The sequence below is a fragment of the Flavobacterium sp. genome (assembly GCF_034111225.1).
GTDB lineage: Bacteria > Bacteroidota > Bacteroidia > Flavobacteriales > Flavobacteriaceae > Flavobacterium.
Genome location: NZ_JAWUXR010000013.1, coordinates 115,344 through 173,014, shown reverse-complemented (window position 1 = coordinate 173,014; position 57,671 = coordinate 115,344). Strand labels below are relative to the sequence as shown.

Genomic DNA, 57,671 nt, shown 5'->3' with positions numbered 1-57,671 from the left:
ATGGGAAAGAGGAATTAGAACAGCAGGGACAATGAATTCATCTGGGAATACAGTTTACACAACTAATTTGTTAACTGCAAACTATGCAGATTTAACAAAATCATATTTAGTTTCTCAATGTTATAATTTGGCGAATGTGTCAAATCCAATGATAAGTTTTGCTATGAAGTTTGACTTAGAACAAGATTGGGATATTGTTTATGTACAATATTCGACTAATTTTGGAGCAAATTGGACTGTTTTAGGCACTATGGGAGCAAATTGGTACAATAGTGACAGAACTCAAGCTACGGCAGGAAACGATTGTTATAACTGCCCGGGTGCGCAATGGACAGGTACAGACTTAACTTTAAAAACATATTCATATCCATTAGCTTCTTTAGGGGCTCCATCGAATGTGATTTTTAGAATTGTATTTCATTCAGACGAATCAGCAAATCAAAAAGGGGTAAATGTTGATGATTTTGTTATAAATGGTACTTTAGCTAACGAGAGTTTTGAGTTAAACAACATTTCTGTTTACCCTAATCCATCAAATGGATTGGTGACCGTTTCTTATGGCACTTTTGAACCAACACAAATTCAAGTTTATGATATTTCAGGGAAATTGATTTTAACAAAAGAAAATTTAACTACTGTAGAAACTAATTTAGATTTATCTTCTGCTTCACAAGGTATTTACTTTATTAAAATTTCTTCAAATGATCAAAACATAGTAAAAAGATTAATTAAAAAGTAATAATTAAGTTCTAATTATTTAGCTGAATAACTGCTACTTTTAATTCATCGTAACAAAACGTGAAACAAAAAACTCCAATAAAATTGGAGTTTTTTGTTTCACGTTTTTTTTTTGAAATATAACCATATATAAAAAGTATTCAAATAGAAAACTGATGGTATCTTTATTTAATGAGCATAGTTGGCTAGGAAGATTTTCTATACCTTATTCTTAACGGCTAACAGCATAATATGAGAAGGTGTAGTTTTTGTCAATAGTTTGTTTAGATCAGATTGCTTTTTTTATGAAATTTTAGAGTTTATTAAGCTTTTGCCAATAATAGATAGAAGTGTTGTGTTACTCTTTAAATTATTTGAGTACAATTAAAAAAGTATAGATAGGTTTAATATAGAGACTTATAGTTATGTAATTATATAGTAAAAAAACTAACAATATTATTAAAGTAATTATTGAAAAACACGTAGCCTAATATGTTTGTTGCACAAAACAATAATATATAAAAGCAAAACACTTGCAAAAATGTTTTGCAAGTGTTTAATTAATAATCAACATAGATTATTTAGGGTTAAGTATTTTTATAAAACTATTTTTTGATAAACTGTTTTACTGATTTTAAGTTGTCGTTCTCAATTGTTATAAAATAATTCCCAGAAGCCAGATTAGCAACATTAATAATCATTGAATTATTGTTAATTAGATTAATGTTAACTTCTCTAGATAAAAGCCTTCCGGTAATATCATATAGAGATATTTTGGCATCTTGTAACGAAGAAGAACTACTTATGTTTAATAATCCATTTGTTGGATTTGGATAAATAGTAAGTTCCGTGAAACTATTTTCTTCTAGAGACAGAGGATTAATAACTCCTTCTACTACAAAGTTATCTATTAATGCTCCTTCTTCTGCGTAAGCCTCATCTGCGTGATATGTAAATCTAAATACAATACTTGTTTGAGCAGACCCAGTACTGTCAAAAGCACTTAAAGTATGACTGTATCTATGCATTGTGCCTACTCTACCTCCATCTGTGTGAGTTGTTACATCAGCAGCTTCTCCAGTCCATTGGGCTCCAACACAATTAAAACAATCTATACCATTTGGCAATCTAGAACTATTATACCAATTTACATCTGTTGAAGTACCTAATACTGTCCAAGAAGTACCTCCATTAGTTGAGTACTCCATGTATAATAAATCCCAGTCTTGTTCAATATCAAATGCTAAATCAAATTTAACAAAAGTGTCTTTTAGTGATGATAAATCATAACATTGAGAAACTAAATAAAATTTAGAACCATCACCATGTATTCCGTTTAGATTTGTACCATATACTTTTGAACCGCCTGCTACAGAATTTGTCAAAGATCTACCCGGTCCTGGTCCATATGCAACACCTCTATTCCAGGTTGCAGCAGTACCTCCATTATCATATGCTACTAAATTATCGGTTGCGGTTTCAAATGTGTTTATAACATTTTCTACACCTGAATCGTTAACATTTACAAAAAATGATACAGGTACAGTAACTGGATTTGTTCCTGTAATAACAATTTCATGAGCTCCTCTAGTTAGAGTTCCATAAGTAAATGGCACGCCAGAAGTAACCGAACATGAGTTGATGTTTCCTGTCCAGCTTCCAGCATTAGTAGCTCCACCATCAATTGTGTAGTTGTAATTAAACTGAGATATTGCACTTGTATTTAAGTTTGATAAAGTAAGTGTTACAATATCTGAACCACAAGTGTTTAATGTGACATTAGCTTTTATGTATGCTAAAGGCATGTCAAATGCTTGCGTACCATCTGCTCTAGAAGCTGAAGTGCCTTGTATAGCTGAAGCTCCAAGTCCTCTTCTTGCAAATACCTCCCAAATAAGACATTGATTGTCTCCTCCTGTTAATGCAATATCTGCGCTAAGTAATGCATCTCTAGAATCAACAAACCCTGATCCACATGGTTGTAATTTTAAGCCATCTAACACTAATTGCATTACTCTGTTATTTCCACCAGTCCCATTATATAAATCTGCATCAAAACCATATTTATCAACATATGCCCAAGTTAAATCCCATAGCATAGCGCACCATACAGATCCAACTCCGTGAGGAACTGCTTCTGTTTTAATGCTGTTATATGTATGAGGATTTGTAGTCATGCTGGTTGAGTATTTATAAGTTCTAATACCGCCTCCTGTTGTAGTTTGATTTATTGCATATGTACCAATACCTCTACCTGTAGTTCCTACGTCACCAGGTTTCATAGTAATCATTAATGCAAACCAATCAGCCCAACCTTCACCTTGTTGTTCGTCTCCAGATAAACAACCACTGTTGTTTGGACCTCCACCTAATCTTGTTGATATACCGTGCCCGTATTCGTGAGCAACTATTCCATTATCTAAATCTCCATCTTTATCAGGGTTAGCAGCAGTCCATATATACATTTGCATTCTACCACTAGTACCATCTGCAGGAGTACTGAAGTTTGCGTTATTAGTTCCTCCACCATCTTGTGCCTCCGCTTTTACATAATCGCCACCAATACCACCATTTCCATAATTGTTTTGTTGAAAGTTTCCTGCTGCTTCGTCAAATCCATAGCTATACCATATGTCATGCATCATGTTAGACATGTAGAACAAATTAGTAGTGTTTGAATTTAAATTTTGTGCAGCGGTTGTATTTGTACTTGGAGCCAAACTTAAATTTGAAGTAAAATCAAAAGATAAAGCGGCACCACCATTCGGTTCGTTACCTGGACTAGTATTTGTGTTTGCTATATCATTATAAGCATGTACATTATTTCCTCTTGTAATTGTATACTCTGCGCCTAAAACTCCATTAGTATCATGCCATCCATATGGTGATGCTGTAGTGTTTTCTGGGTCAACAACAAGAGCTCTTCCAGTTGTATGAATTGGGCTTTCTGCAGGAAGGGCATATACCCTGTATTGAGCCCCACCAACCATCATAGATGGTTTTTTTGAGAACATACTTATTTCGTTTTTGTTACTTGGGTCATCATGTGAGTGATTTCCAGTAATATTGCAAGGAGTTCCAAAATCACAACTTATTACTAAATCGTTAAATTCTATAATCTCACCTGATATTGCGTCTACTCTTGCACTCCAATTGTGTTTCCCATCAATTGTGTAAAGACTTAAATCCCAAGATAATTTTAATTCTAGTTGATCTACATATGTGTAAACTAATTTAACAGGTATGTTTTCTAAAAAAGAATCTCCTTTGTCGAAAATATAACTATTTTTAGTAGAACTTAATATCTTAAGGTTACTTGGTGACTTTAATTTAAAATGTGAAGCAACTTTTTGAATAGCTTCTTCTTTGCTTATTGAAGGCGATACGGTATTGATTTTTTCTTTTACATTCTTCACAAATGCACTTCCTACATAAAAAACATTGTCATCTTTAATAGCAATACTTGATATTGCATTAAAAATTTTTATACCTTGATATTGTTGACCAACATACACATGAGTAATCTGTGTTTTTTTTGTAAGATACTCACTGTCTACATATAGGTTTTGAAGATCAGAGTCTGATAATTCATATTTTTTTAATGATAAATGTTGTTTGATTTTATCACTATATTTAGATGATTTCAAATCATCTTGTGAATATCCGTTTTTTACGATAAATAAAAAAAAGACTGCGATAAATAAGGGAAAGTAATTTTTTTTTGCCATTTCATTGAAAATTTATAGGAATTTGATGCAATATATAAAAATATTTCTTTTTTATTATGGTTAACAATTGTTAAAAATATATTCATACTATGACTATGGTCGAATTTCTCATTTCAAAAACATATATTTGTTTTGATAACTTTCTTAAACTAAAAATATAAAATGAAAAATTACATTTTTAAAGGAAGCCTAGGCTTCCTTTTTTTAGCTTCACTATTAAATTCTTGTAAAGCAAAGCAAGAAGCGGTTAAGGCTGTTGAAATTGTTGAAGTCAAAAAAGAATCGACTGGTATTAATACTAACTTTATGGATACTTCTGTGAAACCTTCAGATGATTTCTTTCGTTATGTAAACGGAAAATGGTTAGATAATACAGAAATCCCAAGTGATAGAACTCGTTGGGGTAGCTTTGATGAACTTCGTAAAAATACAGATGAAGACGTTATGGCTATTTTAAAAGAAGCTATTGACGACAAGTCTATCGATCCAAAATCTGATCAAGCTAAAGCAATTAACTTATACAAGTCTATTTTAGATACCGTAGCAAGAGATAAACAAGGTATTGATCCATTAAAACCTTATTTAGCAAAAATTGATGCAGTAAAATCAGCTAAAGATGTTGCAGCATTAATCACTGAAATGGAAGCTGACGGGAATGGTGTTGGTTTTTTTGGAAGTTATGTGTATACCGATGCTAAAAATAGCAGTAGGAATGTAGTCTATTTAAGTACTGGAAGCCTTGGTTTACCAGACAGAGATTATTATGTTTCGGATGCGCCAGATAATGTTGAAAAACGTGAAAAATACCAAGCACATGTTGCTAGAATGTTACAATTTATTGGTCAAGATGAAAAATTGGCAACTTCAAGCGCTGCTAAGATTTTAGCTTTAGAAATTAAAATGTCAACTGCAACTTTAGATAGAGTTGAACGTAGAGACAGAAGAAAAACATATAATCCTATGACGATTGCTGAATTGCAAAAGTTAAGTCCATCAGTAAATTGGACAAAGTATTATGAGGGAATTGGAATGGGAAAACTTGATTCTATTGTAGTTTCTCAACCAAAATATGTGGAAACAGTTGAGTCTATTTTAAAAGAAAATAAGTTAGATTCTTGGAAAGCTTATATGAAATGGACTTTATTGCGTCAATCTTCAGGACTTTTAACTACTGAAATTGCTAATGCAAATTGGGAATTTTACGGGAAAACGTTAACAGGAGCAGTACAACAACGTCCAGCTGACGAAAGAGCATTGGCAACTGTAAATGGAACTTTAGGTGAAGCTTTAGGAAAATTATATGTAGAGAAAAAATTCCCTGCAGAAGCCAAAGCCAAAGCAGAAGCAATGATTAAAAATGTCTTTTTAGCATTTGAAAGTCGTATTGATAATTTACCTTGGATGACAAAAGCAACTAAGGAAAATGCAAAATTAAAACTTAGAAAATCGAGAGTTAAAATTGGTTATCCAGATAAATGGAAAGATTATTCTGAACTTGTAATTGTTGCTCCTGAAAATGGAGGGACTTATTTTGAAAACATGAAAAATGCATCAAAATGGGGTAATAATGAAAACATTAAGAAACTTGGAAAACCAGTTGATAAAGAAGAGTGGGGAATGTCTCCGCAAACGGTTAATGCTTACTTTAACCCTTCAAACAACGAAATCGTTTTCCCAGCAGCAATTTTACAACCACCTTTTTATGATTATAAAGCAGATGAAGCTGTAAATTACGGTGGAATTGGAGCTGTAATTGGCCACGAAATTTCTCATGGTTTTGACGATTCAGGTTCTCGTTATAATGCGGATGGAAACTTAGTAAACTGGTGGAGTGATGAAGATTTAACACAATTTACTTCACTTGGAGGTGCTTTAGCAGATCAATATTCCAACTTACAACCATTACCAGGAACTTTTGTAGATGGTAAATTTACACTAGGTGAAAACATCGGAGATTTAGGTGGAGTAAATGCTGCTTATGATGGTTTACAAATTTATTTGGCTAAAAACGGAAACCCAGGATTAATTGATGGTTTTACACCAGAGCAACGTTTCTTTATTTCTTGGTCAACTATTTGGAGAAGTAAAATGCGTGATGAAGCAATTAAAAATCAGGTTAAGACTGATCCGCATTCGCCAGGACAATATAGAGCTTATGTGCCTTTACAAAATGTTGATTCTTTCTATAAAGCATTCAGTATTAAAGAAGGAGATGGAATGTATCTTGCTCCAGAAAAAAGAGTAAAAATTTGGTAATCCAAATTCTATTATAATTCAAAATCCCAAGTGAAAGCTTGGGATTTTTTATTTCTTTTTAATAGCTCTGTTTACCATAAACAAACCAGAAAGCGTAATTAGTCCGCCAATGATAATTGCTGTGCTTAAGGATTCGTTAAAAAGCAAATAACCAAACAATAAAGCAACCATTGGGTTAATGTAAGCATATAAACTACTTATCTCTTTTGGTAAGTGTTCTAAAGAATATATAAATGCAATAAAAGTCAATACAGAACCAAACAATACCAAATAGCCAATTGCCCACCACGAGATAGCTGGAATGTCATTTAACGGCATGCTTATGCCTGATAATTCACAAACAGAAAACATAACCGCACAAGAGATAAGCATTTGTAACCCAATATTAAAATACGGATTAAAATTGGTGTTGTTTTCTTTAATATAAATAGTAGATAAAGCCCAAGTAAAGGTTGCTATGATAGATAAAATAATTCCAAATTGAAACTCTGGATTTAAAAAATCGTTGAGGTAATCGTAAAAGATGACACAGATTCCTAAAAAGCAAATTACCAATCCTAATGTAGCACGCCAAGACACTTTTTCACCTCTAAAAAAACTAATGATTACAATCCAAAGTGGAAATATAGAACCAATAATGGCTCCTAAACCACTCGAAATATATTTTACACCCCAAGTGCTTAAGCCGTTACTCAACATAAAGTTTAGAATGCTCAAAATAAGAATATTTCGCCATTGTCTTTTGTTTGGCCAAGGTGCTTTTATAGCTAAGAAATAAATTAAAAAAATAAGTCCACCAAACAACTGTCTAATAGCAACTAATTGAAGAGCTGGCATGTGTTTTACTCCTTCTTTTGACGCAATCCAAGTTGTTCCCCAAAAAAAACAACACCAACAAAGCGCAAGAATGGGTAAGCCAATTGCGTTTTTCTTTTTAGTAATATAGTTATGAAAAACGCTGTAATATGCCATTTTTTAAATTTGTTTTTGAAAGGAGTAATCCAGAATTTTTTGTAATTTTTGACTGCTTACTATTTTGCCTTTAGATATTGAATCTTTTGCAAAAGTAGGAACTTTTAAATTCATTTCTAAAGCTTTTTTGTGATAATATTCTGCTCTTGTAGGATGTTCAGGTGCAACTGCATTGAAGGTTTCTTCCCAGTAATTTTGCAAAAGAATCTTTTCAATAATTCCAATACAATCGTCTTGATGAATAAAGTTAATAGGCGCTTCTGGGTTTTCGACATTTTCTCTTCCTGCTAAGAATTTTATAGGATGACGATCTTTGCCAATTAATCCGCCAAAACGAACAACTGTGGTTTTAAAATTGGGATTGGATTGTAATAATTGTTCTACTTCAATTAATTGTTTTCCACCTTCAGAATCTGGGTTTGGAATAGATTCTTCATTCAATTCAACAATTGGAAAAGTATCACCATAAACTGAAGTCGAACTTATAAAAAGTACTTTTTTAATTGCCGACTTTTCAATTTCTATTATTAAGTTTTTGATTTTAGAAACAAAATTTTCCGTTTGAGAACCTCTTAATTTTGGTGGAATATCAATAATTAAAACCTCTGATTTGGTAAGAAAATCAATGATGTTTCCTATTATTTTATCTTCGTATAATGCTATTAAATAAGGTTGAATTTTGTTTGCTTCTAATACAACTAACTTTTCTTCAGAAGTTGTTGAACCTTTAATGGAAAATCCGTTTTCAATTAACTTTTTGGCTAAAGGAAGCCCAAGCCATCCGCAACCTAAAATGGAAATGTTTTTCTCTTTCATACTTATCCTTAGCTAACTTTCTTAACTAGCATAAAAAAATCATCTTCTAATTGTCGGTAACCTTGGTCGTATAAGAAGTAATAAACATTTCCTGTTTTTGTAGTTAACATGCTTGTAAAAAACTCAAAATCGAAACCTTTACTCAATAATTTAGTTTTGGTTGTTTTTGATTTTTCTTCAGGGTTTAATTCGCAGAGAATTCTATAATTTTTACGCAATTTGTTATTAATGTTACGCATTAAATTATTAGAATCTTTATTCATTTTGTTGTTGTACGCATTTCTGCAACCGTCGCTACAAAACTTTTTATCTTCTCGGCCAATAATTTTATCGCCACATTCTAAACAGTCTTTACTCATTTAATTTATTTTTTAAAATAATAAATATTTCTTCAACTTTTTTCATGTTACAATTTGTTAAAAGGATTTCTTTAACTCCATTTATATGTGAAATTCTTAATGTTGTAGAGTTTTTTGGAAGTCCCCATCCTGAAATTAAAATTGTAATTATTTTTGAAAATAGGTTGTCATTGAAAATCAATTCAACATCAATGATTTCTGTTAATTTATAATTGCAATTGGCTTTTTTAAAATCTTCATTGTTAACTATTAAATAGTCTCTGTCTATAAATAGTTCAAACTTCGGGTTGTTTCTAATTAAATTAGTGTTCATTACTTCTTAAAATTAAAAACGACTTCTTCTTTCGATTCTTCAAAATAAGCATAGACATTCACTTCATTATCCGAAACTTTTTCGAAAGTAAAATTGTCAAAATACATTCTGTTTTTTTCTTTCTTAATGAATCTAAAATCTTCCGATTTGTCTTTTTCTTCCCAACCTTTTAAATTGGGGTCAAAATGTTTTATTTGGTATAAAAGCGTGTTCTCTTTTTCAATAATATGTCCCAATTCATAAAAAGCAACTTTTCCATCTGCTACTAATTTAAAGTTAAACATCATCGAGCCTCCAGTTGGTTTGCTCCAGTTTTCTTCAAATTTTCCTCCAAAAGCTTCTCCTTTCCAGTTTCCTTCTAGCCAAGAAATATCCTCTAATGTTGCTTTTGCAGAACCTTTTTCATCATTATAATGCAAGGTGTTTTGTGCAAAACTAAATGATGTTATAAGTAGTAATAAAAGGATGTGTTTTTTCATTATTTCAACTTTGTTAAACTGTATAAATCGTGTCTTCTGTCTTTCATGGTTCTCACACTTCCATGTTCGTGTAACACTTTTAAATCTTGAATGTTTACATCTACAATTAAAGTCATTTCTGTATTTGGCGTTGCTTCAGCTTTAATTCCGTTACTTGGAAAAGCAAAATCAGATGGTGTAAAAACTGCTGCTTGTGCATATTGAATATCCATGTTGTTTACTTTTGGTAAGTTTCCTACACAACCTGCAATAGCTACATAACATTCGTTTTCAATAGCTCTTGCTTGTGCACAATGTTTTACACGAGTATAGCCGTTTTGCGTATCGGTTAAGAAGGGTACAAATAATATGTTCATTCCTTCGTCAGCCATTAAACGAGATAATTCTGGAAATTCAACATCATAACAAATTACAATACCAATTTTCCCACAATCGGTATCAAAAGTTTTAATGGTGTCTCCACCAGTTATTCCCCAATGGAAAGTCTCGTTTGGTGTAATGTGTATTTTACGATACATTTCGCTTGTTCCATCTCTTCTGCATAAAAAACCAACATTATAAACGTGTCCGTCTTCTAAATAGGGCATGCTTCCAGTAATGATGTTTATGTTATAAGAGATAGCATATTCTTGGAATTTTTTATGAACTGCATCCGTATGTCTTGCTAAACCTTTTATTGCTTCTGCTTCAGAAAGGTGATTATAATCTGCCATTAATGGTGCAGTAAATAATTCTGGAAATAAGGCGAAATCACTTCCGTAACCCGAAACAGCATCGATGAAAAATTCTGCTTGGTCAAATAGAGCTTGAATGTTATTCAAGGTTCTCATTTGCCATTGAATTAATCCTAAACGAACAATGTTTTTTTCTGTATTAATTAGCTTTGGACTATCGTCATAATAGATATTATTCCATTCTAATAAAACGGCATATTCCATTGATTCTTTATCGCCTTCTAAATAATTTTTAAGCACACGAACTTCGTGGAAATCATTACTTAACTGAAACGATAAAACCGGATCGTAAATTTCTTTTTTCTTTACTTTGTCTATATAAACTTTAGGAGTAATTTCATCTTTGTATTTTCCATAAGTTGGAATTCTACCAGCAAAAATGATTGATTTTAAATTTAATTGCTCACATAATTCCTTACGTACATCATACATACGACGACCAAGTCTTAATCCACGGTATTTTGGATTAATAAAAACATCAATTCCATACAATGCTTCTCCATCTGGGTTATGCGTGTCAAAAGAAAAATTACCAGTAATGCCTTTATATGTTCTCGTTTTAAAAGCAAATTCTTCCGTTACCAAAATAGATAAAGCAGAACCAACAACAACTCCATCTACAACAATTACTAATTGTCCGTCAGGGAATTTTTTTAATAAAAGTTCAATTTGATCTTCTTTCCAAAAAGATTCCGCCATTTCTGGATAGGATTCAATCATTGACTTTTTTAACTCTTTATAATCTTCAATTTGTAAGTTTCTTAACTCAACGCTTTTAATATTTGCAGGCATAAATTATTTTTTGTTTTTGCGAATATAGTAAAAATAATAAACGTTTACAAATGGTTACAAACATTTACAACCGAAAGTAAATAGATAAATACCGAATAACACTTTTTTGTTGCCACATCTTTGCACTGTCGAAATGAAACACTCACAATTTTAATAACAGATGTTTTATGAGGCACTAAAAATAATTTTATATAAACAATTTAAATTTACACGCCATGAAAAACAGAGTACAATTAATCGGACACGTAGGGCAAGAGCCAGAAGTTAAAAACTTAGAAGGAGGAAAGAAATTAGCAAACATTTCTATTGCAACAAATGAAGTGTATTACAAGGACAACGGTGATAAAGTTGAAAAGACAGAATGGCACCGCGTTACAGCTTGGGGAAAAACAGCTGAAATTATAGAGAAGTACGTTACTAAAGGAAAAGAACTTGCAATAGAAGGTAAGCTTACAACCAGAAGTTACGACGACAAAGAAGGCGTTAAGCGCTACATTACAGAAATTGTCGCAAATGAAGTTTTGCTTTTAGGAAAGTAATTAGCAGATGGAAACAAAAAACCACGCATTTGCGTGGTTTTTTTATTTTAAAATATTTAAAACTTCTTCAATATTGTTTAAGGCTAAGAAATTTTCATGTTCTATTTCAAAGTCTATTTTTTCATATTCCCAAGTAGTTGCATAAGGAACGTGAATCCCAAATCCTCCTAAATTTATAATTGGCAAAATATCCGATTTTAGAGAATTTCCAACCATTAAAAAATCTTCTGCTTTAATTTCTAAACGACCAAGCATTTTTTCGTAATCTAGTTCGGTTTTATCACTTAATACTTCAATGTGGTGAAAATAATGTCCAATTCCTGAATCATGTAATTTTCTATGTTGGTCTTTTAAATCGCCTTTTGTAGCCATTACCAATTTGTAATTTCCGTGAAGCTCTTGCAGAACATTTTCTACATTTGGCATTAACTCTACGGGCTTTTGTAATAAGTCTTTACCGATTGTAATAATCTGCTCAATTCCTTTTCCCGAAATATTATTGTCGGTAATTTTTAAAGCAGTTTCAATCATAGAAAGTGTAAAAGCTTTAATTCCAAACCCGTAAATAGGTAAATTTTTGACCTGATGGTTTAAAATCATTCCTAATATTTCCTGACTAGAAGCAAAATCTTGAAACAGTTTGCAAAAACGCGCTTGGGCTTCATCAAAATAAGGTTCGTTGTGCCAAAGGGTGTCGTCTGCGTCGAATGCTATAATCTTTGCGTTTTTCATCTTAACTAATTAATCCTCCATTCATTACTCCTTCAGCATCTGGATTTACAAAAACTAATTTTCCGTTTGGCAAATTAGTCATTAAAATCATTCCTGCACTTTCCACTCCACGTAATGCTCTTGGCGCTAAGTTTACTAAAACTGTAACACGTTTTCCAATTACTTCTTCCGGCGAAAAATGTTCTGCAATTCCAGAAACAATCGTTCTTACGTCAATTCCGGTATCTACTTTTAAAACTAGTAATTTATTAGCCTTAGGCATTTTTTCTGCTTCCAAAATAGTTCCAACGCGTAAATCTAATTTTGTAAAATCGTCAAAAGTTGCAATTTCTTTTTGCGGTTCTGCTTTAGCATTCTCCATAACATTTGCTTTTTTAGTAGCTTCTAATTTGTCTATTTGTTTTTGAATTTCTTCATCCTCAATTTGAGCGAATAAAATTTCTGCTGCCCCAATTTGATGTTCTGCTGGTAATAAATCTGATCTTTTTGAAATGTCACTCCAACTTAAACCGCTATCGTTTTGGTTTAATATATTTTTTAATTTTGCAGCTGTAAAAGGCAAGAAAGGTTCGCATAAAACACTTAAAGCAGAAGCAATTTGAAGCGCAACATACATTTGTGTTTTAACTCTTTCGGCATCTGTTTTTACCATTTTCCATGGTTCTTCGTCTGCTAAATATTTATTTCCTAAACGAGCCACATTCATAACTTCACCAAGTGCTTCTCTAAAACGGTAACGCTCAATTGAAGAGGCAATTACTGCAGGATATGCTTTTAGTTCCGATAAAGTTTGTTGGTCAACTTCTGAAAATTCATTTGGAGCAGGAACAATACCGTCGTAATATTTATTAGTTAAAACCACCACACGATTAATGAAATTTCCAAGAATGGCTGCTAATTCATTATTGTTTCTTGCCTGAAAATCTTTCCAAGTAAAGTCATTGTCTTTTGATTCGGGAGCATTTGCAGTTAATGTATAACGTAAAGCATCTTGTCTGCCTGGAAAATCTTGTAAATATTCGTGTAGCCAAACTGCCCAGTTTTTAGAAGTAGATAATTTGTTTCCTTCTAAATTTAAGAACTCATTTGCAGGGACATTGTCTGGTAAAATATAACTTCCTTCTGCTTTTAACATTGCTGGGAAAATTATACAATGGAATACGATATTGTCTTTTCCAATAAAGTGAATCAGTTTCGTATCTTGGTCTTTCCAATAAGGTTCCCAATCTTTTCCTTCTCTTGTGGCCCATTCTTTAGTTGCAGAAATGTATCCAATAGGAGCATCAAACCAAACGTATAATTTTTTCCCTTCGGCACCATCGACAGGAACGTCAATTCCCCAGTCTAAATCACGTGTAACAGCTCTTGGTTCTAAACCTCCGTCAATCCATGATTTTACTTGTCCGTAAACATTAGTTTTCCAGTCGTTTTTATGTCCAACAAGAATCCACTCACGTAAAAAATCTTCATATCTATTCAAAGGTAAAAACCAATGCTTAGTAGATTTCATAATTGGAACGTCTCCAGTTATTGTTGATTTTGGATTAATTAAATCGGTTGCATTTAAAGTAGAACCACATTTTTCACATTGGTCACCATAAGCTTCTGGATTGTCACATTTAGGGCAAGTTCCAGTTACAAAACGATCTGCTAAAAATTGGTCAGCTTTTGCATCATATAATTGATCGGTAACTTCTTCTATGAAATCTCCTTTATCGTATAATTTTTTAAAAAACTCTTGCGCTGTATCATGGTGAATTTTAGCGGAAGTTCTTGAATAATTGTCAAATGAGATTCCAAAATCTATAAAAGACTGACGAATAATTCCATCATATTTATCAATTACTTCTTGAGGTGTAATACCTTCTTTTTTCGCTTTCATAGAAATAGCAACACCGTGTTCATCACTTCCACACATAAAAGCAACGTCTTTTCCTTGCATACGAAGGTAACGTGCATAAATATCAGAAGGAACATAAACACCTGCTAAGTGACCAATATGAATGGGGCCATTTGTATAAGGTAAAGCGGCAGTAATTGTATATCTTTTAGGATTTTGAATCATAATGCATTGAAATTTGAAGCAAAAATAATTCATTAAGCACGAAATGACGAATTTTTGTTTCATTTTGTTTACTTTTGAGATAAAGAAATCTGCTATGTTTAGATTTATTTTTTTGTTTATACTAATTTCAAACTTTTCACATTCCCAAAAGAAAATGAAAATTCCACCTTATTTAAAAAAAGGCGATACTGTCGCTATTGTTTGTACTGCTCGTAAGTTTATGCCTGAAGACGCAATCCCTGCTAAAGAATTGTTAGAATCTTGGGGATTAAAAATAAAACTAGGAGCTACTATTGGTTTAGATAGTTGTCAACTTGGCGGAACAGACACAGAACGTGCTGCTGATTTTCAAAATATGATGGATGATGACAATATCAAAGCCATTTGGTGTTCTCGTGGCGGTTATGGTACGGTTCGAATTATTGATATGTTGGATTTCACCAAATTCAAAAAGCATCCAAAATGGATTATGGGTTTTAGTGATGTAACCGTATTACACAGTCATGCTAATGTAGAACGCATTGCTACTTTACATTCTATAATGCCTTTTACGGTTCCAAAAGCACCTGAAGAAGTCAAAGAAACATTGCGAAAAGCTCTTTTTGGAGAACATATAGAATATAAAGTTCCTACAGTTTCTTATAATGTAAAAGGAAAAGCTACTGGCGAAATAGTAGGCGGAAATTTATCTATTTTATACAGTTTGTTAGGTTCGAAATCATCTCTTGATATGAAAGATAAAATCCTTTATATTGAAGATTTAGACGAATATTTGTATCATGTTGATAGAATGATGCAAAACATGAAGCGTAACGGTTACTTTGATAATGTAAAAGGTTTAATTGTTGGTGGAATGACTGATATGCACGATAATGAAATTCCTTTTGGGCAAAATGCAGTACAAATTATTACAGCAATTGCCTCACAATACAATATACCAATTGCGTTTGATTTTCCAGCAGGACATATGAAAGACAATAGAACCTTGGTTTTGGGAAGTCAAGTTGATTTTGAAGTAAACGATAAAGAAGTTAAACTAATTTTCAAAAACTAGTCACTTAAAAAATGGCCGAACATAATGAACTTGGTAAAATAGGTGAAGAATTAGCAGTTGAGTTTCTTCAAAAAAAAGGATATGCTATTTTGGAAACCAATTGGACTTTTCAAAAAGCTGAAATTGACATTATAGCTCAAAAAGAAAATGTTTTAGCTGTTGTTGAAGTAAAAACACGTTCAAGTATTGATTTTGGATTGCCACAAGACTTTGTAAAGCCTAAAAAAATCCAATTATTATTGAAAGCAATCAATGAATATGTAATTGAAAGCGACTTAAATGTTGAGGTTCGATTTGATATCATTGCTGTTTATAAAGAGAAGCAAAAATTTAACATTGAACACATAGAAGAAGCATTTTATTATTTTTAAGTTACATATGTAACAATTTGTTTCTTTTTGTATATTTGCGTAAAATTTTTCGATATGAAAACAATTTCTTCTGTTGTAGAGAACTATATTAAGGCAAAACCATTTTTATTAAATTCTTTGGCTCAAGGAATTATAAACTTAACATCTTTAGCAAGAATAATGGTTCCTGAACTTGAAAAAGAATTAGGGAAAGAGATTAAGCAAGGCGCAATTGTAATGTCTTTAAAAAGACTTTCAGAAGAGTTGGATTTTAAAATAAACAGGAAAATTTCTAAAGTTTTAATGAATATTGGTGAAATCACGGTTCGTTCTTCTTTAACAGATTTTACTTTTGAAATTTCAAACACTTTAAAAGAAAATCAAGGGAAATTAATTTTCGAAATCAATAAAAATCAAGATGTTTTTTACACTTCATCTAGAGGTGTAAGTGAAATGAACATTATTATCAGTTCTTCTTATTCTCATTTAGTAGATGACTTTTTTAACCACGAAAAAAGATCACTAAAATTAGAAAATTTATCTTCTATAACAGTTAAGTTGCCACAAGACAATATTTCGGTTCCAGGTGTGTATTACTATATTTTCCAAAAATTAGCTTGGGAAGGAATTGTTATTCATGAAGTTATTTCTACAACAAATGAATTTACAATAGTTGTTAGTGATGAGCAGATTGATGTTGCTTTTAAAGTTATTAAGGATTTAAAAAATATTCAAGAATAGTAAAAAAAAGGCTATTTTTTTCTACATCAAAAAAAGAAACGTATTTTTACCATTCTTATACTAAAAGGAGTAATTTTTAGTTTTAAGAATAAAAACGTTTTAATTTGAAGACTAATCATCTAAAATACGCATTAACATTAGGTTTAATGCTTTTTATACTCGCTTGTTCTGTTAGGAAAGATAAATTTATTAACAGAAATATGCATGCTGTTGCAACAGAATATAATGTTCTGTATAACGGTAATTTAGCATTAGATTCGGGTTTAGAAAATTTAAAATCTACATTTAAAGATAATTTCTGGGAGATTCTTCCTGTTGAAAGAATGCAAGAAACGGAGGAAAACTTTCTTCCTGGGCAAACTAAAAATCCAAATTTTACTCGAGCCGAAGAAAAAGCGGTTAAAGCTATCCAAAAGCATTCCATGAACATTGGTGGGATTGAAAAAAACACACAAATGGACGAGGCTTATTTGCTATTAGCTAAAGCTCGTTATTATGAAAATAGATTTATTCCTTCGTTAGAAGCGTTAAATTATATTCTATATAAATATCCAAATAGTGATAAGATTTATCATGCAAAAGTTTGGAGAGAAAAAGTGAATATTAGACTTGAGAATAATGAAGGAGCTATTAAAAATCTAAAAAAACTACTTGAGAAGCAAGATATTGTAGGTCAAGACTTAGCTGATGCTAATGCAATTCTGAGTCAAGCTTATAGAAATGTAGGTTCAAATGATTCTGCAATTGCAACTATTAAGGTTGCAAGATTAGAGACTAAAAATAAAGAAGAGAAAGCACGATATTCATTTATTTTAGGTCAGCTTTACGAATCGTTTGAATACAATGATAGTGCATTTGTAGCTTTCCAAGAAGTTATAGATATGAAGAGAAAATCTCCTCGTAGATATGTAATTCAGGCTCATGCAAAGCAAGCACAACAGTTTGATTATAAAAACGGAGATACTTTAGCATTTGTGGAAAAATTCACAAAATTATTAGAAGATAGAGAAAACAGACCTTTTTTAGATATTCTTAACCATCAAATGGGTGTTTTTTATGATAAAAATCAAAAGCCTAAAATTGCTGAAAAATTTTATAATAAATCGATTCGTTCATTTACTCAAGACGAATATTTAATTTCTTCAAATTATAGAAACATTGGAGAAATTTATTTCAAAGATGCTGAATATAAAATTGCAGGAAAATATTACGACAGTACATTATTAAGATTAAAAGAAGGCACTAGAGAATATAGAAAGTATAAAAAGAAAAGATTAAACTTGGTAGATGTAATTAAGTATGAAACTATTGCTCAACAGAACGATAGTATTCTAAATTTAGTTGCAATGAATGATTCTCAAAAGGTTGAATATTTTCAAAAGTACATTGATAAATTAAAAATTTCCGATGAAATTAAAGCAAAGTTAGAAGCTAAAGAGGCTGAAAAAGAAGCTAATATAGCAGCAAATTCTGCAATCAAGCCTGGTCAGCCGGGAGGAAAATTCAATCCTAATTCATTACTAAGCCCTCCTCTTAAGGGAAGTGTGGGTATAATGCCTCCAACATCAATTACAGATGAGCCAAATAATTTTTATTTTTACAATCCAGTAACGGTTAGTTATGGTAAAAGAGAGTTCGAAGGTAAATGGGGTAAAAGAGAATTAAAGAAAAACTGGAGATTGTCTTCAGATAAAACTATAGATTTTTCAACAAATGATATAGTCGATTTAGTAGTTGAAAGCGATTCTTTAGTTACTGAAATAGTAGAAAAGTATACAGTTGATTTTTACACTTCAAAATTGCCAACTTCTCAAACTGTGATAGATAGTTTGGCTAAAGACAGAAACTTTGCCTATTACCAATTAGGGGTTATTTATAAGGAAAAGTTTAAAGAATATGAATTAGCTGCTTCACGATTAGAACAATTGTTAAAAAACAGTCCAGAAGAAAGATTAATACTACCTGCTAAATATAATTTATTTAAAATTTACGAGATTTTAAAAACAAGTAAAGCTGAGGTTTATAAAAACGAAATTATTACTGAATATCCAGATAGTAGATATGCACAAATTATTCAAAATCCTTCTGTTGAATTAACAGACAGCGAAAGTCCAGAGAAAGTGTATTATAATTTATATAAATTGTTTCAAGACAATTCAATTAGAGAAGCTTCGGAAGAAGTTGAGTTGAGAATTGATCAATTTTTTGGAGATGAATCATTGCCTAAATTTGAGTTATTAAAGGCATATATTAACGCTAGACTTGAAGGAGTGGGTAGTTATAAAAAAGCATTGAATTTTGTAGCTCTAACTTATCCAGATGAGTTGGAAGGAAAACAAGCAGAAAATTTATTGCAAAATGATATTCCTAAACTTGAAGCATTTGAATTAGGAAAACTTGAGGCTACAGGATGGAAAGTTATTTTTATTAAGAATTTCCCCTTAAAGGAAGACTCTAAAAAGTTAACTGAAAAAATTAATAAATACATAAAAGACAGGAACAGTGTTTTGCTAAAAATATCAAGCGATCTTTATACAATTGATAAAGATATTATAGTAATTCACGGATTTGAAAAGTTGGAAAGTGCAAAATCTGTATTAAGTATACTGCAAGAGTTTAAAGATTATAAAATAAAAGATAAAGCGTATATCATTTCTTCTGAAGATTATAAAATCATTCAGTTTAAAAAGAACTTTAACGATTGGCTATTATTAAATAAACAATAAAAATTCAAAGACCATTATATTATGTTTGACAAAACTAAGAAAGATACAAGTCAATTAGGACAGACAAATAGAATTGTAGAAGGAACAGTGATTAAAGGTGATATAACTTCTAAGACCGATTTTAGGTTAGACGGAACATTAATAGGAAACTATAATTCAACATCTAAATTAGTTATTGGGCCATCAGGAGAAGTTCAAGGAGATGTTAAATGTGTAAATGTTGATATTGAAGGAAAGTTTTCTGGAAAACTTGAAGTTGCAGAACTTTTAGGAGTTAAAGCAACAGCAAGAATAAAAGGAGAAGTAATTGTTGGTAAACTATCTGTAGATCCAGGAGCAGTTTTTGAAGCAACTTGTGAAATGAAAAGTAATTTAAAAACCATTCCTTCAGATGAGCAAAAAGAAAAACTCGCTTAAGTGGTTGAGTCTAATTAATATTCCTTTTCAAATGGGAGTAATAATTTTTGCAGGAGTTTTTTTTGGTAATTATTTAGATGATAAAACAGGATTTTCGCCTCTGTTTGTGGTTTCAATTTCTTTAATTTCTATAGGAATAGCTCTTTATAATGTTTACAAGCAGGTTAAAGCCATTCAAGATAAAAATGATGATTAAAAGTTACTTTGCTTCGATTTTTTTAACATTTATTTTAGGTCTATTTTTTGGAGCTATAAATTATGTAGCAACAAAAGAAATAGTTTTATATAATTCAATTGAAGAAATCTATTTTTTTAATTTTGTTTTAACATTAGTTTCTTTTTTTGTTCTTTTCACAATAAATGTAAAATTTAATGACAAAGTTGGTTATGCATTTCTTGCATTAGGGATAATTAAAATGGCGGTTTCTGTAGTTTATTTAATGCCTTTAGTTAATTCCGATTTTTCAAATAAAATTCCTGATACATTAAGTTTTTTTTCTGCGTATTTCATTTTTTTAATAATTGAAAGTGTAGTTGTTGTTCGGCTATTGAATAAAAAGAATTGTTGATTGTGATTTGGAGTTATTTTTTTTTGAATTAATTTCGTTATTATGAATTATAATGTACCTTTGCAAAAAATTTTAAAACACTGTTTTTAACTAAATGTAGTTATGAAGATATTCGGAAAGGCCTTAAAGTTCGTTTTTTGTATTGCCATTTTAATGGTTGCAAATACTAGTTTTGCTAGTCATGGTGCTGAAGAAGGGAAAGAATTTAGTCCAACGGAATTAATAAATTCTCATATTGGTGATGCTCATGATTTTCATATCGCTGATTGGAATGGTCATTCGATTTCTATGCCGTTGCCAATTATTTTATGCACAGAAAGTGGTTTAGAAATTTTTTCTTCATCTATTTTTCATCATGATAATTCTGGTGAGCATCAAGTTGAAGTTAATGGACGAAAATTTGTAAAGTATAATGAAGTGATTTATTATGCGGATAAGTTTCCAACATTAACAGAAGAGCAAAAATCTGGAATGATGAATGGTTTTAATTTTGCAGAAAGGCCATTAAATTTTTCGATTACAAAGAATGCGTTTTCAATGATATTTTCTGTATTTCTTATTTTGTTATTGTTTATTATGACGGCTCGTTCATACAATAGAAACAAAATGGCTCCAAAAGGATTAGCTGGTTTTCTTGAGCCTCTTATTTTGTTTGTTAGAGATGACATTGCTAGACCAAACATTGGAGATAAGAACTATGAAAAATACATGCCTTATTTGTTAACGATTTTCTTTTTCATTTGGGTAAATAATTTAATTGGACTAATTCCATTTTTCCCATTTAGTTCTAACTTAACAGGAAATATATATTTTACTTTTGTTTTAGCTTTTATTACTTTCATAGTTACAACTTTAAGTGCAAAAAAGGACTACTGGTCACATATTTTTATGCCGCCAGTGCCTAAAGCTTTATATCCTATTATGATTCCTGTTGAAATTATTGGAATGTTGACTAAGCCGTTCGCTTTAATGATTCGTTTATTCGCGAATATTACTGCTGGACATATTATTATTTTAAGTTTAATTTCGTTGATTTATATATTTAAAACAGTTTGGATTTCGCCAGTTTCTGGAGCATTTGTATTATTTATGAGTGTGTTAGAAATGTTAGTTGCGGCTTTACAGGCTTATGTGTTTACACTGTTGTCAGCGTTGTTTATTGGTCAGGCAGTTGAAGAGCATGATCATCATTAAATTGAGTTTTATTAATTATTAACTATATAAATATTTTATTATGGTATTAGCTGGAATCGGTGCTGGATTAGCTGTTATTGGAGCAGGAATCGGAATTGGAAAAATTGGTGGTTCTGCAATGGACGCTATGGCAAGACAACCTGAGGTTGCTTCAAAAATTCAAACAGCAATGATTATTGCTGCTGCTCTTATCGAGGGTGTTGCACTTTTCGCGGTAGTAGTTGCTTTAATCGCTAAGTAATTAATTATCTTCTCACAACGGTTGGTTGTGAGAAGATTTTTTAAAACAAACAAACAAATAAATTATATATTATGAATTTCACTTCACCTGAAAGTTTAATTTTTTGGACAACTATAATTTTTGTAGTCTTTTTTATATTATTAAAAAAGTTTGCATGGAAGCCAATTTTAGAAGCTGTAAAAACTAGAGAAGAATCTATTAATGATGCGCTTCTTTCTGCTGAAAATGCTAAAAAAGATTTATTAAATCTTCAAGCAGATAACGAAAAGTTATTGGCTGAAGCAAGAGCAGAAAGAGATACTATGATAAAAGAGGCTCGTGAGTTAAAAGAAAAAATGATTGCAGACGCAAAAGAAGAGGCACAAGTGCAAGGAGAAAAAATGATTTCTCAAGCAAAGGCTTCTATTGAGTCTCAAAAAAATGCTGCAATTGCAGAGATAAAAAATCAAGTTTCTACACTTTCAATTGAAATTGCAGAAAAAATATTAAAAAGTGAATTAGCTAGCACAGAAGCTCAATCAAAATTGGTTGAGAAAATGTTAGTTGAAGCTAAATTAAACTAAAAGCATTATGGCAGGAACTAGAGCGGCTATTCGATACGCTAAAGCTATTCTTGATATTGCAAAAGCAAATGATAACACGGCAAGTGTAAACAATGATATGTTGTCTATTGTTGCAGCTGTTAAGGGAAGTGATGAATTGAAAGGCTTTTTATTAAACCCTACAGTTAGTGGAAATGTTAAGCTTAGTGCTTTATTAGAAGTTTTTGCTTCAGTACAAAACGAAACAAAAAGCTTGTTTCAATTACTTTTAGAAAATAAAAGATTTGAAATTTTACACGCTATTGCTTCAGAGTATAATACTTTATTTGATGAGTTAAATGGTATTGAAACAGCAATAGTTACTACTGCATTTCCTATCACATCTGATTTAGAAAGTAAAGTTTTAGCAAAAATAAAAGAGTTTTCAAATAAAAATATTACTATTCAAAATATTGTTGATCCTTCTATTATTGGTGGATTTGTATTGAGAATAGGAGATAAACAATTCAATGCATCAGTAGCTAGTAAGCTATTGGCATTAAAAAGAGAATTTAGTAATTAATAATAGTCAACGCACTCAATGAGTGTTTAAATTATAAATTAAAATGGCTGAAATTAAACCTGCTGAAATATCAGCAATCTTAAAAAAGCAATTATCAGGTTTTGAATCTGGTACTTCATTAGAAGAAGTTGGAACAGTACTTCAAGTTGGAGATGGAATCGCACGTGTTTACGGATTATCTAATGCACAGTATGGTGAATTAGTACAATTCGATAACGGGTTAGAGGCTATCGTTCTTAACTTAGAGGAAGACAATGTTGGTGTAGTATTATTAGGTCCTTCTACAGGTATTAGAGAAGGTTCTAATGTAAAAAGAACACAACGTATTGCTTCCCTTAAAGTTGGTGAACAAGTTGTTGGTCGTGTTCTAGACACATTAGGAAATCCTATTGATGGTAAGGGACCAATTGGTGGTGATTTATATGAAATGCCATTAGAAAGAAAAGCTCCTGGAGTTATCTTTCGTCAACCAGTAACCGAACCATTACAAACAGGTATTAAAGCAATTGATGCTATGATTCCAGTTGGTAGAGGGCAACGTGAATTGGTTATTGGTGACCGTCAAACAGGTAAAACTACGGTTTGTATCGACACCATTCTAAATCAAAAAGAATTTTACGATGCTGGTAAACCAGTATTCTGTATATATGTAGCAGTAGGACAAAAAGCATCTACAGTTGCTTCAATTGCAAAAACGTTAGAAGAAAAAGGAGCAATGGCTTATACGGTTATTGTTGCTGCAAATGCATCAGATCCCGCAGCAATGCAAGTTTATGCACCATTTGCTGGAGCTTCTATTGGAGAGTATTTCCGTGATACAGGTCGTCCTGCATTAATTGTTTATGATGATTTATCTAAGCAAGCAGTTGCTTACCGTGAAGTATCGTTATTATTAAGAAGACCACCAGGTCGTGAGGCTTACCCAGGAGATGTTTTCTATCTTCACTCTAGATTATTAGAAAGAGCTGCAAAAGTTATTGCTGATGATGACATTGCTAAAGACATGAATGACTTACCTGACTCTTTACGCCCAATCGTAAGAGGAGGAGGTTCATTAACAGCTTTGCCAATTATTGAAACTCAAGCTGGTGACGTTTCTGCTTATATCCCAACAAATGTAATTTCGATTACTGACGGACAAATCTTCTTAGATGGAGATTTATTTAATTCAGGTGTACGTCCTGCAATTAACGTTGGTATTTCTGTTTCTCGTGTTGGAGGTAATGCACAAATTAAATCAATGAAAAAGGTTGCTGGAACTTTAAAATTAGACCAAGCTCAATACCGTGAATTAGAAGCGTTTGCTAAATTTGGTTCAGATTTAGATGCAGTTACTATGAACGTAATTGAAAAAGGAAAACGTAATGTTGAAATTTTAAAGCAAGCAGTTAACGATCCTTATACAGTAGAAGATCAGGTTGCAATTATTTATGCAGGGTCTAAAAACTTGTTAAAAAGTGTTCCAGTAGCTAGTGTTAAAGAATTTGAAAGAGATTTCATTGATTATTTAAATGCTAAACATAGAGATACTTTAGACGGATTAAAAGCTGGTAAATTCACAGACGAAATTACTGATGTTTTACAAAAAGCTGCTAAAGAAGTTTCTGCGAAATATTAATTTATAAGTGAAAAGTAATTAGTGAATAGAACTAGCTTAAATAGCGACTAATCACTAATTACTAATCACTAATTATTTATAAAAAATGGCAAATTTAAAGGAAATTAGAAATAGAATTAGTTCCGTTTCATCTACGATGCAAATAACATCGGCAATGAAAATGGTTTCTGCTGCTAAGCTTAAAAAAGCTCAAGACGCTATTACAGCGATGCGCCCTTATGCCGAGAAATTAACTGAATTGTTGCAAAATTTAAGCGCTACTCTTGAAGGAGATACTGGTAGTCCATTTGCAGAACAAAGAGAAGTTAATAAAGTTTTAATTGTTGCTATTACTTCAAATAGAGGTTTATGTGGTGCTTTTAATTCTAATGTAATTAAAGGAGTTAGAAATTTATCTAGTTCTTATTCAGGAAAACAAGTTGATGTTTTTGCTATTGGTAAAAAAGGAAATGATGTTTTAAAGAAAACGAATACTATTGTTGATAATAAGAGTGAAATTTTTGATGATTTATCATTTGAAAATGTTTCTGATGTTGCTCAACTTTTAATGGATAAATTTGTTGCAGGTGAATATGATGAAATACATATTGTTTATAATCACTTTAAAAATGCAGCAACTCAAATCGTGAAAATTGAACAATTTTTACCATTAGCTCCAATTATTGGAGGTGAAGTTGTTTCTTCAGATTATATTTTTGAACCTTCAAAAGAGGAAATAGTATCGACTTTAATACCTAAGTCATTAAAAACACAATTGTATAAAGGAATTCGTGATTCTTTTGCTTCAGAACATGGCGCTCGTATGACTGCAATGCATAAGGCAACTGATAATGCAACCGATTTGAGAAACCAATTGAAATTAACATACAATAAAGCACGTCAAGCTGCAATTACTGGAGAAATCCTTGAAATTGTTGGTGGAGCAGAGGCATTGAACAATTAAACGAAGCTTAAGCAGAGTTAAATTTAATATGGTAGAAGCATTAAACAATTAAACGAAGCGTAAGCAGAGTTAAAAACATAGAATATTTAAAAGAGCCAAACTAAGTTTGGCTCTTTTTTTGCTATATAATTTGTACATTTAACTAAAATATTCTCAAGATGATAGTTTATAAATTAATAACACTTCTTTTCAGTTTTTCAATACTTTCTTGTGGAAGCACTAAAATGGATGCTCAAAAAATTGTAGATCAAACTCCAATAAAAGAAATTTACTCGCAATATTGGGTTGCTGGTGTAAGAGGTGGAGGAGCTGGAATAAATGTTTTTGTTAACTTAAATAATCCGTTTGATGAAGGATTGACTTTAGAAAAAATTCAATTTAAAACTTACGAGGCTCGTTTTGAAAAAACAAATGAGTTAAGTTATTTGGCTAGAATTAATACGGGTCAAAATAGGTTAAAAGGAATAAATGTAGAAGTTACAGATGCTGAAGAAGTAGTTGTTAATAATCCTGAAATTAATTTAAAAGAGAAACAAGCTATTTTATTTTTTAAAAAGGATGGTAAAACATATTCTAAAATTATAGAAAATGTAGAAGAAAGAGAAATGATTGCTTATCCTTCTATGAGAAGACCTACAGAATAACTATTTTTGTTTCTTAAATAAAAAAACTTTGAGTTCATATAAAAAGCTTCTAAATCAAACCGCTATTTACGGCATTGCGACTGTATTGCCAAGAATGTTAAGTTTTCTTTTGGTAAGGTTGTATACAGATTATATGCCTTCAAGTGAATATGGAGAGGTTTCTATCATTTTTTCCTATTTGGTTTTTTTCAACGTAGTTCTTTCTTACGGAATGGAAACGGCCTTTTTTAGATTTTATAATTCAGAAGATAAAAAGGAAAATGTAATTACTACCTCAATGATTTCTTTGTTGGTTTCCACACTTCTTTTTTTAGGGGTCTCTTTGTTTTTTAAAGATGATATTGCTGTTTTGTCGAATAAAAATGTAGATTATATTTTCTATACTATTTTAATCTTGACCTTAGATGCTCTCGTAATTATTCCTTTTTCAAAATTGAGAGCTGAAGGAAGACCTATAAAATATGCAATAATTAAAATTAGCAACGTAGCAATTAATTTATCATTGAATGTTTTCTTTCTGGTTTTCTTACCAAAATGGTCTCAAAATAGTTCTTTGTTGCAAAATATTTATATTGAAGATTTTCAAATTGGTTATATATTTATCTCAGGTGTTGTAGCAAGTCTTTTTACTTTATTAGTGTTATTGCCAGATTACTTTAAATTGAAATGGCAATTTGATTTAGTCCTTTGGAAAAAAATGATGCATTATGGTTTCCCAATTTTAATTGCTGGAATTGCTTTTGCAATCAATGAGCATTTTGATAAAATTCTATTGGAATGGATGCATGTTGATTTGGCAAATATTGGTGCTTATTCTGCTTGCTATAAAATAGGAATGTTTATGGTTCTATTTAGAACAGCATATACTTTGGGTATTGAGCCTTTCTTTTTCAGTCATGCAAAAAATGAAAATGCACCACAAACCTATGCGGAAATCACAAAATACTTTGTAATATTCGGTTCGTTTATGTCGCTTGGAGTAATTGTTTTTGCGGATGTTTTAAAAGTAGTTTTAGTACCACGAGAAGAATATTGGATTGCAATGAATATTGTGCCTCTAATTGTGATTGCTAATTTTTTCTTAGGTATTTATACTAATCTTTCGGTTTGGTACAAGTTAATCGATAAAACAAAAATTGGTGCTTATATTTCAATCGTCGGAGCTTTAGTGACTCTATTGTTTAATTTTCTTCTAATTCCTTATATTAGTTTTATGGGTTCGGCAATCGCAACTATTTTGGCTTATGGCGCAATGATGATGATTTCGTATAAGCTAGGGCAAAAAAACTATCCAATTCCTTATGATAAAAAGAAAATCGGTTTCTATTTAGGACTATCAGTTGTATTAAGTTTGCTTTCTTTTTACATTCCTGTTTTAAGAGAAACCTATGTTTTTGGAATAGCTAGTTTATTAATTTTTGTTTACTTTGTATATCGAAATGAACAACAACTTTTTTCAAGAATTTTAAAAAGAAAATAATGCAAATTAAAATTATAAATAAATCTTCTCACGAATTACCAAACTACGAAACTATTGCTTCGGCAGGAATGGATTTACGTGCAAACATTACCGAATCAATTGTGCTAAAACCATTAGGAAGGACGATTGTTAAAACCGGACTTTTTATTGAGTTGCCAATCGGTTTCGAAGCGCAAGTTCGTCCCAGAAGTGGTTTGGCTGCAAAAAAAGGAATTACAGTTTTAAATTCTCCAGGAACTGTCGATGCTGATTATCGTGGCGAAATAGGTGTAATTTTAGTCAATCTTTCAAACGAAGATTTTACAATTGAAAACGGAGAAAGAGTGGCGCAATTAGTTATTGCAAAACACGAACGAGCAGAATGGATTGAAGTAAGTGAATTGTCTGAAACTTCTCGTGGCGAAGGTGGTTTTGGAAGTACAGGAGTGAAATAATCATTTCAAATTTCAAAAATTTCAGGTTGAATGTTCAATTTGAAATTAACGAATATTGAAATTTTAAAAAAAAAATAAAAAATGAAAATAATAGTACCTATGGCAGGTCGTGGTTCACGTCTTCGCCCACATACATTAACAATACCAAAACCTTTAATTCCTGTTGCGGGAAAACCAATAGTTCATCGATTAGTTCAAGATATTGCGGGAGTATTGAATCAAGATATTGAAGAAGTTGCTTTTATCATTCACGAAAGTTTTGGTAAAAAAGTTGAGAACGATTTAATTGCAATTGCTGAAAAATTAGGAGCAAAAGGAACTATTTATTATCAAAATGAAGCATTAGGAACAGGTCATGCAATTATGTGTGCAAAGGATTCTTTAAGCGGACCAGCTGTAATAGCCTATGCAGATACATTAATCCGTGCCGATTTTGATTTAGATCAAACAGCTGATAGTGTTATTTGGGTAAAACAAGTTGATCAACCAGAAGCTTTTGGGGTAATCAACCTAAATGAAGCAAATGAAATTGTAGAATTGGTTGAAAAACCTCAAGAATTTGTTTCTGACCTAGCGGTTATTGGAATTTACTATTTTAAAGATGTTGCTATTTTGAAAAACGAATTACAATTAGTAATTGACAATAACATTATTCATGGTGGCGAATACCAGATTAACGATGGTATTAAGCAAATGATGGAAAAGGGCATGAAATTTGTTCCTGGTAAAGTAGATGAATGGATGGATTGCGGAAATAAAGATGTTACGGTTGATACCAATTCTAGAATGTTGAAATTTCTTCATGATGATGCAGAAGAGACAATGATTGCTGAAACAGTTAGAATTGAAAACTCTACAATTATTCCACCATGTTATATTGGTGAAAATGTTGTTTTGATTAATTCTATTGTGGGTCCAAATGTTTCATTAGGTAATTCAACACATTTAACAAATACAAAAATTCAAAATAGTTTAGTACAAACTCATGCGCATATTAGAAATGCAAAATTAGATAATGCAATGATTGGAAATCATGCGATTTTTGATGGTGATTTTAAAAGCATAAGTATAGGAGATTATTCAGTATTAGAATAAATAATTTGAAAAACATTAAAACAATAGCACTTTTATTCTTGTTGGTTACTTTTAGTAATCAACAAGTTTTTTATGGACAAACCAGCCCAGATGAAATTGCTCTTGTAGAAAATGATATTGAAAATAATTTCTATGAAGCGTTAAAACAACGTGGAATTGAAAATTATGACAAAGCAATTGCCGCAATTCAAAAATGCATTAAAAAAGACAATACAAATCCTGTTTTTTACCATGAGTTGGGTAAAAATTACTTGGATTTAAAACAATATGCAGAAGCTGAAAACGCTTTCAAAAAAGCAATTGAATTAAACCCAAATGAACGTTGGTATTTAAATGGTCTATATGATGTGTACTACCAAACTAAAGATTTTTTAAAATCTATTCCTGTGGTTCAAAAGTTGATTTCATTTGATCCAAACATGAGTGAAGATTTAGTTTCACTATACATGTACACAAATCAGCACGATAAAGCATTGAGTTTATTAAATGAAATGGAAAGCACATTGGGTTTAAGTCAATCTATGGAATATTATAAATTAAAGATTCAATCTTCAAATGCTTATTCAAAACCTGAAGTTAAGGAATTAGAAAATTTAATTAAGAAGCAGCCTAAAATAGAGCAAAATTATATCGATTTAATGATGCTTTACTCTACAAGTAATCAAGAAGAAAAAGCGTTTGAAGTTGCTAAAGAATTGGCTAAAGAAATTCCAAATTCAGATTGGGCTCATATAAGTTTATTTAAATTTTATTTAGTCAATAATGAAATTGATAATGCAAAAAAATCAATGCTTAAGATCTTTAAGAACAAAAACATTGACGCAAGAATTAAACATAGGATTCTAAATGAATTTTTAATTGTTACTATTAATACAAATGAACACGATAGAGATTTAGAACAAGCTGTTGATTATTTCGAAAATGATAACGTAATTAATGTTTCCAAAGAAATTGGAAAGTTTTTTTACAACAAGAAAGATTATCTAAAAACTGAACTTTATTTAAAAAAAGGATTAGAAAAAGAACCAAACGATATTGAAACAATTTTATTACTGTTAGATGTTGAAAGTACGTTGGGAAAATTTGTAGAGGTTAAAAAAATAGCAACAAATTATACGGATTTGTATCCTACATTTGCAAAATTATATTTTTATGCTGGTTTAGCTAATTTTAAGCTTAATAATACTAATGAAGCTATTGATCAATTAGAAATGGGTTTAGAATTTATAGTTGAGGATTTAGCTTTAGAAAACCAGTTTTACTTGCTTTTGGCAGAATCGTTCAAACAAATAAACAACACAACAAAGGAAAAAATGTATCGTTCTAAAGCAGAACTTATTCAAAAGAATTTCAAGAAATGAAAAAAATAATTATTGTTTTTATTGGGTTAACACTTATGATTTCTTGTAAAACAAAACAATCAGTTTTAGAATCTGCAGCAAATGAGTCTTTAGCTGCAACAAAGATTATTTCAGGTCATTACGAAAACGAAAAAGATTTCTCTACTCTAAATATTAGAGCAAATGCAAAGTACAAAGACGAAAAACAATCTTATTCTGTAACTGCAGATATTCGCATTAAGAAAGATGAACTAATTTGGATTAATATAAAATTATTAGGTTTTCCTGTTGCCAAAGCATTAATTACACCAAATAAAGTGAGTTATTATGAAAAAATAAACAACACTTATTTTGAAGGCGATTTTAGTTTATTAAGCAATTGGTTAGGAACTGAACTCGATTTTAATAAAGTTCAAAATTTATTAATTGGTAACGCTATAGATGATTTGACTAAAGCTAAATATGTGGCTAAAATTGAAAAGGAATTGTATCAATTAACTGAAAAAAACAAAGGCAACACCTCAAAAACATTTGATTTTGAAGGAGGAAATTTTTTATTAAAAAAGGAAACTATTTTTCAAGAACAAGAAAATAGAAAATTAGAAATTTATTATCCTTCGCATAAAAAACAAAATAATGTATTTTTGCCAAATGAAATTAATATAAAGGCACAACAAAAAGAAACAGTTTTCATTGATTTAGAATATAAAAATATAATTTTTAATGAAAATTTGAGTTATCCTTTTTCAATACCAAGTAGTTACGAACAAATAAATGTTAACTAGAAATTTCAAAACAATATTATCTTTGTAAAAACAATAAAATGAAGCAATTTCAATTATACATACTTTTTTTCTTTTGCTTTTCTATGGGGTTTTCTCAAACTCAACAAGAAAAATTAGAAGCGCGTAAAGAGCAAATTCAGAAAGAAATTTCTGCGTTTAAGAGTTTGTTGCAAACAGAAAAGAAAAAAGAACGTTCTGTATTAAGTGAAATTGCAGCACAAAAAGCACGTATACGATTAAGTGAACGATTAATTACAACAACAGCTAAGCAAAAAAGGTTGCTAGATGATAATATTTATTTAAATCAATTAGAGATTAATAAATTAAATAAAGAGTTAAAAATTCTTAAAGAAGATTATGCTAAAATGATTGTAAAATCATATAAAAGCAGAAATGATCAAAGTAGAATTATGTTTGTCCTTTCTTCTCAAAACTTCCTTCAGGCTTATAAGCGTATTCAGTACATGAAGCAGTATGCTGGATTTAGAAAAATGCAAGGAGAAGAAATTCAAGAAAAACAAGCAAGATTAGGAGTTGCAGTAGTTAAGCTTGAAAAAGATAAAAAAAACAAGGAAAAGGTTATTATTGAAAATGAAGCTGAGAAAAAGATTCTAGAAGAAAAGAAAAAAGATCAAGAACAATTAGCAAAACTTATTCAAAAGGACAAAAAGAAATATACAGCTGATATTGATAAAAAGCAAAGAGAAGCAAGAGATATTGACCGCCAAATTAAAAAAATTATTGCCGATGAGATTGCTGCAGCTAATAAAAGAAACGCTGCAAAAACAGGAACAACTGCTTCTTCGTCATCAGTTGCTAAATTCGATTTAACACCTGAAGGAAAAATAGTTTCGGATAATTTCAAATTAAATAAAGGAAAATTACCCTGGCCTGTTGATAATGGATATGTACAATTAAGATATGGAGATCAACCACATCCTGTTCATAAAAACCTTACAGTTCATAATAGTGGAGTGGAAATAGCGACTAAACCAGGTTCTAATGCTAGAGCTATTTTTGGTGGTGTAGTACTGCAAGTACAAGTGATTTCTGCAAATAATAAAGCAGTTTATGTTCAACATGGAGATTTTATTACAGTTTATTTGAACTTAAGTTCTGTAAACGTAAGTAAAGGGGACGATGTTTCTATAAAACAAATATTAGGTAAAATACATACCGATTCGTCTGGAAGCGCTGTGATTAAGTTTTTAGTATTGCAAAATACAACTTACTTAAACCCTGAACAATGGATGTCTAATATGTAATTTAACAAAATGTATAGAATTTCTGTAATCTAAAAAGGTGGAATATAAATACATTTACCTTGGTTAATAGCAGTAATTTTTTCTAATCAAAAAAATTAATTCAATAATCCGGAGTGGGGACTCCGGATTTTTTTATGCTTATTGTTTTAACAAAATGTACAAATAATCTGTAGACAGATATATTGGGATTGAGGTATCTTTATATCGGTTAATAGTAGTAATTTTTTCTAATTATAGAAAATTTGTAAACATCCTAAGTGTGCCCCACTTAGGATGTTTTTTTTATATTTTATTGAAAAGTTCTAACGCTTTTGTAATACTCTTTACGTTATCGAATGTTATCAATAAACGCAATCCGTTTTTAGTTTGTTTCTCTTTAATTTTACAAATGTTACCATTCTGTTGAGCAAATTGCATCACTTTTATAAACTTATTAGATTGGTAATACTTACTTTGTTGGTCGCTGATAAAATAGCCAACAAGTTTGCCTTGCTTCATTAATAGTTTTTCAATTCCTATCGAAGTGGCTTTCCATTTTATTCGTAAACTATTTAATAGTGCAACTGCAGGTTTTGGAAGTGCACCAAAACGGTCAATTAATTTTTGTTCGAAAAGTAATAAGTCTTCTTCTTTTTTAATTAAGCCTAATTCGTTGTATAAACTTAATCGTTCAGTTACACTGTTAATGTATTCGTCAGGAAACAATAATTCGAAGTCTGTGTCAATTAAAATGTCTTTTACGTATTCTTTAGTGTCAATATTATTTTCTTCCGGGTAAAGGTCTTTAAATTCGTTTTCTTTTAATTCATCAATAGCTTCGTTCATGATTTTTTGATACGTATCAAAACCAATTTCATTGATGAATCCACTTTGCTCGCCGCCTAATAAATCTCCAGCACCACGAATTTCTAAATCTTTCATTGCAATATTAAATCCACTACCTAATTCGCTAAACTGTTCTAATGCATTGATACGTTTACGAGCATCGTCTGTCATGGCAGATTCTGGTGGAGTTATAAAATAACAAAATGCTTTTTTATTGCTTCGTCCTACGCGACCCCGCATTTGATGCAAATCTGATAATCCAAAATTATTAGCATTATTGATGAAAATGGTATTGGCATTAGGGACATCTAATCCGCTTTCAATGATAGTTGTCGCAACAAGCACATCAAATTCACCTTCAATAAAAGCAAGCATTAATTCTTCTAGCTTTTTACCTTCCATTTGTCCGTGACCAATTCCTACTTTCGCATCAGGAACTAATCGCTGAATCATTCCTGCAACTTCCTTGATATTTTCAATTCGATTATTGATAAAAAACACTTGCCCTCCACGTTCAATTTCATAAGAAATAGCATCTCTAATAACTTCCTCGTTAAAACGAACAACATTTGTTTCAATTGGATGTCTGTTGGGTGGTGGAGTTGTGATTACCGATAAATCTCTTGCCGCCATTAACGAAAACTGAAGCGTTCTTGGAATTGGAGTTGCAGTAAGTGTAAGTGTATCAACGTTTGCAGCAATAGTTTTTAACTTATCTTTTACGTTTACACCAAATTTTTGTTCTTCATCTACAATCAATAAACCTAAATCTCTAAACTGAACATTTTTGTTTACTAATTGATGTGTTCCAATGATAATGTCTACTTTTCCTTCGCTAAGCGCTTTTAAAGTTTCCGATTTTTGTTTAGCAGTTCTAAATCGATTCAGATAATTTATTGTAACCGGCATGTCTTTTAAACGTTCGGTAAACGTTCTATAATGCTGATAAGCAAGAATTGTGGTTGGAACTAAAATAGCTACTTGTTTGCCATTATCAACCGCTTTAAATGCTGCACGAATGGCAACTTCTGTTTTGCCAAAACCTACATCGCCACAAACCAATCGATCCATTGGTCTGTCGTTTTCCATGTCCATTTTTACATCATTAGTAGACGAAATTTGGTCTGGAGTATCTTCATAAATAAACGAACTTTCTAATTCTTTTTGCAAGTAACTATCAGGAGCACATGCAAAACCTTTGTCTAGTCTTCTTTTTGCATACAATTGAATTAAATTAAAGGCAATATGTTTAACACGTGCTTTTGTTTTTTGTTTTAAAACTTTCCAAGCGTTGCTTCCTAATTTATAAATTTTTGGTGGAGTACCATCTTTACCGTTGTATTTTGAAATTTTATGCAATGAATGAATGCTTACGTACACAATGTCGTTATCGGCATAAACCAACTTAATGGCTTCTTGTGTTTTTCCTTCGACCTGAATTTTTTGTAATCCACCAAACTTTCCAATTCCGTGGTCAATATGTGTAACATAATCGCCAACTGATAATGAAGTAAGTTCTTTTAAGGTGATAGTTTGCTTCTTAGAAGCACTATTTTTAATAGTGAATTTATGATAACGTTCAAAAATTTGATGATCTGTATAGCAAGCCAATTGGTTTTCTATATCTATAAATCCTTGAAACAATGGATAAACTAATGTTTTATATTGTTTGCGAATGCTTTCGTGATTTTCCTCATCAATACTTTCAAAAATATCATGAAAACGTTTAGATTGACTTTCGTTTGAACATAAAATATAATTTGAAATGCCATTTTCATGGTTTTCGCTTAAGTTAGCTAACAATAAATCAAATTGTTTATTGAAAGAGGGTTGTGGATGAATGTGAAATTCGAAACTTTTATCTAATGAAAATATTGATTTGTTGTTTAATTCTACAATTGGAAAATCAATTACTTTTCTTAAAAACGTTTTTTCGTTTACAAATAATTCTTCTGGATTGGCTTGTTTAATTTCGCCAGTTAATTTTGAATAAGCTTCATCTGCTTTTCCAAATAATGTATTTAATTTTTGACCAACTTGCTCGGTGTTTTGAATAAATACAGCTGTTTTTTCATTAATATAACTTAAAAAACTTTCTCTGTTTTCTTGAAGCATTTTGTTTTCTACATTTGGAATAATAGAAATTTTCTTTAATTTCTCTTTAGAAAGTTGGGTTTCAACATCAAAACTTCTGATGCTGTCTACTTCATTTCCAAAAAACTCTATTCTGTAAGGTTCATTATTCGAAAAAGAAAACACATCGATAATTCCACCACGAACTGAAAACTCGCCAGGTTCTACAACAAAATCAACACGTTTAAAGTTGTATTCAAAGAGCGTTTCATTGATAAAATCAATAGATAAATTGTCGTTTACAGCAAGTTTTAAAGTGTTTTTATCTAATTCTTTTCGGGTAACTACTTTCTCAAATAAAGCTTCAGGATATGAAACAATAATTGCCGGTTTTTTTCGAGAATTGATTCGGTTTAAAACTTCTGCTCTTAGTAAAACATTGGCATTATCTGTTTCTTCAATTTGATAAGGTCTTCTGTATGAGCCAGGATAAAACAGAACATCTTGGTCATTTAGCAATTGTTCCAAATCATTTAAATAATAGGCAGCTTCTTCCTTGTCATTAAAAATCAATAAAAATGGAATGTCCGATTTTTTAAATAGAGATTGTATGATGATTGATAATGAAGAACCTATTAACCCTGAAACCGAAGCTTTTTTTCGTTCAATTAATAACTGACTTATTTGTTCAATTTTAGGATTTTGCTCGTACTTTTTTAAAATTGCGGAAATGTTCAAGGGTGTGATTTTAATTTATTGTAAAAATAAAAAAACCACTACAATTCCAATTGGTTTATAGTGGTTTTATTTTATGTTTTTTTGAAAATTATAAAATTAGTTTTCTTCTTATTTTTTGTGAATTTCCAAGTGTAATTGTTATAAATATTGTTTGATTGGCTTGAGAAATATTTTTTTCAAAAGTTAAGTTGTTAATGTTTTTCTCTTCAAAAAGTAATCTTCCGGTAATATCAAATGCTTCTATTGAACTAATATTTAAATTATTTGAGACAAATTTTGTGGTTTCATTTTCTGAATAAACAATTAAAGAAGAATCGTTAACTAAATTATCATCAGTTGATAATGATAGATCTTGATAGCGCAACTTAAACCTGTTGTTAAAAGTTCCTGTGGTAGTTGTAAATGTAAAAGTGCTTGTTTTTAAATTATGAAATGTTCCATTACTTGTATCTTCTAAGAAAATGTCTTTATCGTCGAAAAAAGTATCGGTATGATCAATTGCAATATCATAACTTCCTGCTTGAGTTGTGTTTATTCCTAATGGTATTTGATCAGTTACAATCCAAGGATAAGCTCTTCCTTGAATGGCGAAGCCTAAAGTAGAAGGAGGAATTAATGAATAGAACTTTATAGCGCCTGATGTAGAAGCAAGTGCATCTGTTCCAAAATCATAATCATTTGTCGCCCCTTCTTGATACCCAATAGCAATTTGTTTAAATGCACCTAATGAATTTGTTAGATTCAAATGAATATAATAATTTAAAGTTGTTGCCTGGTTGTTTCTGTAAAATTGAGTGTTATTTCCACCTACGCGCATTGCATTCGTAAAGTTAATAATTGTTGTAGTTCCTGCAGAAGCAAAAAAACCTTGTCCAGAAGCTATATATTGGTCAGGAACTGCTCCTCCTGAAACAGCTTGTGTCCCAGTGGTTCTGGTTCTAATAGCGTAATCATCTGTGGTAAATACATTTGCTACAATGGCTGTATTATGTGTCCAGAAATATAAAGTTCCAAGATTTGTGTTGTCAATTAATGTTATAACATCAATTGCAGATGGATAAGGGTTTGAAATAAAGTTATAATTTAATAACGATGGATCAAAAGCATCCACATTTACTGGAATATTTCCATTATTTGGAGTGCCAATAAATTCTCCATTATAAGATTGGGCAGTAGTTGTAAAGTTTTCCGGTGCTCTAACGGCATAGCCGACCCCGGGTGTCATTACTGTTGAGGCAGCTACATTTGCCCAATTGTTTACAGCTGTATTTGCATTAAAAGTATGGTATCTGTCAGCTCTTGTGTTAGGTGATAAAGCACTTAATAGTTGAGAAGAAACAGGTGATCCCCAATAGGTGTATTCGCCAAACTTCATTGGAGTTGTAGTTCTTTTATAAGTGATATCTCCAGTATTAATGGCAGATGAATTTATTTGTAATAAACTTGCATTATTTTCAAAAATTAAACTTGCACTTGCATCAACTGTAATGTCATTTTCAACTGTTAAAGTATGTGAAGAATTAAATGTTATAATTGCAGGGTTGTTTACTGTTATTGATTTAGTTGCCAAATTTCCTAAAGAAGAATAGTTCCCTGTAAAAACAGCATCAATTGTACTGTTTGGAATACCGTTGTCCCAAATAGTGCCATTCCAAGTGGATGTTTGTGAAAATGCTAATTGAGCAAAAAAACATATTGCAATTAGGGTTGATTTATAAAAGTATTTTTTTTTCATATTTTATTTTTTTGGCATTTCTTTTTTAAGGTCATTCGATTTTGTTACACTTTCTTCAAAGGCTTTAGAATTTGCCATTCTTGAAGTATCTAAAGCTTTTATCATGAACTCTTCTCCAATTTCTCTTGGAATCGCTTCTTTTATAATAATTTCATCCATTTGACTATAAACTCCTCTCAATTCGCTGTTAATTTCATCGATAAGTGTAAATACTTTTTTTTGAGGAATTTCCTGAAGATGTAAATATGTGTCTAACGAATTAATTTTTGTAGTTAATGTTACTAATCTACTCCTTACTTGTGGATTATTAAATTTTTCAGGAACACTTAAACTTAAGCTATCTGATTTCTGTGCTACGTTTTCAATTTTCATTTGAAAAGCATGAAGAGTAGCTTTAGGTTTTTGTTCTAACTCTTTTTTAAATTGATCCCAATCGTTCCAGTTGTTTAAAGCAGATTGAATTTCTGGTTTTGTTGCAGGAAATTTAAACTCCCATTTTTTAGAAATTGCTTTAAAAACTTCAGCGTTTTTTTGTTCAGCTTTTGTTGAATTGGCATTACGATTATTGTCGTCAGCACAATTAATAAAAAGGATTGAAGTTAGGAATAATATAAAATATGTTCTCATTAAATATAAATATAAGCAAAAATACAATTGTTTAGCTAATTTATAATATGATTTCATTAAACTTAACATTTTTAAAATTTTAATTTATAGACTTCTTTTTAAAATAATAACCCAGACAAATTCTTATATTTGTGTTCTAAATTTAGTGAAAGCAATGAAAACAAAAATATTAATTATTGGAGCTTGTGGTCAAATAGGAACCGAATTAACGGCTAAACTAAGGGCTACTTATGGTGTTGAAAATGTAGTAGCTTCAGATATACGTAAGTTAGAAAACGATGTTGTAAAAAATGGTATTTTTGAAGTTGTAAATGCATTAGATTACAATCAAATTGAACATTTGATTGAACAATATGAGATTACAGATGTTTATCTTATGGCAGCATTACTTTCAGCAACTGCTGAAAAAAACCCTGCATTTGCATGGGATTTAAATATGAATTCTTTGTTTCATGTTTTGAATTTAGCTAAAGCAGGAAAAATCAAAAAAATATTTTGGCCTTCAAGTATTGCAGTTTTTGGACCAACAACTCCAAGAGAAAATACGCCTCAATATACGGTTATGGAACCTTCAACTGTTTATGGGATTTCTAAACAAGCTGGAGAAAGATGGTGTGAATATTATAATAAACAATATGGTGTTGATGTAAGAAGTATTCGTTATCCAGGTTTGATTAGTTGGGCAACAGAACCAGGAGGCGGAACTACAGATTATGCAGTAGATATTTATCATAAAGCCATTACTGAAGGTAAATTTACCAGTTTTCTTTCTGAAAACACAGGCTTGCCAATGATGTATATGGACGATGCTATAAAAGCAACTATTAGTATCATGCAAGCGCCTTCAGAACAAATAAAAATACGTTCGTCATATAATTTATCAGGAATGAGTTTTACTCCTGCTCAAATTGCAGAAGAAATAAAAACACATTTTCCTGATTTTACAATTGATTATGAACCAGATTTTCGTCAAAAAATTGCAGATAGTTGGCCTGCAAGTATCGATGACACTTCTGCAAGAGAAGATTGGAATTGGAAAAATGATTTTGACATGGAAAACATGACTGAAGAAATGTTTAAAAACCTAAAAGAACATATTTACAATTAGATTTATTTTTTTTGCAACTGAATCATAAAAGCATCTTCTATAGGTGCTTTTATTTTTACAACCTCATCTACATTTTCATTCGGCACAGTCATGGAAAGTACGTAATGCTTAATTTTCCAACTATTACCTTCTTTAACTAATATACCGCTTCCTCTACAAATTTTCATTTGTGTATTTAACAGCTCATCAAACCAAGCGGTTTTGCCATCTTTTGAAAAATAAACATTTCTTTCAAATGCAGTAAAACTCCACGCTTTTCCTTTGTCAAAATAAGGTTTTGCAAAAGCTATAAAATCTTTTTTATTCCAATTTTCAGTAGCATCTGTGCCAATAAATATAAATTCATCAGACATTGTATCAAAATAAGCATCAAAATTAGCTTTTGCTGCTGCTTCATGCCAATTATCTAATACCGTGTTTATTTGCCTTTTTAACTCTACTTGTTTTTGAGAATAGCTATTTACTGATAAAATAGTGATTAATATTAAAACTGCATTTTTCATAATGTATCTTTTTATAAAAGTAATAAGTAAATTTTATAAAACAAAAATTTGCACTAATTAACATTCGTGTTTTAAAATTCGGAAAAACTACAGAAAAACGAAACTACATCTATATATCAGCGTAGAGTTATGAACTCAATAAAAAAAGAAAATAACAGAAACAAAAAAGGCAAAAGTAGCATCGAGTATAAAACTATTTTAACTAGCTTCCCGTTTGAATGTGTATACTTATTTACAATTAATTCGTGTTTATTGTTATGGAAAATCAAAAAGTAATTAATAAACAAAGGAACAGCTCCAAAAACTAGAAAACCTATAATACCTCCTTCAATTTTACTGCCGGGCATAAGGTCAATTTCTAATAATAATCCGAAAAAATCATTAGGCACAAGAAAAACAGATAGGAACATTAGAAATAGACTTATAGCAACTGTAGTGTGTAAAAGGCTATAGAATTTCCAATCATACTGAAATTTTTCAGAATTATAATAAAAAATAGCATCCGCCCAAAAATTATAATAAAAACGTCTAATCATAATTTATTTTTATTATTTTAACCACATTATTTAGCAATAATCTTTTCTAACTAAAATAAAATTAAAACAAAAAAAGCCACTCTTACGAATGGCTTTTTATTAGCTCCCTCTCTTGGGCTCGAACCAAGGACCCTCAGATTAACAGTCAGATGCTCTAACCAACTGAGCTAAGAAGGAATAACCAATATGTTTGCATTTGTAAGATATAAAAAGCCACTTTAAAAAAGCGGCTTTTTATTAGCTCCCTCTCTTGGGCTCGAACCAAGGACCCTCTGATTAACAGTCAGATGCTCTAACCAACTGAGCTAAGAAGGAAGGTGTGTTACCTTTAATGCGGTGCAAATATAAGCTGATAATTTATTTTTACAAACAAAATGTCAAAAAATATTAGAAAAATTTATCTACTACTAATTGATAGATGTCTTTTCCGAATGTTAAAGCCATTAAGGTCAGTAAGATAATCATTCCAAATGTCTGTACTCTTTCGGCTGCCTTTATGCTTAATGTTTTTCCAGTAATCATTTCTACAATTGTAAATAGAGCATGTCCGCCATCTAAACCAGGAATTGGTAAAAGGTTCATAAATGCTAATCCAATCGAAAATAAAGCTGTAAAATTCCATATAAATTCCCAATCCCATGTGTCGGGTAAACGACGTGCAATTCCAACCGGACTTTGAACTTGCTTGTATGCTTCTGTTTTTGGGCTTAAAATTAATTTAAATTGTTTTACATTGTAAACTAACAATTGCCATGATTCTTTAACAGCAGCAGGCATTGCTTCTCCAATACTTAATTTGTTGATAACTTGATAGTCATCTTTGTTCATGCTATTTTGAATGAAGCCTAATTTGCCGTCTTCACCAACTAGCGTTTTAATTTCAACTATACTATTGTTTCTAGTTACTTCTAATGAAACAGTATCTTTTTTATGCTTTGATAATTCAGCACCTAATTCATCAAAATATGTAATCTTAGTTCCGTTAATCCCTATAATGTTATCTCCTTTTTGTAATCCTGCTTTTTCAGCTAAACTGTTTTTAGTTATAGAATCTATGGAAATGTTTGTTAATCTTGCTTGAACAAAGTTTTTTCCTTCAGTTGAAATAATTTTTCCTTTTTGTTCATCGGTCAAAGAAATATTTATTTTTTCACCGTTTCTTTCTAAAGCAATGTTTTCACTTAATAGAATATCAATAATTAACCAATTGAATTTTGGTTGAAACTTTCCATCAACAGATATAATTTTATCGCCATCTTGAAAACCTACACTTTTACCAATTTCTCCAAAAGCTAATCCGTTTTTTTGAACTACTTCAGAAGAAACATACTTTTGTCCAACTGTTGCAAACATTGTAGTGTAAATAAACCAAGCTAATAAGATGTTTACTACAATTCCACCAAGCATTATAATTAAACGTTGCCATGCCGGTTTAGAACGAAATTCCCATGGTTGTGGTTCTGTGTTCATTTGATCAGTATCCATGCTTTCGTCAATCATTCCCGAAAGCTTAACGTAACCACCTAATGGTAACCATCCGATTCCCCATTCGGTATCTCCTATTTTTTTCTTTACCAGTGAAAAACCAGCATCCATAAAAAGATAGAATTTTTCAACTCTAACTTTAAACATTTTTGCGGTTATATAGTGACCAAATTCATGAAGAATAACTAATACTGAAAGTATAAATAATATTTGTGCTAATTGAATCATTTTTTATGTCTGCTTTTATTTAAAAAAACAAAAGTAAGGTTTTAGAATAAATTATAGGATTAAAAATAAAATTTCTAACAATAGATTATGATTTCTAACTTTTTTTAAATGATTTCATTAAATTTGCGACTTAAATTCCAATAGAATATGTTACAAATAGCTTACATCAGAGAAAATAAAGAAGATGTTGTAAAACGTTTAATGAAGAGAAACATGAACGCTCAAGAACAAGTTGAGTTAGTAATTAATTTAGACGAAAAAAGACGATCACTTCAAGCAGAGTTAGATAACGTGCTTGCAGAATCAAACAAGCTATCCAAAGACGTTGGTGCTTTAATGAAAAGCGGTGAGAAAGCTAAAGCTGAAATTTTAAAAGTAAAATCGACTCAATTAAGAGATCAAGGTAAAGAACTTACAGAAACTTTAAATCAAGTTACGGGTCAATTGCAGGAAGAGCTTTATAAATTACCAAACTTACCGGCTGATATTGTTCCTGAGGGAAAAACTCCTGAAGAAAATTTAAATGTTTTTGAAGAAGGTGAAGTGCCAAAATTACATGAAGGAGCAATCCCTCATTGGGATTTAATAAAAAAATACGATATAATAGACTTTGAATTAGGTACAAAAATTACTGCGCCAGGTTTTCCAGTTTATAAGGGAAAAGGAGCAAAATTACAACGTGCTTTAATTTCATATTTTTTAGATAAAAATACAGAGGCTGGCTATACAGAAATGCAAGTTCCCTATTTAGTTAATGAGGCTTCAGCTTATGGAACAGGACAATTGCCAGATAAGGAAGGGCAAATGTATCATGATGTAAAAGATGATTTATATTTAATTCCTACCGCAGAAGTTCCGGTTACAAATATATTTAGAGATGTTCTTTTACAAGAAAATGAATTGCCTATAACGTATACTGGTTATACGCCTTGTTTTAGAAGAGAAGCTGGCTCTTGGGGAGCGCATGTGCGTGGTTTAAATCGTTTGCACCAATTTGATAAAGTGGAAATTGTACGTGTTGAACATCCAGATAAATCTTACGAGGCTTTAGATGGAATGGTAGAACATGTAAAAGAGATTCTTAGAGAATTGAAACTCCCATTTAGAATTTTACGTTTATGTGGTGGCGATATGGGATTTACTTCTTCTTTAACATATGATTTTGAAGTGTACTCAACAGCACAAGAACGTTGGTTAGAAATTAGTTCAGTTTCAAATTTTGAAACTTTTCAAGCAAATAGATTAAAATTACGTTTCAAAGATAAAGACGGTAAAAATCAATTGGCACATACTTTGAACGGAAGTTCATTAGCATTGCCAAGAGTTTTAGCGGGTATTTTAGAAAATTATCAAACTCCAGATGGAATTGTTATTCCAGAAGTATTACGTAAGTATACTGGCTTTGATATCATAAACTAAGCGCCCACAAATAATAATAATGTACTAAATTGGCTCAAAATGTGTTACTTTAGTACATTGTTTGTTTCTAATAGATATGAAAAATTTTTTCTCCAAAATAATTTTTTTGTTTTCGTTTTTTGCTTTTGCTCAAAACGAACAATTGGCGCTGGATTATTTTGAGAAGGGTGAATTTGAAAAAGCTGTTACAATGCTAGAAAGTATTTCAAATAAACAGCCAGCAAATTATTATTATTTTGAACGATTAATTACGTGTTATCAGCAATTGCAACAGTATGAAAAAGCAGAAAAAGCAATTGATGATAGAAATAAAAAATACCGTCAACCCATATTATATGTTGAATTAGGATATAATTTTCAATTACAAAAAAATAATTCAAAAGCACAAAAACAATATGATTTAGCTGTAAGTGAAGTGCAAAAAGAACCTAATTATGCTTATCAAATCGGAAATGTTTTTGAAAAAAAAGTACTTCTAGATTGGGCTTTAAAGGTCTATGACATTGCTCAAAAAGAGAATCCTAGTTTAAATTTTGATTACCAAATTGCCTTAATTCAAGGACAAATGGGTAATGTAGAATTAATGACCGATAAGTTATTGCAGTTTTCCTTTGACAAACAAGAGAATACTAGTTTGGTTCAAAATTATTTATCGCGTTTCATATCAGAAGACGTAAATGGAACTTTTACAACTTATCTAAAAAAAGCATTGCTTACCAAAACACAAAAAGCGCCAGACAATTATTGGAATCAGTTTTTGAGTTGGTTATATGTACAACAAAAAGAATTCGGAAAAGCATTTATACAAGAACGAGCAATATATAAACGTAATCCAGAAAGTTTTTACAACATTGTAGCTCTAGCAAGATTAGCAATCAACGATAAGCAAAATGAAGATGCAGCTGTTATTTTGCAATTTGTTTTAGAAAACACTTCAGATATAGGTTTGCAAATGCAAGCGCATCATTTTTTAATGCAAATGAAAATTGAATCGGCTAATGCGTCAGAATACGAATCGATTCAAAATGAATTAAGTTTGTTATTAAAAAAATACGGAATAACTCCTTATAGTTTAAATCTTCAAATTTTAGCAGCTCACTTTGATGCATTTTATAGTAAGCAACCTAAAGTAGCAATTCAATTGTTAAATTCGACTTTAAAGCTTCCATTAAATCTTAGAGAAGAATCTATTGTGAAAATGGAATTAGCTGATATTATGGTTTTCGATGAAAAATTTAACCAAGCAGTACTCTATTACGCACAAGTTGAAGAAAATTTAAAAAATGACGAGTTAGCACATGAGGCAAGTATGAAAATGGCTAAAACAAATTATTATAAAAATGACTTCGATTGGACTTTTCAACAGGTAAAAATTTTAAAACAATCGTCAAGTTTATTAATTGCTAATGATGCTATTGCTTTGTTTTTACTTATTTCAGATAATTCTCAAGATAGTACAAGAACTGCCTTAACAGCTTATGCGAAAGCAGATTTGCTTTTGTATCAAAAGAAAAACGATCTAGCTTTAACTGGGTTTTTAAGTATATTGGAAAACTTTAAAGGCGATAATATTGAAGATGAAGCGCTATTGAAAATCGGACAAATTTTCGAAGAGAAAAAAGAATTTTTACAAGCATTAAGTTATTATAAAAAAATAATTGAAAATCATAAAGAGAGTGTTTTTCTAGATGAAGCAATGTTTTATTCTGCTGAAATTTTCAATAAAAAACTAAATGATACTTTGCAGGCAAAACCTTTGTATGAAAAAGTAATTTTTGAACATCCGGATAGTATTTTTTATACAGAAGCGAAGTTACAATACCGAAAAATAAGAGGAGATAATTCACTGTAATAAATTCAAAACAAAGAATAAAAATGATAATATATAACGTTACTATAAATATTGATGAAAGCATACATGAAAAATGGTTGTTATGGATGCAGCAAAAGCATATTAACGATGTTTTGAAAACAGGTTTGTTTACCAAAGCAAAACTGGTTAAGGTTTTAGTGGAAGAAGACATGGGGGGTACAACCTATGCTGTGCAGTATTTTACAGATTCTAAAGATAAGCTAGAAGATTATTATAAAAATCATGCGCCAAGACTAAGAGAAGAAGGACTATCTTTGTTTGGAGATAAAATGTTAGCTTTTAGAACAGAGTTAGAAGTTTTTAGCGAGCATTTTCATTCAGATAATTAATTTTAAAAGACAAAAAAATGTCAGTAAGAGCAAAAAAACATTTAGGTCAACATTTTCTTACAGATGAAAGTATTGCTGAAAAAATAGCAGATTCAATTTCTTTGGAAAGTTATTCTAAAGTATTAGAGATTGGTCCTGGTATGGGTATGCTTACAAAGTATTTATTGGAAAAACCCAAAGAAACATTTGTAATTGAAATTGATACTGAATCGGTTGAATATTTGGGAGAAAATTACCCAAAATTAGAAGGAAAAATTATATCTAAAGATTTTTTAAAATACAATATAAACGAAGTTTTTAATGGAGAGCAGTTCGCAATCATTGGAAATTTCCCGTATAATATATCTACGCAAATAGTTTTTAAAACGTTGGAAATGCGAAATCAAGTTCCAGAATTTGCTGGAATGTTTCAAAAAGAAGTAGCGCAACGTATTTGTGAGAAAAAAGGAAGTAAAGTCTACGGAATTTTATCGGTTTTAACACAAGCATTTTACGAAGCCGAATATTTATTTACTGTTCCGCCAGAAGTTTTTAATCCGCCCCCAAAAGTAGATTCTGGTGTTTTACGTTTAAGAAGAAAAGAAAATTTCGTTTTACCATGTAATGAAAAATTGTTTTTTTCGGTTGTTAAAATGGCTTTTAATCAACGTAGAAAAACCATGCGAAATAGTTTAAAGGCTATGATTCATTCTGATGTTTTAAAAGAAGATAGTATCTTTGACCTAAGACCAGAACAACTTTCTTTTGAACAATTTATAGAATTAACACAAAAAATAGAGGCCGATGGAGTTTAAAATCAGCAAAGAATTCATTGCTCAAATAGAGCAACTTATTAGTGAAAACAAAGAACAAGAACTACAAAATTTACTTCTTGACGTTCACTTTGCTGATATTGCCGAAATTATGGACGAGCTTGATAGTCATGAAGCGAGTTATATTTTCAACGCACTAGATTCAGAAATAACTGCCGAAATTCTATTAGAATTAGACGAAGATGTTCGTGAAAAAATTCTTAAAAAATTATCATCAAAAGAAATTGCAGAAGAACTTGATGAATTAAGTACAGATGATGCTGCCGATATTATCGCCGAACTTCCTCAAGAAAGAAAGCAACAGGTAATTTCTGAATTAGAAGATGTAGAACACGCCAAAGACATTGTTGACTTACTTCGTTATGATGAAGATTCTGCAGGTGGTTTAATGGCAAAAGAGTTGGTAAAAGTCAATGAAAATTGGAATGTACTAACTTGTGTAAAAGAAATGCGTGCGCAGGCTGAAAATGTTTCTAGAGTTCATTCTATTTATGTAGTTGACGATGAAGGAAGATTAAAAGGTAGACTTTCACTTAAAGACTTATTAACCACTTCTACAAAAACTCCTATTAGTGAAATTTATATTCCAAAAGTAGATTATGTAAGAGTAGATACTGAGAATGTTGAGGTAGCTCGTATTATGCAAAAGTATGACTTAGAAGCTATTCCAGTTGTAGACGAATTAGAAAGATTGGTTGGTAGAATTACCATTGATGATATTGTCGATGTAATTAAGGAAGAAGCTGATAAAGATTACCAGTTAGCTGCAGGTATTTCGCAAGATGTTGAGGCAGATGATAGTATTCTTGAACTAACAAAAGCACGTTTGCCATGGTTGGTATTAGCGCTTTTTGGAGGTTTTATTTCGGTTAAAGTATTGGGTTTATATGAACCAGCGATGGACATTCATCCAGAATTGTTCTTTTTTACACCTTTAATTGCTGCAATGGCAGGAAATGTGGGAGTACAGTCTTCTGCAATTATTGTTCAAGGTTTAGCTAATAATGCTTTGTCTGGTTCACTGTTCAAGCGATTATTGAAAGAGTTATCATTAAGTTTATTAAACGGATTTATTTTAGCAATTTTACTAATCATAGGAAGTTATTTTCTGCTAGATATAGATGTAAAAACAGGGATTACGGTTTCTTTAGCCTTACTCTCTGTTATTATTATGGCATCTTTAGTTGGAACTTTTATACCTATTGTTTTAGATAAATATGGTATTGACCCAGCACTTGCAACCGGACCCTTTATAACAACAAGTAATGATATAATGGGAATTATAATCTTCTTTACAATTGCAAAAGGTATTTTAGGGTTTTAATTCTAATTACATTTTTCGGGAATTATTACAACCTTTTTTATAGGTGTTATTTTCTCTAAAACCCATTTAATGGTAATTTTATTTTCCCAATCCACATAGTATTTTATTTTAACAATGCCATTTGGAATCTTTTTATCTAATTTCCATTCTTCGTAAACGGTTTGATTTATAAAAAAGGGTAAAAATGTTGGGCTATTTCTATCTACTATGAAATGTATATCTTGAATACTTTTTCTTTTTTGATATTTAAGACTTCTGTTGCACTTTATTGCATAATGATAATATGATACAGAATTAATAATGGTGTCGTTTAAGTTTTCAAAATAATAATCTTTTACTTTGTATTTAAAAGGATATTCAGATTGAAATAATATAGAAACACAATCAACATTTATTAAATTTGTTTCTAATAGTTTTTGTCTGTTAACAGGTTCGTTGATATAAGGTCTTTTTTTTCCTTCAAACTCTCCAAAATTAAACATGTTGTTTAAACTGTCTTTTCTATAAGATAGAACAAGGTAGTTATTTGCTTTAGAGTTAATTAAATAGAAGGGTTTTGAAATTAATTTTGTAGAGTCAAGAACACTTTTGTATTCTAACATATAATCAAAATCATATGTTTTTTGAGAATAAATAAGTTGACTGAATAATAAAAAGACGAGTAGTTTTTTCATTTTTTAAAGTTAAAGAAAAATAATATTTATAAATAAGTTTTTAAAAAAAAATTACCTTTAGATTATTAAAATAATATCATGATTTCAAAATCTATTAAAATACTTCATATAGACAGTAATAATTCATTACTGCTAGATCAATTACAAAAATTAGGCTTTCAAAACGATGAGGATTTTATTTCTTCTAAAGAGGAAATAGAAGTTAAAATTCACAATTATAACGGAATTGTAATTCGTAGTCGTTTTAAAATAGATAAAGCATTTATTGATAAAGCTACAAATTTGCAGTTTATAGCTCGTGTAGGAGCCGGTTTAGAAAGTATTGATTCTGATTACGCTGAAAGTAAAAACATTCAATTAATTGCAGCTCCAGAAGGAAACAGAAATGCTGTTGGTGAACACGCTTTAGGAATGATTTTGTCATTATTCAACAACTTAAATAAAGCAAATACCGAAGTTAAAAGTGGTCAATGGAATAGGGAATCCAATCGCGGACATGAGTTAGATGGAAAAACCGTAGGAATAATTGGCTACGGAAATATGGGTAAAGCTTTTGCAAAGAAACTAAGAGGTTTTGATGTAAATGTGTTATGTTATGATATTAAAAATGCTGTTGGTGATGCAAATGCAAAGCAAGTTTCTTTAGCTGAATTACAAGAAAAAGCAGATGTGTTGAGTTTACATATTCCTTGGACGCCTGAAACTGATAAAATGGTGAATGCAGGTTTTGTTAATGCATTTAAAAAACCATTTTGGTTAATTAATACTGCTAGGGGGAAAAGTGTAGTGACTTCAGATTTAGTGACTGCATTAAAATCAGGAAAAATTCTTGGTGCAGGATTAGATGTTTTAGAATATGAGAAACTTTCATTTGAAAATTTATTTGACGAAAATCAGAAAAATGATGCTTTCGAATATTTAAAAAAAGCTCATAATGTTTTGCTTACTCCTCATGTGGGTGGCTGGACTTTCGAAAGTCATAAAAAATTAGCACAAACAATCGTAGATAAAATTGAATTACTTTACAATGGTAAGTCAGAGGTTGAAGTAAAAGAACAACGAGTAACTGGTTTAGGCGGTTTCTTTTTCAAAACTCAAAATCCTTCGCTTTTAAAAGAGTGGTATAAAAAACATTTAGACTTGCCTACCGATGAGTATGGTTGTACTTTTTGGTGGAAAAACGAAAACGGAGACGATTGTTCTACACAATGGAGTCCTTTTAAAGAAGATACAAAATACTTCGAACCATCGAAGAAAGAGTTCATGCAAAACTTTAGAGTTGTTGACTTGGAAGGTCTTTTAAAAAAATTATCACTAGAAAGTGTAACAATTGTAGGTGAAATGGAGACATATGAGTATGGTAAGTTTGGCTGGATTTTAGATTTGGAAGGAAATAAAATCGAACTTTGGGAACCAATAGATAATGCATTTAAAAACTAAAATTAATAAAGTATGGAAACTACAAAAACAAATGAAGATTGGAATCAACCACAAAGTAACATCCCTAATTTTAAGGTAGACCCAATTGTCGTGTTAATTCTTGGGATAATTACTTGTGGTTTATATTTAATTTATTGGAATGTTAAAATGGCAGAAGTTTTAAACGCTGTTAATAATAAAGAAGTGATTTCGCCAACTATTGCAATTGTTACGGGATGTTGCGGATTAAATCTGTTTTTCTATTGGTTAGTGGGTAGAGATGCGCTTCCAAAAGTATATCAATTAACGGGTCAGCCAAATAAAGATGATTCTACTTTGCTTTTAGTTTTAGGATTGTTTTTTCCAATGATTTCAGCAATGATTGTTCAATCGGAAGTTAATAAATTATACAATTAATACGTTTAAAAAAAATAGAATAGTTGGAATAATTAGCATACTTATTATGTTGATTATTCCTTTTTTAATTTATTACAACAATGCTGGTGGTTTAGAAACGGAGCAGTCTTTTTGCCCGTTTAAAATGATAACTGGGTTTCCTTGTCCAGGTTGTGGTATCACAAAATCAATGGTGTTTTTTTATGAAGGCAATATCTATAAAAGCCTTTATTATCATTTGTTTGGCCCTTTTGTAGTTTTACTTTGCATTTTCTTGTTGATAAAATTCACTGTAGAATTTATCAATGATAAAGAATTTCTTTCTATTTCATATCAAAACAGAAAAAAGATAACCTATGTAATTGCTGCTATACTTATGCTTTATCATTTTATTAGAGTAATTTATTTTATCTCTACAAATGGATACAGTGATGTTTTGAAAGAATCGATTTGGATGTAATTATCCCTTATCTTTTTTCTCTAACTCTGCCTGAAATTCTTCCATAACTGGTTTCATTGTGCTTTCTGGTATATCAGATATTTTAATGTACATAAGTCCGTCAACAGCGTTGTTAAATAGCGGGTCTACATTAAAGGCAACAACTCTTGCGTTTTGTTTAATGTACTTTTTAATTAAAACTGGCAGTCTAAGATTTCCTGGCTCAACTTCATCAATAATTTTGTCAAATTTATTTAAATCGGCTTCGGTTTCATTGAATACAAAATCTTTATCTGCATCTTTTAATTGAACTTTAAATTCTTTTTTAGGATGAACATATTGTGCAACATAAGGATCATAATAATGCGATTTCATGAATTCAATCATAAGCGATTTTGAGAATTCAGAAAATTGATTACTAATGCTTACACCGCCAATTAAGAATTTATGTTCTGGGTAACGTAGTGTAGTATGAACAATTCCTTTCCATAATAAGAACAAAGGCATTGGTTTTTGTTGGTATTCGCTTATAATAAAAGCTCTTCCCATTTCGATAGATTTACTCATCATATCAAAAAGCTCAGGCTCAAATCTAAATAATTCTTGTAAATAGAATCCATCAATACCGTGTGAAGCATATATGTGAGAGCCAAGACCCATTCTATAAGCTCCAGCAATTTGTTGAGATTCAACATCCCAGAGGAACATGTGGTGATAATACTTGTCGTATTTGTCTAAATCTAAAGATTCATTAGTTCCTTCTCCAACCTCTCTAAAAGTAATTTCACGTAAACGTCCTATTTCGTGTAGAATATTCGGAATCTTGTCAGCAGTTACTAAATAAACTTCATAATTTTTGCTTTGTAGCAAACGACAATCTGTTTCTTTAAGTAAAGCAACTTCTTCTAGAATATTTTCGTGATTAGCAGATTTTGCAATTTGCTTTGGAGTCTTTGTAGTTTTTAATAAAGAAAAATTACCAAACTTAGATTCTTCTTCATATGCATTAGAAAGCATGTAGGTTTTCTTACGAAGAAAATCACCGTACTCTGTAATGTTTTCAATTTCGTTTTGTTCTGCTACAGAAATAGGTTTTCCTATTCTAACCTTTATAACTCTGTTTTTCTGAGTCAATAATTCACTAGGTAGTTTTGCTGTTCTTAATGTTTCATTTAAACTAGATAAGAAATAGAATAACTTACTGTTTTTAGCATGAAAATAAATGGGAACAACAGGAACTTTTGCTTTCTTGATGATTTTTATTGCTCCTTCTTCCCAAGGCTTATCTACGACTAACTTTCCGTCTTTATAAGTAGATACTTCTCCTGCAGGAAATATACCTAAAGGTTTACCGTCGCTTAAATGTCTTAATGTCTCTTTTATGCCTAGAACGCTAGATTTTGCATCTTTATGGCTTTCAAAAGGATTTACAGGCATTATATACGGCTTCATAGGTTCAATTCTGTGCAATAAGAAATTGGCTATGATTTTAAACTCAGGCTCTTGTTCAAGCATTAATTTTAAAAGTAAAATACCATCAATTCCTCCTAATGGGTGATTTGAAACTGTAATATAAGCACCGTCTTTTGGTAGTCTTTTTAAATCATCTTGATGAATTTCAAATTTTATTTGAAATTCATCAAGTATAGCATTTAAAAACTCAATGTCTTTTAAATGCTTATTTCTGTTGTAAATTTTATTTAGAGTAGAAATTTTTAAAACCTTCATCAGTAACCAACCTGAAAAAGTTCCAAAAATCCCATATTTGTCAGTATTTATAGCTTTTGCTACTTCTTTGGCATTAACTAATCCCATTTATTTTTTGTTTAATCTAAAAACAAAGATAACAATTCTCACTTAATTTAAGTGAACTATTACAAGAAAGCGGCAGTATGTTGTAATTATTTGTTTGTTAACGAAAAACCTTTAAAATACTGGCAAAGTAGTTTTATTTTCAATAGTATTTTATTACATTTGAACGATAACCAAAACCAGAAAATGAAGATTATTTCTTATAATGTAAACGGAATTAGAGCTGCAATATCAAAAGATTTTATTACTTGGTTGCAACAAGCTAATCCAGATGTTATTTGCCTTCAAGAGATTAAGGCTATGGAAGAACAAGTTCCTAGACTTGAAATTGAAGCTGCAGGATATCCATATCAATATTATTTTTCAGCTCAAAAAAAAGGATATAGTGGAGTTGCTATTTTTTGCAAGAAAGAGCCTAAAAATGTGGTTTTTGGTACAGGAATTGAGCATATGGATTTTGAAGGACGTAATTTGCGTATAGATTTTGATGAGGTTTCTGTAATGAGTTTATATCTTCCTTCTGGAACAAATTCCGATAGATTGAGCTATAAATTTCAATATATGGATGAATTTCAGGAATACATTACAAAGCTTAAAGAAAATGTTCCAAACTTGGTTATTTGTGGTGATTATAATATTTGTCATGAGGCAATAGACATTCATAATCCTGTTGGGAATAAAAACACTTCAGGTTTTCTACCAGTAGAAAGAGCATGGTTAGACGGTTTTATGAAAAACGGTTTTATTGACTCTTTTAGACATTTAAATAAAGAACCACACCATTACAGTTGGTGGAGTTATAGAGCAAATGCTCGAAATAATAATAAAGGTTGGAGAATTGATTATTGTTTAGTAAACAAGTCGTTAGAAAGTAAAATTGAGCGCGCTTATATTTTACCAAATGCTAAACATTCAGATCATTGCCCTGTAGTTGTAGAATTAAATAATTAATATAAATAAATGAAAATGATAAAAAAAGTTGCCCTAGCTGTTGTAGTTTTTGGATTAACTACTTCTTGTGTTTCTAAAAAGATTTATAATGATTTAGAAAACAAATATGCCGATTTAAAGAAAGAGCGTAATGCATTAGCAGATGATAACGGAGCATTATCTAAAAGCAAAAACAAATTAGAACTTGAAAAAACAAGCTTACAAACAGAATTAGATAAAGCAAAAGCAGAAAGAGATAAATTATCTTCAGATTATGCTGCGACTAAAAAAAGCTTGGATAATTTAAAATCTTCATACTCTGCTTTAGAAAAAAACAGTAATGATGCTTTAGACAGCAACATGAAAAAAAACAGAGAATTGTTAGCTGAATTAGATGCCAAACAAAGCAAATTAAATGCAGAACAAGAACGTTTAGATAAATTGAAAGCTGATTTAGCATCGTCAACAAGCCGATTAGCTGAATTAGAAAAAATGATGGCTGATAAAGAAGCTGGAATGAATAAGCTAAAAGAAACTTTATCTAAAGCTTTAAATGCATTTGAAGGAAAAGGATTAACAGTTGAGCATAGAAATGGAAAAGTATATGTTTCTATGGAAAACAAATTACTTTTCGAATCTGGAAGTTGGACGGTTGGTTCTGAAGGAAAAAAAGCAGTTACTGCAGTTGGAAAAGTATTAGGTGATAATCCTGAGATTTCTGTATTAATTGAAGGACATACAGATAATGATAAAATTACAGGAACTATTGGTGGTGGAGTAGAAAACAACTGGGATTTATCTACAAAACGTGCAACTGCAATTGTAAATATTTTATCTGAAAATAAAAAAGTAGATAAAAAGAATTTAACTGCAGCTGGTAGAGGTGAATATGCACCTTTAATGGCAAATGAAACGGCTGAAGGAAAAGCTAAAAACCGTAGAATTGAAATTATTTTAACACCAAAATTAGATGAGATTTCTAAATTAATGAGCGAATTATAATATTCTAAATCATTTAACTTTAAAGACTCAAAGTACTTACTTTGGGTCTTTTTCTTTAAAAGAATCTTACTACTTTGTATATTTACACTTTTAAACTACAAAAATGAACTACACTACTTTACCGAATACGTCGATAAAAATTAGTAAAATTTGTCTTGGCACCATGACATTTGGGAACCAAAATTCAGAAACTGAAGCACATTCTCAATTAAATTACGCCTTAGAAAGAGGTGTAAACTTTATTGATACTGCAGAAATGTACCCAATAGGTGGGAATGCGGATATTTTTGGAAGTACCGAAAGACATATTGGTTCTTGGATTAAAAAATCGGGGAAGCGAGATGAAGTGGTTTTGGCAACTAAAATTGCTGGACCAAATCGTGGCATGACGTATATTAGAAATCCATTAGATTTTTCTAAAAAAAGCATCACGGAAGCAGTAGAGTTGAGTTTAAAAAACCTACAAACCGATTATATCGATTTGTACCAAATGCACTGGCCAGAACGCGTAATGAATATGTTTCAAAAACGTGGTGTTCAAGAATTAGATCCTAATTGGCAAGACAATATTTTTGATGTTTTAACCATTTATGACGGATTAATTAAAGAAGGTAAAATTAAACATATTGGTGTTTCAAATGAAAACCCTTATGGTGTAATGAAGTTTTTACAAGAAAGTGAAAAACATAATTTACCAAGAATAGCAACCATTCAAAATCCGTATTCTTTATTGAATAGATTGTATGAAGTGGGTTTAAGCGAAATGTGTATGCGCGAAAATGTTGGCTTACTAGCGTATTCACCTTTAGGTTTTGGGTTTTTAACAGGTAAATATTTAAAGGGTATTCCTGAAAATTCTAGAATGCAATTGTTTCCAAATTTCAAACGATACATTAATGAAAATTGTCATAAAGCAACCAAATTATATAAAGAATTAGCTGAATCCAATAACCTTACGTTAACTCAAATGTCGTTAGCATATGTAAACCAGCAACAATGTGTAACTTCAACTATAATTGGAGCTACAACTTTAGAGCAATTAAAAGAGAATATTGACGCTTTTGATGTAGTTTTATCAGATGACATTTTAAACGAAATTGAAATTATTCAGGAACTAATTCCAAATCCGGCTCCATAAAAATATATAAAAAAAGCCCTGCATTTGCAGGGCTTTTTGTTTTAGAAGCTGAAACAAGTTCAGCTTGACAAAATTTAGATTATAAATTATCAATCACTTTGTCTTTCGGGTAACGAACCTTATAACTGATTCTTATTTTCTTGGTTTCATTAGCACCTAGTTTTAAATCCCAAGTTAAAATTCCGGTTTCTTCATTTACTTTCGCTCTATCTTTTTCTAAAAGTTCTACTGTAATTTCTTTATCCGTACTTATTGGATATTGATCTTTCAACAATAATTCAATACTTTCTTTTTTGTTGTTTCGAATGGTAATATCATAGGTAAACGTTTGTTCCTTATATGCGGATAAGAATTTAGTTCCCGATTTATCTGCAATTTTCTCACGCTTAATAGAGATCTTTTTATCTCTTCCCATGCTTAAATTCAATGTGTCTGATGTTTGATTCGGATTGATTACCGTTTTACCAACATACATTCCTTCGAAAATAATATTCGCTTCTCCAGGCAATAGATTAAATTTAGAATAATCTGATATTTCAGCCAATAAGAACGCTTCTTTTTCTATTCTTGGAGCTGCATAATAACGATACGAAGCTGGTAATTTTATTTCTTTTAAAGCAACACTATGTGCTTTCCCGTTTGATAAAATATCATAAGGAATATCAATGTCAAATGAAACGTTTAGTTGGTTTTCATTAATGCTCGTGAAATTTGAAACTGAAGATTCTTGCAATTCATCAGCGCTTACTTTCATTCCAGATGCTTTTGACTGAATTGTATTCATTACAGCATTTGAGTTGTTATACTGTACAAAGCCTCTGTTGTAACCAAAACGTAAAAACCAAGCTTGTAAAATAGGTGCGTTATTGTTTTGTGTTGGGTTGCCGCTAGATAAGGTAAGTTTTACTTTTTTCCAATCAACACCTGTGTTTTGTGTCACTTGACCTTTGTACATCATATTAATTGGCGTACTGATGCTTTCTGCTCTTAAATCATAGAAAGGCTTCCATGTAGCTCCAGCTGTAAGATAATTGATGTCTAAATTCACTATTCCAGCAGATTCATTCATAACTTGTAAAATCAATTTTCCTTTTGAAGATTTTTCTTCATTTTTAGTGTTGATTTCTAGTTTAGAATTTAGTTTTTTCAACTTCTCATTCAACTTGCTTTCTTTTTCTTGAAAAGCAGTAATTGCATTGCTAAGTTGTGTGCGTTTAGAATTATAGTAATCAACTAATTTCATTAATTCAGACACATTTAAACCGGTATTGGTTCCAGAAACTTGTTGGTTTTTGTCCAACAATTCAATGGTTTTAGCATGCGAATTTTTTTGAGTTTGTATGCTTACTAGCTCTTTTTGAACCCAATTGATGCTGTCACGTACTTTTTTAATAGCAGGATTACTTTCGTCAATTTCATATTCTGAAATATAATTTTGGGTAAATTGAACCGATAAAACTGTTAAGGAATTGGGTGCGCCAATTTGAACCGTATTTTCGTTTAAATAATCGGCAACGTTTTTAATGACAATTTCGCTTGTTCCTTTTGGTAAGTTTACCGAAGTGGTTTGAATAAGTTCAGCGCTGTTGCTGTAAACAGTTGCGCCTTTTACAGTTGCGGTTGTAAATATTGGTTTTTGAGCAAACAATGTTGCCGAAACCATAATAGTTAGTAATAAAAATAATTTTTTCATGTTTATGAATTTTATGTCTTTCTATTATAGAGAGACATTTTCATGAAAAGG

51 protein-coding genes, 2 tRNA genes and 1 pseudogene (1 of these 54 only partly in view) are annotated in these 57,671 nt (G+C 30.8%); 35 read left to right on the top strand and 19 right to left on the bottom strand.

Annotated elements, in window-relative coordinates; genetic code table 11:
• Window positions 1-739, top strand: the 3' portion of a protein-coding gene (locus UXY25_RS10310; protein WP_320815933.1) for a T9SS type A sorting domain-containing protein. Its footprint begins 2,639 nt before the window's first position; 739 of the gene's 3,378 nt are visible here — the last part of the coding sequence; its start codon lies beyond the left edge, outside the window; the stop codon is at window positions 737-739.
• A 583-nt stretch (window positions 740-1,322) separates the two neighbouring features.
• Here the strand turns inward: UXY25_RS10310 and UXY25_RS10305 are convergent.
• Window positions 1,323-4,445, bottom strand: coding sequence for a M36 family metallopeptidase (locus tag UXY25_RS10305; RefSeq protein WP_320815932.1), 3,123 nt, complete (start codon window positions 4,443-4,445; stop codon window positions 1,323-1,325).
• 162 nt (window positions 4,446-4,607) lie between these two features.
• Between UXY25_RS10305 and UXY25_RS10300 the strand changes: the two genes are divergently transcribed.
• Complete coding sequence (locus UXY25_RS10300; RefSeq protein ID WP_320815931.1) at window positions 4,608-6,701, top strand: M13 family metallopeptidase; 2,094 nt, start codon at window positions 4,608-4,610, stop codon at window positions 6,699-6,701.
• A 48-nt stretch (window positions 6,702-6,749) separates the two neighbouring features.
• Here the strand turns inward: UXY25_RS10300 and UXY25_RS10295 are convergent, their stop codons facing one another.
• Genes UXY25_RS10295 through UXY25_RS10270 form a run of 6 tightly spaced genes read right to left on the bottom strand, consistent with a single transcriptional unit; the run spans window position 6,750 to window position 11,166 of the window.
• Window positions 6,750-7,673, bottom strand: a complete 924-nt coding sequence (locus UXY25_RS10295) for a DMT family transporter (RefSeq protein ID WP_320815930.1) — start codon at window positions 7,671-7,673, stop codon at window positions 6,750-6,752.
• Between the two features lie 3 nt (window positions 7,674-7,676).
• The gene (locus UXY25_RS10290) at window positions 7,677-8,489 is read right to left on the bottom strand and encodes an SDR family oxidoreductase (protein WP_320815929.1); all 813 of its coding nucleotides are present in this window, start codon (window positions 8,487-8,489) and stop codon (window positions 7,677-7,679) included.
• 8 nt (window positions 8,490-8,497) lie between these two features.
• Window positions 8,498-8,848, bottom strand: coding sequence for a hypothetical protein (locus UXY25_RS10285; RefSeq protein ID WP_320815928.1), 351 nt, complete (start codon window positions 8,846-8,848; stop codon window positions 8,498-8,500).
• A complete protein-coding gene (locus tag UXY25_RS10280) occupies window positions 8,841-9,161 on the bottom strand; it encodes a hypothetical protein (RefSeq protein ID WP_320815927.1) in 321 nt (106 codons plus the stop codon). The genes UXY25_RS10285 and UXY25_RS10280 overlap by 8 nt, the downstream gene beginning before the upstream one ends.
• Window positions 9,161-9,640 (bottom strand): DUF6265 family protein, encoded by a 480-nt coding sequence (locus UXY25_RS10275; protein ID WP_320815926.1) that lies wholly within the window; start codon window positions 9,638-9,640, stop codon window positions 9,161-9,163. Before UXY25_RS10275 ends, UXY25_RS10280 begins: the two co-directional genes overlap by 1 nt.
• Window positions 9,640-11,166 (bottom strand): carbon-nitrogen hydrolase family protein, encoded by a 1,527-nt coding sequence (locus UXY25_RS10270; RefSeq protein ID WP_320815925.1) that lies wholly within the window; start codon window positions 11,164-11,166, stop codon window positions 9,640-9,642. The genes UXY25_RS10275 and UXY25_RS10270 overlap by 1 nt, the downstream gene beginning before the upstream one ends.
• 215 nt (window positions 11,167-11,381) lie before the next feature.
• Here UXY25_RS10270 and UXY25_RS10265 point away from each other — a divergent pair, with 215 nt between their 5' ends.
• On the top strand, window positions 11,382-11,705 hold the full coding sequence (locus UXY25_RS10265) for a single-stranded DNA-binding protein (RefSeq protein WP_264559813.1): 324 nt from the start codon (window positions 11,382-11,384) through the stop codon (window positions 11,703-11,705).
• A gap of 42 nt (window positions 11,706-11,747) precedes the next feature.
• Here the strand turns inward: UXY25_RS10265 and UXY25_RS10260 are convergent, their stop codons facing one another.
• Together UXY25_RS10260 and metG are read right to left on the bottom strand one after the other, a co-directional pair.
• Window positions 11,748-12,437 (bottom strand): HAD family hydrolase, encoded by a 690-nt coding sequence (locus tag UXY25_RS10260; protein ID WP_320815924.1) that lies wholly within the window; start codon window positions 12,435-12,437, stop codon window positions 11,748-11,750.
• A 1-nt stretch (window position 12,438) separates the two neighbouring features.
• Window positions 12,439-14,535, bottom strand: a complete 2,097-nt coding sequence (gene metG / locus UXY25_RS10255; protein WP_320816001.1) for a methionine--tRNA ligase — start codon at window positions 14,533-14,535, stop codon at window positions 12,439-12,441.
• A gap of 121 nt (window positions 14,536-14,656) precedes the next feature.
• Between metG and UXY25_RS10250 the strand changes: the two genes are divergently transcribed.
• From UXY25_RS10250 to UXY25_RS10155, 20 genes are all read left to right on the top strand, one after another.
• A complete protein-coding gene (locus tag UXY25_RS10250; protein ID WP_320815923.1) occupies window positions 14,657-15,556 on the top strand; it encodes an LD-carboxypeptidase in 900 nt (299 codons plus the stop codon).
• 11 nt (window positions 15,557-15,567) lie between these two features.
• Complete coding sequence (locus UXY25_RS10245) at window positions 15,568-15,927, top strand: YraN family protein (RefSeq protein WP_320815922.1); 360 nt, start codon at window positions 15,568-15,570, stop codon at window positions 15,925-15,927.
• 54 nt (window positions 15,928-15,981) lie between these two features.
• On the top strand, window positions 15,982-16,647 hold the full coding sequence (locus UXY25_RS10240) for an aspartate kinase (protein WP_320815921.1): 666 nt from the start codon (window positions 15,982-15,984) through the stop codon (window positions 16,645-16,647).
• A gap of 104 nt (window positions 16,648-16,751) precedes the next feature.
• Complete coding sequence (locus UXY25_RS10235) at window positions 16,752-19,373, top strand: gliding motility protein (protein WP_320815920.1); 2,622 nt, start codon at window positions 16,752-16,754, stop codon at window positions 19,371-19,373.
• 21 nt (window positions 19,374-19,394) lie between these two features.
• Complete coding sequence (locus UXY25_RS10230) at window positions 19,395-19,790, top strand: polymer-forming cytoskeletal protein (protein ID WP_320815919.1); 396 nt, start codon at window positions 19,395-19,397, stop codon at window positions 19,788-19,790.
• Window positions 19,765-19,986 carry an AtpZ/AtpI family protein gene (locus tag UXY25_RS10225; RefSeq protein WP_320815918.1) on the top strand — a complete coding sequence of 74 codons (222 nt, stop codon included), beginning with the start codon at window positions 19,765-19,767 and terminating at the stop codon, window positions 19,984-19,986. The genes UXY25_RS10230 and UXY25_RS10225 overlap by 26 nt, the downstream gene beginning before the upstream one ends.
• Window positions 19,976-20,359, top strand: a complete 384-nt coding sequence (locus UXY25_RS10220; protein WP_320815917.1) for a hypothetical protein — start codon at window positions 19,976-19,978, stop codon at window positions 20,357-20,359. Before UXY25_RS10225 ends, UXY25_RS10220 begins: the two co-directional genes overlap by 11 nt.
• A 102-nt stretch (window positions 20,360-20,461) precedes the next feature.
• Window positions 20,462-21,553, top strand: coding sequence for a F0F1 ATP synthase subunit A (gene atpB, locus UXY25_RS10215; protein WP_414601379.1), 1,092 nt, complete (start codon window positions 20,462-20,464; stop codon window positions 21,551-21,553).
• A gap of 40 nt (window positions 21,554-21,593) precedes the next feature.
• Window positions 21,594-21,794 carry an ATP synthase F0 subunit C gene (gene atpE / locus UXY25_RS10210; RefSeq protein WP_320815916.1) on the top strand — a complete coding sequence of 67 codons (201 nt, stop codon included), beginning with the start codon at window positions 21,594-21,596 and terminating at the stop codon, window positions 21,792-21,794.
• Window positions 21,795-21,865: 71 nt separating this feature from the next.
• Window positions 21,866-22,357, top strand: coding sequence for a F0F1 ATP synthase subunit B (locus UXY25_RS10205; RefSeq protein WP_320815915.1), 492 nt, complete (start codon window positions 21,866-21,868; stop codon window positions 22,355-22,357).
• A 7-nt stretch (window positions 22,358-22,364) separates the two neighbouring features.
• Window positions 22,365-22,898 carry an ATP synthase F1 subunit delta gene (atpH, locus tag UXY25_RS10200; protein WP_320815914.1) on the top strand — a complete coding sequence of 178 codons (534 nt, stop codon included), beginning with the start codon at window positions 22,365-22,367 and terminating at the stop codon, window positions 22,896-22,898.
• Window positions 22,899-22,941: 43 nt separating this feature from the next.
• Window positions 22,942-24,516 (top strand): F0F1 ATP synthase subunit alpha, encoded by a 1,575-nt coding sequence (gene atpA, locus UXY25_RS10195; RefSeq protein WP_320815913.1) that lies wholly within the window; start codon window positions 22,942-22,944, stop codon window positions 24,514-24,516.
• Window positions 24,517-24,601: 85 nt separating this feature from the next.
• Entirely contained in the window at window positions 24,602-25,459 is an 858-nt protein-coding gene (gene atpG / locus UXY25_RS10190; RefSeq protein ID WP_320815912.1) for an ATP synthase F1 subunit gamma, read from the top strand.
• A 158-nt stretch (window positions 25,460-25,617) separates the two neighbouring features.
• Window positions 25,618-26,103, top strand: coding sequence for a hypothetical protein (locus UXY25_RS10185; protein WP_320815911.1), 486 nt, complete (start codon window positions 25,618-25,620; stop codon window positions 26,101-26,103).
• A 28-nt stretch (window positions 26,104-26,131) separates the two neighbouring features.
• Window positions 26,132-27,583, top strand: a complete 1,452-nt coding sequence (locus UXY25_RS10180) for a lipopolysaccharide biosynthesis protein (protein ID WP_320815910.1) — start codon at window positions 26,132-26,134, stop codon at window positions 27,581-27,583.
• A complete protein-coding gene (gene dut / locus UXY25_RS10175; protein WP_320815909.1) occupies window positions 27,583-28,017 on the top strand; it encodes a dUTP diphosphatase in 435 nt (144 codons plus the stop codon). The genes UXY25_RS10180 and dut overlap by 1 nt, the downstream gene beginning before the upstream one ends.
• Window positions 28,018-28,098: 81 nt before the next feature.
• Entirely contained in the window at window positions 28,099-29,112 is a 1,014-nt protein-coding gene (locus tag UXY25_RS10170) for a sugar phosphate nucleotidyltransferase (protein WP_320815908.1), read from the top strand.
• Between the two features lie 5 nt (window positions 29,113-29,117).
• Window positions 29,118-30,473 (top strand): tetratricopeptide repeat protein, encoded by a 1,356-nt coding sequence (locus tag UXY25_RS10165; RefSeq protein ID WP_320815907.1) that lies wholly within the window; start codon window positions 29,118-29,120, stop codon window positions 30,471-30,473.
• Window positions 30,470-31,237, top strand: a complete 768-nt coding sequence (locus UXY25_RS10160) for a DUF4292 domain-containing protein (protein WP_320815906.1) — start codon at window positions 30,470-30,472, stop codon at window positions 31,235-31,237. Before UXY25_RS10165 ends, UXY25_RS10160 begins: the two co-directional genes overlap by 4 nt.
• Before the next feature lie 38 nt (window positions 31,238-31,275).
• A complete protein-coding gene (locus tag UXY25_RS10155; protein ID WP_320815905.1) occupies window positions 31,276-32,502 on the top strand; it encodes a murein hydrolase activator EnvC family protein in 1,227 nt (408 codons plus the stop codon).
• Between the two features lie 282 nt (window positions 32,503-32,784).
• On the opposite strand, the gene mfd is transcribed toward UXY25_RS10155, so the two are convergent.
• From mfd to UXY25_RS10140, 3 genes are all read right to left on the bottom strand, one after another.
• A complete protein-coding gene (gene mfd, locus UXY25_RS10150) occupies window positions 32,785-36,093 on the bottom strand; it encodes a transcription-repair coupling factor (RefSeq protein WP_414601380.1) in 3,309 nt (1,102 codons plus the stop codon).
• A 133-nt stretch (window positions 36,094-36,226) separates the two neighbouring features.
• Window positions 36,227-37,873 (bottom strand): hypothetical protein, encoded by a 1,647-nt coding sequence (locus UXY25_RS10145; RefSeq protein ID WP_320815903.1) that lies wholly within the window; start codon window positions 37,871-37,873, stop codon window positions 36,227-36,229.
• 3 nt (window positions 37,874-37,876) lie between these two features.
• Entirely contained in the window at window positions 37,877-38,500 is a 624-nt protein-coding gene (locus UXY25_RS10140) for a hypothetical protein (protein ID WP_320815902.1), read from the bottom strand.
• Window positions 38,501-38,654: 154 nt separating this feature from the next.
• Here UXY25_RS10140 and UXY25_RS10135 point away from each other — a divergent pair, with 154 nt between their 5' ends.
• Entirely contained in the window at window positions 38,655-39,608 is a 954-nt protein-coding gene (locus UXY25_RS10135) for an NAD-dependent epimerase/dehydratase family protein (RefSeq protein ID WP_320815901.1), read from the top strand.
• A 2-nt stretch (window positions 39,609-39,610) separates the two neighbouring features.
• On the opposite strand, the gene UXY25_RS10130 is transcribed toward UXY25_RS10135, so the two are convergent.
• The 4 genes from UXY25_RS10130 to rseP form a co-directional block, all read right to left on the bottom strand.
• Window positions 39,611-40,111, bottom strand: coding sequence for a nuclear transport factor 2 family protein (locus UXY25_RS10130; RefSeq protein WP_320815900.1), 501 nt, complete (start codon window positions 40,109-40,111; stop codon window positions 39,611-39,613).
• Between the two features lie 639 nt (window positions 40,112-40,750).
• Window positions 40,751-40,824: transfer RNA gene (locus UXY25_RS10125), tRNA-Asn, on the bottom strand.
• A 64-nt stretch (window positions 40,825-40,888) separates the two neighbouring features.
• Window positions 40,889-40,962, bottom strand: a tRNA-Asn gene (locus UXY25_RS10120).
• Between the two features lie 72 nt (window positions 40,963-41,034).
• Window positions 41,035-42,360 carry an RIP metalloprotease RseP gene (rseP, locus tag UXY25_RS10115; RefSeq protein WP_320815899.1) on the bottom strand — a complete coding sequence of 442 codons (1,326 nt, stop codon included), beginning with the start codon at window positions 42,358-42,360 and terminating at the stop codon, window positions 41,035-41,037.
• A 147-nt stretch (window positions 42,361-42,507) separates the two neighbouring features.
• On the opposite strand from rseP, the gene serS reads away from it, so the two are divergent.
• The 5 genes from serS to mgtE all read left to right on the top strand — a co-directional run bounded on the left by serS (window position 42,508) and on the right by mgtE (window position 48,117).
• On the top strand, window positions 42,508-43,779 hold the full coding sequence (serS, locus tag UXY25_RS10110) for a serine--tRNA ligase (protein ID WP_320815898.1): 1,272 nt from the start codon (window positions 42,508-42,510) through the stop codon (window positions 43,777-43,779).
• 106 nt (window positions 43,780-43,885) lie between these two features.
• Window positions 43,886-45,631: a tetratricopeptide repeat protein gene (locus tag UXY25_RS10105; RefSeq protein WP_320815897.1), complete on the top strand. Its 1,746-nt coding sequence runs from the start codon at window positions 43,886-43,888 to the stop codon at window positions 45,629-45,631.
• Window positions 45,632-45,654: 23 nt separating this feature from the next.
• On the top strand, window positions 45,655-45,981 hold the full coding sequence (locus UXY25_RS10100) for a DUF4286 family protein (RefSeq protein WP_320815896.1): 327 nt from the start codon (window positions 45,655-45,657) through the stop codon (window positions 45,979-45,981).
• 17 nt (window positions 45,982-45,998) lie between these two features.
• On the top strand, window positions 45,999-46,775 hold the full coding sequence (gene rsmA, locus UXY25_RS10095; RefSeq protein WP_320815895.1) for a 16S rRNA (adenine(1518)-N(6)/adenine(1519)-N(6))-dimethyltransferase RsmA: 777 nt from the start codon (window positions 45,999-46,001) through the stop codon (window positions 46,773-46,775).
• A complete protein-coding gene (gene mgtE, locus UXY25_RS10090; RefSeq protein WP_320815894.1) occupies window positions 46,765-48,117 on the top strand; it encodes a magnesium transporter in 1,353 nt (450 codons plus the stop codon). Before rsmA ends, mgtE begins: the two co-directional genes overlap by 11 nt.
• Window positions 48,118-48,119: 2 nt before the next feature.
• Here mgtE and UXY25_RS10085 read toward each other — a convergent pair whose 3' ends face one another.
• The gene (locus UXY25_RS10085; protein WP_320815893.1) at window positions 48,120-48,791 is read right to left on the bottom strand and encodes a hypothetical protein; all 672 of its coding nucleotides are present in this window, start codon (window positions 48,789-48,791) and stop codon (window positions 48,120-48,122) included.
• 78 nt (window positions 48,792-48,869) lie between these two features.
• Between UXY25_RS10085 and UXY25_RS10080 the strand changes: the two are divergent.
• From UXY25_RS10080 to UXY25_RS10070, 3 genes and pseudogenes are all read left to right on the top strand, one after another.
• Window positions 48,870-49,817, top strand: a pseudogene (locus UXY25_RS10080) (2-hydroxyacid dehydrogenase); the annotation flags it as partial.
• Between the two features lie 426 nt (window positions 49,818-50,243).
• Window positions 50,244-50,627 (top strand): DUF4234 domain-containing protein, encoded by a 384-nt coding sequence (locus UXY25_RS10075; protein ID WP_320815892.1) that lies wholly within the window; start codon window positions 50,244-50,246, stop codon window positions 50,625-50,627.
• 46 nt (window positions 50,628-50,673) lie between these two features.
• Window positions 50,674-51,066, top strand: a complete 393-nt coding sequence (locus tag UXY25_RS10070; protein WP_320815891.1) for a DUF2752 domain-containing protein — start codon at window positions 50,674-50,676, stop codon at window positions 51,064-51,066.
• On the opposite strand, the gene UXY25_RS10065 is transcribed toward UXY25_RS10070, so the two are convergent.
• On the bottom strand, window positions 51,067-52,860 hold the full coding sequence (locus UXY25_RS10065) for a lysophospholipid acyltransferase family protein (protein WP_320815890.1): 1,794 nt from the start codon (window positions 52,858-52,860) through the stop codon (window positions 51,067-51,069).
• A gap of 183 nt (window positions 52,861-53,043) precedes the next feature.
• Here UXY25_RS10065 and UXY25_RS10060 point away from each other — a divergent pair, with 183 nt between their 5' ends.
• From UXY25_RS10060 to UXY25_RS10050, 3 genes are all read left to right on the top strand, one after another.
• Window positions 53,044-53,808, top strand: coding sequence for an exodeoxyribonuclease III (locus tag UXY25_RS10060; RefSeq protein WP_320815889.1), 765 nt, complete (start codon window positions 53,044-53,046; stop codon window positions 53,806-53,808).
• A 15-nt stretch (window positions 53,809-53,823) separates the two neighbouring features.
• The gene (locus tag UXY25_RS10055; RefSeq protein WP_320815888.1) at window positions 53,824-54,789 is read left to right on the top strand and encodes a flagellar motor protein MotB; all 966 of its coding nucleotides are present in this window, start codon (window positions 53,824-53,826) and stop codon (window positions 54,787-54,789) included.
• 103 nt (window positions 54,790-54,892) lie between these two features.
• Window positions 54,893-55,927, top strand: a complete 1,035-nt coding sequence (locus tag UXY25_RS10050) for an aldo/keto reductase (protein ID WP_320815887.1) — start codon at window positions 54,893-54,895, stop codon at window positions 55,925-55,927.
• 79 nt (window positions 55,928-56,006) lie between these two features.
• Here UXY25_RS10050 and UXY25_RS10045 read toward each other — a convergent pair whose 3' ends face one another.
• The gene (locus UXY25_RS10045; protein ID WP_320815886.1) at window positions 56,007-57,620 is read right to left on the bottom strand and encodes a DUF4139 domain-containing protein; all 1,614 of its coding nucleotides are present in this window, start codon (window positions 57,618-57,620) and stop codon (window positions 56,007-56,009) included.
• Between the last annotated feature and the right edge of the window lie 51 nt (window positions 57,621-57,671).

Excerpts from the sequence above, each read along its gene's own strand:
- UXY25_RS10145 (WP_320815903.1), bottom strand. The coding sequence starts at position 37,873 with ATGAAAAAAAAATACTTTTATAAATCAACCCTAATTGCAATATGTTTT.
- dut (WP_320815909.1), top strand. The coding sequence starts at position 27,583 with ATGCAAATTAAAATTATAAATAAATCTTCTCACGAATTACCAAACTAC.
- UXY25_RS10230 (WP_320815919.1), top strand. The coding sequence starts at position 19,395 with ATGTTTGACAAAACTAAGAAAGATACAAGTCAATTAGGACAGACAAAT.
- UXY25_RS10270 (WP_320815925.1), bottom strand. The coding sequence starts at position 11,166 with ATGCCTGCAAATATTAAAAGCGTTGAGTTAAGAAACTTACAAATTGAA.
- UXY25_RS10100 (WP_320815896.1), top strand. The coding sequence starts at position 45,655 with ATGATAATATATAACGTTACTATAAATATTGATGAAAGCATACATGAA.
- UXY25_RS10280 (WP_320815927.1), bottom strand. The coding sequence starts at position 9,161 with ATGAACACTAATTTAATTAGAAACAACCCGAAGTTTGAACTATTTATA.
- UXY25_RS10185 (WP_320815911.1), top strand. The coding sequence starts at position 25,618 with ATGATAGTTTATAAATTAATAACACTTCTTTTCAGTTTTTCAATACTT.
- UXY25_RS10160 (WP_320815906.1), top strand. The coding sequence starts at position 30,470 with ATGAAAAAAATAATTATTGTTTTTATTGGGTTAACACTTATGATTTCT.
- UXY25_RS10300 (WP_320815931.1), top strand. The coding sequence starts at position 4,608 with ATGAAAAATTACATTTTTAAAGGAAGCCTAGGCTTCCTTTTTTTAGCT.
- UXY25_RS10055 (WP_320815888.1), top strand. The coding sequence starts at position 53,824 with ATGATAAAAAAAGTTGCCCTAGCTGTTGTAGTTTTTGGATTAACTACT.
- UXY25_RS10130 (WP_320815900.1), bottom strand. The coding sequence starts at position 40,111 with ATGAAAAATGCAGTTTTAATATTAATCACTATTTTATCAGTAAATAGC.
- UXY25_RS10050 (WP_320815887.1), top strand. The coding sequence starts at position 54,893 with ATGAACTACACTACTTTACCGAATACGTCGATAAAAATTAGTAAAATT.
- atpH (WP_320815914.1), top strand. The coding sequence starts at position 22,365 with ATGGCAGGAACTAGAGCGGCTATTCGATACGCTAAAGCTATTCTTGAT.
- UXY25_RS10140 (WP_320815902.1), bottom strand. The coding sequence starts at position 38,500 with ATGAGAACATATTTTATATTATTCCTAACTTCAATCCTTTTTATTAAT.
- UXY25_RS10225 (WP_320815918.1), top strand. The coding sequence starts at position 19,765 with ATGAGCAAAAAGAAAAACTCGCTTAAGTGGTTGAGTCTAATTAATATT.
- UXY25_RS10075 (WP_320815892.1), top strand. The coding sequence starts at position 50,244 with ATGGAAACTACAAAAACAAATGAAGATTGGAATCAACCACAAAGTAAC.
- rsmA (WP_320815895.1), top strand. The coding sequence starts at position 45,999 with ATGTCAGTAAGAGCAAAAAAACATTTAGGTCAACATTTTCTTACAGAT.
- UXY25_RS10070 (WP_320815891.1), top strand. The coding sequence starts at position 50,674 with ATGTTGATTATTCCTTTTTTAATTTATTACAACAATGCTGGTGGTTTA.
- serS (WP_320815898.1), top strand. The coding sequence starts at position 42,508 with ATGTTACAAATAGCTTACATCAGAGAAAATAAAGAAGATGTTGTAAAA.
- UXY25_RS10285 (WP_320815928.1), bottom strand. The coding sequence starts at position 8,848 with ATGAGTAAAGACTGTTTAGAATGTGGCGATAAAATTATTGGCCGAGAA.
- UXY25_RS10295 (WP_320815930.1), bottom strand. The coding sequence starts at position 7,673 with ATGGCATATTACAGCGTTTTTCATAACTATATTACTAAAAAGAAAAAC.
- UXY25_RS10305 (WP_320815932.1), bottom strand. The coding sequence starts at position 4,445 with ATGGCAAAAAAAAATTACTTTCCCTTATTTATCGCAGTCTTTTTTTTA.
- UXY25_RS10265 (WP_264559813.1), top strand. The coding sequence starts at position 11,382 with ATGAAAAACAGAGTACAATTAATCGGACACGTAGGGCAAGAGCCAGAA.
- UXY25_RS10220 (WP_320815917.1), top strand. The coding sequence starts at position 19,976 with ATGATGATTAAAAGTTACTTTGCTTCGATTTTTTTAACATTTATTTTA.
- atpA (WP_320815913.1), top strand. The coding sequence starts at position 22,942 with ATGGCTGAAATTAAACCTGCTGAAATATCAGCAATCTTAAAAAAGCAA.
- atpG (WP_320815912.1), top strand. The coding sequence starts at position 24,602 with ATGGCAAATTTAAAGGAAATTAGAAATAGAATTAGTTCCGTTTCATCT.
- metG (WP_320816001.1), bottom strand. The coding sequence starts at position 14,535 with ATGAATTATTTTTGCTTCAAATTTCAATGCATTATGATTCAAAATCCT.
- UXY25_RS10060 (WP_320815889.1), top strand. The coding sequence starts at position 53,044 with ATGAAGATTATTTCTTATAATGTAAACGGAATTAGAGCTGCAATATCA.
- UXY25_RS10250 (WP_320815923.1), top strand. The coding sequence starts at position 14,657 with ATGAAAATTCCACCTTATTTAAAAAAAGGCGATACTGTCGCTATTGTT.
- UXY25_RS10085 (WP_320815893.1), bottom strand. The coding sequence starts at position 48,791 with ATGAAAAAACTACTCGTCTTTTTATTATTCAGTCAACTTATTTATTCT.
- UXY25_RS10155 (WP_320815905.1), top strand. The coding sequence starts at position 31,276 with ATGAAGCAATTTCAATTATACATACTTTTTTTCTTTTGCTTTTCTATG.
- UXY25_RS10170 (WP_320815908.1), top strand. The coding sequence starts at position 28,099 with ATGAAAATAATAGTACCTATGGCAGGTCGTGGTTCACGTCTTCGCCCA.
- mgtE (WP_320815894.1), top strand. The coding sequence starts at position 46,765 with ATGGAGTTTAAAATCAGCAAAGAATTCATTGCTCAAATAGAGCAACTT.
- UXY25_RS10045 (WP_320815886.1), bottom strand. The coding sequence starts at position 57,620 with ATGAAAAAATTATTTTTATTACTAACTATTATGGTTTCGGCAACATTG.
- UXY25_RS10205 (WP_320815915.1), top strand. The coding sequence starts at position 21,866 with ATGAATTTCACTTCACCTGAAAGTTTAATTTTTTGGACAACTATAATT.
- UXY25_RS10290 (WP_320815929.1), bottom strand. The coding sequence starts at position 8,489 with ATGAAAGAGAAAAACATTTCCATTTTAGGTTGCGGATGGCTTGGGCTT.
- UXY25_RS10135 (WP_320815901.1), top strand. The coding sequence starts at position 38,655 with ATGAAAACAAAAATATTAATTATTGGAGCTTGTGGTCAAATAGGAACC.
- atpB (WP_414601379.1), top strand. The coding sequence starts at position 20,462 with ATGAAGATATTCGGAAAGGCCTTAAAGTTCGTTTTTTGTATTGCCATT.
- UXY25_RS10275 (WP_320815926.1), bottom strand. The coding sequence starts at position 9,640 with ATGAAAAAACACATCCTTTTATTACTACTTATAACATCATTTAGTTTT.
- UXY25_RS10260 (WP_320815924.1), bottom strand. The coding sequence starts at position 12,437 with ATGAAAAACGCAAAGATTATAGCATTCGACGCAGACGACACCCTTTGG.
- UXY25_RS10245 (WP_320815922.1), top strand. The coding sequence starts at position 15,568 with ATGGCCGAACATAATGAACTTGGTAAAATAGGTGAAGAATTAGCAGTT.
- UXY25_RS10240 (WP_320815921.1), top strand. The coding sequence starts at position 15,982 with ATGAAAACAATTTCTTCTGTTGTAGAGAACTATATTAAGGCAAAACCA.
- UXY25_RS10065 (WP_320815890.1), bottom strand. The coding sequence starts at position 52,860 with ATGGGATTAGTTAATGCCAAAGAAGTAGCAAAAGCTATAAATACTGAC.
- atpE (WP_320815916.1), top strand. The coding sequence starts at position 21,594 with ATGGTATTAGCTGGAATCGGTGCTGGATTAGCTGTTATTGGAGCAGGA.
- rseP (WP_320815899.1), bottom strand. The coding sequence starts at position 42,360 with ATGATTCAATTAGCACAAATATTATTTATACTTTCAGTATTAGTTATT.